At 62.8% G+C, this 57247-nt stretch carries 49 protein-coding genes, 1 tRNA gene and 1 pseudogene (2 of these 51 running past the window's edge); 22 read left to right on the top strand and 29 right to left on the bottom strand.

The genetic code is table 11. The annotated features are described in order from the left end of the window. Positions 1 to 743 carry the 3' portion of a GGDEF domain-containing protein gene (locus tag RPMA_RS27825; protein WP_211910905.1) on the top strand. The gene continues 406 nt to the left of window position 1, outside the view, so only the last 743 of its 1149 coding nucleotides appear in the window; the start codon falls outside the window, past its left edge; it ends in the stop codon at positions 741 to 743. Positions 744 to 760: 17 nt separating this feature from the next. On the opposite strand, the gene RPMA_RS27820 is transcribed toward RPMA_RS27825, so the two are convergent. Next, positions 761 to 1261: a hypothetical protein gene (locus RPMA_RS27820; RefSeq protein ID WP_211910904.1), complete on the bottom strand. Its 501-nt coding sequence runs from the start codon at positions 1259 to 1261 to the stop codon at positions 761 to 763. A gap of 28 nt (positions 1262 to 1289) precedes the next feature. Continuing rightward, entirely contained in the window at positions 1290 to 1466 is a 177-nt protein-coding gene (locus RPMA_RS27815) for a hypothetical protein (protein WP_211910903.1), read from the bottom strand. A gap of 201 nt (positions 1467 to 1667) precedes the next feature. On the opposite strand from RPMA_RS27815, the gene RPMA_RS27810 reads away from it, so the two are divergent. Further along, a complete protein-coding gene (locus tag RPMA_RS27810; RefSeq protein WP_211910902.1) occupies positions 1668 to 2114 on the top strand; it encodes a DUF4174 domain-containing protein in 447 nt (148 codons plus the stop codon). Positions 2115 to 2117: 3 nt separating this feature from the next. On the opposite strand, the gene RPMA_RS27805 is transcribed toward RPMA_RS27810, so the two are convergent. From RPMA_RS27805 to RPMA_RS27785, 5 genes are all read right to left on the bottom strand, one after another. Next, positions 2118 to 5249 (bottom strand): CHAT domain-containing tetratricopeptide repeat protein, encoded by a 3132-nt coding sequence (locus RPMA_RS27805; RefSeq protein ID WP_211910901.1) that lies wholly within the window; start codon positions 5247 to 5249, stop codon positions 2118 to 2120. A 193-nt stretch (positions 5250 to 5442) separates the two neighbouring features. After that, positions 5443 to 5519 (bottom strand) — tRNA-Arg (locus RPMA_RS27800). A 256-nt stretch (positions 5520 to 5775) separates the two neighbouring features. Then, positions 5776 to 6843 (bottom strand): polysaccharide deacetylase family protein, encoded by a 1068-nt coding sequence (locus tag RPMA_RS27795; RefSeq protein ID WP_211910900.1) that lies wholly within the window; start codon positions 6841 to 6843, stop codon positions 5776 to 5778. Between the two features lie 115 nt (positions 6844 to 6958). Further along, on the bottom strand, positions 6959 to 7363 hold the full coding sequence (locus tag RPMA_RS27790; RefSeq protein WP_211910899.1) for a YccF domain-containing protein: 405 nt from the start codon (positions 7361 to 7363) through the stop codon (positions 6959 to 6961). 142 nt (positions 7364 to 7505) lie between these two features. Beyond that, on the bottom strand, positions 7506 to 9266 hold the full coding sequence (locus RPMA_RS27785) for a putative bifunctional diguanylate cyclase/phosphodiesterase (protein ID WP_211910898.1): 1761 nt from the start codon (positions 9264 to 9266) through the stop codon (positions 7506 to 7508). A gap of 477 nt (positions 9267 to 9743) precedes the next feature. Between RPMA_RS27785 and ssuD the strand changes: the two genes are divergently transcribed. The 4 genes and pseudogenes from ssuD to RPMA_RS27765 all read left to right on the top strand — a co-directional run bounded on the left by ssuD (position 9744) and on the right by RPMA_RS27765 (position 13191). Next, the gene (gene ssuD / locus RPMA_RS27780; RefSeq protein ID WP_211910897.1) at positions 9744 to 10901 is read left to right on the top strand and encodes an FMNH2-dependent alkanesulfonate monooxygenase; all 1158 of its coding nucleotides are present in this window, start codon (positions 9744 to 9746) and stop codon (positions 10899 to 10901) included. A 20-nt stretch (positions 10902 to 10921) separates the two neighbouring features. Then, the gene (ssuC, locus tag RPMA_RS27775; RefSeq protein ID WP_211910896.1) at positions 10922 to 11728 is read left to right on the top strand and encodes an aliphatic sulfonate ABC transporter permease SsuC; all 807 of its coding nucleotides are present in this window, start codon (positions 10922 to 10924) and stop codon (positions 11726 to 11728) included. 234 nt (positions 11729 to 11962) lie between these two features. Continuing rightward, positions 11963 to 12592: pseudogene (locus RPMA_RS27770) on the top strand (ABC transporter ATP-binding protein); the annotation flags it as partial. Positions 12593 to 12606: 14 nt separating this feature from the next. Next, positions 12607 to 13191, top strand: a complete 585-nt coding sequence (locus tag RPMA_RS27765) for a flavin reductase family protein (protein WP_211910894.1) — start codon at positions 12607 to 12609, stop codon at positions 13189 to 13191. A 1-nt stretch (position 13192) separates the two neighbouring features. Here the strand turns inward: RPMA_RS27765 and RPMA_RS27760 are convergent, their stop codons facing one another. From RPMA_RS27760 to RPMA_RS27745, 4 genes are all read right to left on the bottom strand, one after another. Continuing rightward, entirely contained in the window at positions 13193 to 15418 is a 2226-nt protein-coding gene (locus RPMA_RS27760) for a CHASE2 domain-containing protein (protein WP_211910893.1), read from the bottom strand. A 10-nt stretch (positions 15419 to 15428) separates the two neighbouring features. Next, positions 15429 to 16736 (bottom strand): HlyD family type I secretion periplasmic adaptor subunit, encoded by a 1308-nt coding sequence (locus RPMA_RS27755; RefSeq protein WP_211910892.1) that lies wholly within the window; start codon positions 16734 to 16736, stop codon positions 15429 to 15431. After that, the gene (locus tag RPMA_RS27750) at positions 16733 to 18505 is read right to left on the bottom strand and encodes a type I secretion system permease/ATPase (RefSeq protein WP_211910891.1); all 1773 of its coding nucleotides are present in this window, start codon (positions 18503 to 18505) and stop codon (positions 16733 to 16735) included. Before RPMA_RS27750 ends, RPMA_RS27755 begins: the two co-directional genes overlap by 4 nt. A gap of 145 nt (positions 18506 to 18650) precedes the next feature. After that, positions 18651 to 22235: a M10 family metallopeptidase C-terminal domain-containing protein gene (locus RPMA_RS27745; protein WP_211910890.1), complete on the bottom strand. Its 3585-nt coding sequence runs from the start codon at positions 22233 to 22235 to the stop codon at positions 18651 to 18653. A gap of 439 nt (positions 22236 to 22674) precedes the next feature. Here RPMA_RS27745 and RPMA_RS27740 point away from each other — a divergent pair, with 439 nt between their 5' ends. Beyond that, entirely contained in the window at positions 22675 to 23469 is a 795-nt protein-coding gene (locus RPMA_RS27740; RefSeq protein ID WP_211910889.1) for a transglutaminase-like cysteine peptidase, read from the top strand. 84 nt (positions 23470 to 23553) lie between these two features. Further along, on the top strand, positions 23554 to 24393 hold the full coding sequence (locus tag RPMA_RS27735; RefSeq protein ID WP_211910888.1) for an SDR family NAD(P)-dependent oxidoreductase: 840 nt from the start codon (positions 23554 to 23556) through the stop codon (positions 24391 to 24393). Between the two features lie 97 nt (positions 24394 to 24490). On the opposite strand, the gene RPMA_RS27730 is transcribed toward RPMA_RS27735, so the two are convergent. Then, a complete protein-coding gene (locus tag RPMA_RS27730; RefSeq protein ID WP_211910887.1) occupies positions 24491 to 25714 on the bottom strand; it encodes an LLM class flavin-dependent oxidoreductase in 1224 nt (407 codons plus the stop codon). 183 nt (positions 25715 to 25897) lie between these two features. Between RPMA_RS27730 and RPMA_RS27725 the strand changes: the two genes are divergently transcribed. From RPMA_RS27725 to RPMA_RS27710, 4 genes are all read left to right on the top strand, one after another. Next, positions 25898 to 26143: a type II toxin-antitoxin system VapB family antitoxin gene (locus tag RPMA_RS27725; RefSeq protein WP_211910886.1), complete on the top strand. Its 246-nt coding sequence runs from the start codon at positions 25898 to 25900 to the stop codon at positions 26141 to 26143. Then, positions 26143 to 26547 carry a type II toxin-antitoxin system VapC family toxin gene (locus RPMA_RS27720; RefSeq protein ID WP_211910885.1) on the top strand — a complete coding sequence of 135 codons (405 nt, stop codon included), beginning with the start codon at positions 26143 to 26145 and terminating at the stop codon, positions 26545 to 26547. Before RPMA_RS27725 ends, RPMA_RS27720 begins: the two co-directional genes overlap by 1 nt. A gap of 113 nt (positions 26548 to 26660) precedes the next feature. Next, on the top strand, positions 26661 to 27599 hold the full coding sequence (gene htpX / locus RPMA_RS27715; RefSeq protein ID WP_211910884.1) for a zinc metalloprotease HtpX: 939 nt from the start codon (positions 26661 to 26663) through the stop codon (positions 27597 to 27599). A gap of 155 nt (positions 27600 to 27754) precedes the next feature. Continuing rightward, positions 27755 to 28834 carry an OmpA family protein gene (locus RPMA_RS27710; RefSeq protein ID WP_211910883.1) on the top strand — a complete coding sequence of 360 codons (1080 nt, stop codon included), beginning with the start codon at positions 27755 to 27757 and terminating at the stop codon, positions 28832 to 28834. 107 nt (positions 28835 to 28941) lie between these two features. Here RPMA_RS27710 and sthA read toward each other — a convergent pair whose 3' ends face one another. Continuing rightward, entirely contained in the window at positions 28942 to 30336 is a 1395-nt protein-coding gene (gene sthA / locus RPMA_RS27705) for a Si-specific NAD(P)(+) transhydrogenase (protein WP_211910882.1), read from the bottom strand. A 246-nt stretch (positions 30337 to 30582) separates the two neighbouring features. Here sthA and RPMA_RS27700 point away from each other — a divergent pair, with 246 nt between their 5' ends. The 5 genes from RPMA_RS27700 to RPMA_RS27680 all read left to right on the top strand — a co-directional run bounded on the left by RPMA_RS27700 (position 30583) and on the right by RPMA_RS27680 (position 35797). After that, on the top strand, positions 30583 to 30813 hold the full coding sequence (locus RPMA_RS27700; RefSeq protein WP_211910881.1) for a pentapeptide MXKDX repeat protein: 231 nt from the start codon (positions 30583 to 30585) through the stop codon (positions 30811 to 30813). 197 nt (positions 30814 to 31010) lie between these two features. Further along, positions 31011 to 32165, top strand: coding sequence for an extracellular catalytic domain type 1 short-chain-length polyhydroxyalkanoate depolymerase (locus tag RPMA_RS27695; RefSeq protein WP_211910880.1), 1155 nt, complete (start codon positions 31011 to 31013; stop codon positions 32163 to 32165). Between the two features lie 133 nt (positions 32166 to 32298). Next, positions 32299 to 34815, top strand: a complete 2517-nt coding sequence (locus RPMA_RS27690) for a hybrid sensor histidine kinase/response regulator (protein WP_249225487.1) — start codon at positions 32299 to 32301, stop codon at positions 34813 to 34815. A 131-nt stretch (positions 34816 to 34946) separates the two neighbouring features. Continuing rightward, complete coding sequence (locus RPMA_RS27685; protein ID WP_211910879.1) at positions 34947 to 35366, top strand: DUF1236 domain-containing protein; 420 nt, start codon at positions 34947 to 34949, stop codon at positions 35364 to 35366. 182 nt (positions 35367 to 35548) lie between these two features. Then, a complete protein-coding gene (locus tag RPMA_RS27680) occupies positions 35549 to 35797 on the top strand; it encodes a hypothetical protein (RefSeq protein WP_211910878.1) in 249 nt (82 codons plus the stop codon). 2 nt (positions 35798 to 35799) lie between these two features. Here the strand turns inward: RPMA_RS27680 and RPMA_RS27675 are convergent, their stop codons facing one another. Both RPMA_RS27675 and RPMA_RS27670 read right to left on the bottom strand, forming a co-directional pair. Then, positions 35800 to 36465 (bottom strand): MBL fold metallo-hydrolase, encoded by a 666-nt coding sequence (locus tag RPMA_RS27675; RefSeq protein ID WP_211910877.1) that lies wholly within the window; start codon positions 36463 to 36465, stop codon positions 35800 to 35802. A 205-nt stretch (positions 36466 to 36670) separates the two neighbouring features. Further along, positions 36671 to 37795 carry a vWA domain-containing protein gene (locus RPMA_RS27670; protein ID WP_211910876.1) on the bottom strand — a complete coding sequence of 375 codons (1125 nt, stop codon included), beginning with the start codon at positions 37793 to 37795 and terminating at the stop codon, positions 36671 to 36673. Between the two features lie 146 nt (positions 37796 to 37941). On the opposite strand from RPMA_RS27670, the gene RPMA_RS27665 reads away from it, so the two are divergent. Then, the gene (locus tag RPMA_RS27665) at positions 37942 to 38436 is read left to right on the top strand and encodes an MmcB family DNA repair protein (RefSeq protein ID WP_211910875.1); all 495 of its coding nucleotides are present in this window, start codon (positions 37942 to 37944) and stop codon (positions 38434 to 38436) included. Positions 38437 to 38562: 126 nt separating this feature from the next. Here RPMA_RS27665 and RPMA_RS27660 read toward each other — a convergent pair whose 3' ends face one another. After that, on the bottom strand, positions 38563 to 39117 hold the full coding sequence (locus tag RPMA_RS27660) for an ActR/PrrA/RegA family redox response regulator transcription factor (RefSeq protein WP_211910874.1): 555 nt from the start codon (positions 39115 to 39117) through the stop codon (positions 38563 to 38565). Positions 39118 to 39335: 218 nt separating this feature from the next. Between RPMA_RS27660 and RPMA_RS27655 the strand changes: the two genes are divergently transcribed. Next, positions 39336 to 40562 carry an MFS transporter gene (locus tag RPMA_RS27655; protein WP_211910873.1) on the top strand — a complete coding sequence of 409 codons (1227 nt, stop codon included), beginning with the start codon at positions 39336 to 39338 and terminating at the stop codon, positions 40560 to 40562. A 96-nt stretch (positions 40563 to 40658) separates the two neighbouring features. Here RPMA_RS27655 and RPMA_RS27650 read toward each other — a convergent pair whose 3' ends face one another. Together RPMA_RS27650 and RPMA_RS27645 are read right to left on the bottom strand one after the other, a co-directional pair. Then, positions 40659 to 41156, bottom strand: a complete 498-nt coding sequence (locus RPMA_RS27650; RefSeq protein ID WP_211910872.1) for a VOC family protein — start codon at positions 41154 to 41156, stop codon at positions 40659 to 40661. Positions 41157 to 41286: 130 nt separating this feature from the next. Next, positions 41287 to 41838: a carboxymuconolactone decarboxylase family protein gene (locus RPMA_RS27645; protein WP_211910871.1), complete on the bottom strand. Its 552-nt coding sequence runs from the start codon at positions 41836 to 41838 to the stop codon at positions 41287 to 41289. A 154-nt stretch (positions 41839 to 41992) separates the two neighbouring features. Here RPMA_RS27645 and RPMA_RS27640 point away from each other — a divergent pair, with 154 nt between their 5' ends. Next, on the top strand, positions 41993 to 43177 hold the full coding sequence (locus RPMA_RS27640) for an acyl-CoA dehydrogenase family protein (protein WP_211910870.1): 1185 nt from the start codon (positions 41993 to 41995) through the stop codon (positions 43175 to 43177). Positions 43178 to 43309: 132 nt separating this feature from the next. Further along, on the top strand, positions 43310 to 44446 hold the full coding sequence (locus RPMA_RS27635; RefSeq protein ID WP_211910869.1) for an acyl-CoA dehydrogenase family protein: 1137 nt from the start codon (positions 43310 to 43312) through the stop codon (positions 44444 to 44446). A 234-nt stretch (positions 44447 to 44680) separates the two neighbouring features. Here the strand turns inward: RPMA_RS27635 and RPMA_RS27630 are convergent, their stop codons facing one another. The 7 genes from RPMA_RS27630 to RPMA_RS27600 all read right to left on the bottom strand — a co-directional run bounded on the left by RPMA_RS27630 (position 44681) and on the right by RPMA_RS27600 (position 53213). Further along, positions 44681 to 45859: an IS481 family transposase gene (locus tag RPMA_RS27630; RefSeq protein WP_211910868.1), complete on the bottom strand. Its 1179-nt coding sequence runs from the start codon at positions 45857 to 45859 to the stop codon at positions 44681 to 44683. A 134-nt stretch (positions 45860 to 45993) separates the two neighbouring features. Next, positions 45994 to 47034 (bottom strand): amino acid ABC transporter substrate-binding protein, encoded by a 1041-nt coding sequence (locus tag RPMA_RS27625; protein ID WP_211913857.1) that lies wholly within the window; start codon positions 47032 to 47034, stop codon positions 45994 to 45996. Between the two features lie 72 nt (positions 47035 to 47106). After that, the gene (locus RPMA_RS27620; RefSeq protein ID WP_211910867.1) at positions 47107 to 47709 is read right to left on the bottom strand and encodes a L,D-transpeptidase; all 603 of its coding nucleotides are present in this window, start codon (positions 47707 to 47709) and stop codon (positions 47107 to 47109) included. Between the two features lie 212 nt (positions 47710 to 47921). Next, positions 47922 to 48533, bottom strand: coding sequence for a sigma-70 family RNA polymerase sigma factor (locus RPMA_RS27615; protein WP_211910866.1), 612 nt, complete (start codon positions 48531 to 48533; stop codon positions 47922 to 47924). Positions 48534 to 48730: 197 nt separating this feature from the next. Beyond that, a complete protein-coding gene (locus RPMA_RS27610) occupies positions 48731 to 49465 on the bottom strand; it encodes a response regulator (RefSeq protein ID WP_211910865.1) in 735 nt (244 codons plus the stop codon). Beyond that, positions 49462 to 51216, bottom strand: coding sequence for an ATP-binding response regulator (locus tag RPMA_RS27605; protein WP_211910864.1), 1755 nt, complete (start codon positions 51214 to 51216; stop codon positions 49462 to 49464). The genes RPMA_RS27610 and RPMA_RS27605 overlap by 4 nt, the downstream gene beginning before the upstream one ends. After that, positions 51186 to 53213 (bottom strand): sensor histidine kinase, encoded by a 2028-nt coding sequence (locus RPMA_RS27600; protein WP_408056574.1) that lies wholly within the window; start codon positions 53211 to 53213, stop codon positions 51186 to 51188. The genes RPMA_RS27605 and RPMA_RS27600 overlap by 31 nt, the downstream gene beginning before the upstream one ends. Before the next feature lie 369 nt (positions 53214 to 53582). On the opposite strand from RPMA_RS27600, the gene ugpB reads away from it, so the two are divergent. After that, entirely contained in the window at positions 53583 to 54905 is a 1323-nt protein-coding gene (ugpB, locus tag RPMA_RS27595) for a sn-glycerol-3-phosphate ABC transporter substrate-binding protein UgpB (protein WP_211910862.1), read from the top strand. Between the two features lie 64 nt (positions 54906 to 54969). Here the strand turns inward: ugpB and RPMA_RS27590 are convergent, their stop codons facing one another. The 4 genes from RPMA_RS27590 to RPMA_RS27575 all read right to left on the bottom strand — a co-directional run. After that, positions 54970 to 55815, bottom strand: a complete 846-nt coding sequence (locus RPMA_RS27590) for a TonB family protein (protein WP_211910861.1) — start codon at positions 55813 to 55815, stop codon at positions 54970 to 54972. Further along, positions 55812 to 56249, bottom strand: coding sequence for a TonB system transport protein ExbD (gene exbD, locus RPMA_RS27585; RefSeq protein WP_211910860.1), 438 nt, complete (start codon positions 56247 to 56249; stop codon positions 55812 to 55814). The genes RPMA_RS27590 and exbD overlap by 4 nt, the downstream gene beginning before the upstream one ends. 10 nt (positions 56250 to 56259) lie before the next feature. Continuing rightward, on the bottom strand, positions 56260 to 57045 hold the full coding sequence (gene exbB / locus RPMA_RS27580) for a tonB-system energizer ExbB (protein ID WP_211910859.1): 786 nt from the start codon (positions 57043 to 57045) through the stop codon (positions 56260 to 56262). Between the two features lie 127 nt (positions 57046 to 57172). Then, positions 57173 to 57247, bottom strand: the 3' portion of a protein-coding gene (locus RPMA_RS27575; RefSeq protein WP_249225484.1) for a TonB-dependent receptor. It continues 1998 nt past the right edge of the window; the window shows 75 of its 2073 coding nt (coding positions 1999-2073); the start codon falls outside the window, past its right edge; it ends in the stop codon at positions 57173 to 57175.

The following is a 57247-nucleotide window of genomic DNA, read 5'->3' as shown; positions in this document are numbered from 1 at the left end:
TGTCGCGCGCAGCCATCAGGCCGTGGATCGTGCTGGTGACTGCTGCGCTGTTGCTCGGGCCGACCGTGATCGGCGGCTTCATGCGACCGGAACCGTCTTACAAGATCGGCGCCGGCATGCTGCTTCTGTTCTGGCTGACGCTCAGCGAGGCGTCGCGTCATCTCAGCACCGCGTTCATCGAGCGTCTCGAAGCCAAGCATGCGCTGGCGCAGCAAGCGCGACAGGATTTCCTGACCGGGCTGCCAAATCGCGCTGCGTTTGTGACATTGCTCCAGAATCTGCGGGGCCGTGTGGCGATCGTCGCCATCGATCTCGACGGCTTCAAAGCAGTCAATGATCGCCATGGTCACCATGCCGGCGACGAACTCCTGCGCCAGGTTGCAACGCGCCTGACCAATTGCATGGGCGGTCGCGGTATGGCGTGCCGTTTCGGCGGCGACGAGTTCATGCTGTTGCAGACAGTTGAAAACGGCGAGACCGGACGGGAAACTGCGCTGTCACTCGCGCGTGAAGCGGTGGTCGCGCTGTCGTTGCCCTATCTTGTGGTCGATATTCCGGTGCGCATCGGTGCAAGCGCCGGCATTCTGGTGACCGGCGCCATGGATCATCCTGAAGCCACCACGTCAGATCTGCTCGAACAGGTTGATCGGGCTCTCTATGCCGCCAAGCGGGCCGGGGGCGGGCGATGGAAATGGTCGGATGAGGACCTGACGGCGGATACGGATGTCCGCCGCGCAGGCTAGCTGGTGGGCTCGCGACGTCAGCCGCGGACCATATTGATCGACACATCGCGGATCTGACCCTTGGAGCTGATCGAGACCAGTTGTTTGTTGCCCTTGGTCGTCAGCGTCAGATTGGCCGCGAAGCCTGCGGCTTCCACGAAGACATCGATCTGGCCGCCGCTCGCGCTCCCCTGCAGGTTGCCATAGATGTTGCGGCTGGCTTCACTCCAGCTGCCCGTGACCTGCGTGCCATCACTCTTCACGTCGCTGGAAAGCTCGAATTTGTAGCTGTCGCTGGCGCAACGCAGGTTCTGCTTCAACGCCATCCCGCCATTCACCTGATAGACCGCGCGGCACCGGATCTGCTCGGAGGTACCGTCCGACAGCGACACCGTTCCGCTGCCGCTCCATGATCCTGCGAGCCCGGTGAAGGGACCGGCAGACTGGGCGTGGCTTGCGGTGGCCGATAGGATCAGCGTCGCGCCGATGGCGGCGGCTTTCAGAGTGTGTCGTGCGAGCATTGCTGCAATCGTGGTCATGATCTTTGTCCCTGCCTTTGGAGATGCGTTACGCGCGGGTGCGCTTGGTGAGGGTGAGATAAGCGAAGGTGGCGGCGGTGTCCGTTGCCGATGTGTCGCTATAGGAAAAGGTGCCGGCTCCGGGCATGCTGTCGCCGGTGGGTGATGTGAGCCCCGCGCTGGCGAGAACGAAGCCGAAGGCGAGGATGAAGCTGAGGGTCCGCATTGCGCTGTCTCCGTGTGAGGTGCAGCGGCCGTCGCTGCTTCGTTGGGCAGCTTGATAACCATGCCGCGTTTCCGCGTTTTTGCGCTGATCGGCAAAAGCGGTTTCGCGGAATACCGGAATTGTTTCGTTTTGACGCGGGGATGAAACAATGCGGCGGTAATGCGCATTGTTCACCCAATGACCAAATGCGGGAGCGCCGCTATGACAATGCGTAACTACAGACCGGGCATTGCGAGGCGGATACCCGTTCTCGCGATGGGACTTTGTGCCGCGATCACCGGTGTCTCCGCCATCCCGGCTTCGGCCGATCCGCTGTCAGCTTTGCGCTGGAAAAGCCGTGTCCTGGTACTGGTGGCGCAGAATCCGGGGGATGCCGAACTGCGCACGCAGCGGGCCTATCTGGAGCAGGCATCCAGCGGCATGTTCGAGCGCAACGTCGTGCTGATGGAAGCGGTCGGAGACAGTGAGCGCGCGCGGGAGCTCCGCAAGCGACTGGCGACCGATGTCAGCGATTTCCGCGTCATGCTAGTCGGCAAGGACGGCAACACGGCTTTCGCGTCCGATGCGCCGCTGGCTGCGAGGGACATCTTCGGCCGCATCGACCAGATGCCGATGCGGAAAGAGGAAATACGCAAAACCGGCGGCTAAGGATCACGCGCCGCCGTTCCCCACAAGCACGAAGGCCGCCCAGACGCTCGGATGGGCATAGGTGCCGCCTTTGCCGATCAAATTCACAAGCGCACGGCGGAAGGCTTCGGACCTGCCGAGGTCGCGCTGAACGGCAAGTGCATTCGTCGTGCCGGTGGTGATCAGAACCGCAGCCTGTGAATTCACCGGCCAGTGCGTGACGAGCAGCGCGCGCGTCCCTGCATAGAAGAACGCGCGGGCCAGGCCCGAAAAGGCTTCGGCTTCAGCCTTTTCGCCGCCGGCCGTATTGCAAGCGGACAGCACCACCCAATCCGCATCCAGTTTCAGTGCCGAAATATCCGACGACGACAAATAGCCGTCGTCGTTGCGTGAGGCCTGCGCCGGAGGCGTCATGATCAGGCCAGGCTCGATGGCGCCGCGCACCTGACCGGATAGCGCGCCATGGGTCGCAAAATGCAGCACGCGATATTGCGCGAGCTGACCGGCGTCGCTCATCGACTTGATATTTGCCTCGGTTGCGGCATTGGCGAGATAGACGTCGCCGCGAACCGGCGAAAAACGCTCTGCCACTGCGCAGAGTTCGATGGCGGTTTCGGGCAGTGGAGCCAGACGCTTGAGTTGCTCCACATCCGCGGTGCCGCCGGCGAGCGCGACCGTCGATGTGACATTGCGCTGCGCAATCTGGTCGCGGCGCGCTTCCATGATCGCGGTGCAGTTCTGAAACTGGCGCGCCAGCTTCGCGCGGTCGATGTCGCTCGTGCTGACGGAATTGCCGGTCAGCAGCGGATTTCCAAAGCCGACAAACGGCTTCTTCGCCTTGCTGCCCTGGGCCACCTGACGCAGCGCCTTGAGGCTGGAAACCGAGGGCAGCACTGTGGACGCAAAGCGCTTGGCCAGCCATGGGGCCTGGGCAAGATCGATGTTCGTTGCCGGGGGCTTCTCAGTCAGCAGCACTTGAAACGGCAGGGTCGCCAGCGGACCGGAGGGGACCAGGATCAACTCTTTGCCGTCGATCTCAGCGGCAGCGGGCGCCAGCAACGCCTGATACAGGCCATAGGCGCGCTGTGGGTCGAATGGCAGCTGCCCGCCCGACGGCGGCCGTGTAAGCCCATACTTCTGCGCGCAGTCATTTGCGCCGAGCCAGGCTTCATCATCCAACCCGCAACGCAGGATGCGGACGGTTTCGGTGAGCTGCTTCGTTCCAAGTGGCGCGGCATGCCAGCGGATGGCCGAGCGCGTAATTGTCCAGACAAATGTGTAGCGCTCGGTGGTCGAGAACAGCAGCAGTGCTTCTTTCGGCCCGAGTTGCTGCTGGACATCGGTCAGGGACACGGGGCTACGGGTCACAAGGGTCGCATAGTCCGGGAATTTCGCTGCGATGGTTCGGTCCAGCTCCTTGATCTCAGCCGCGATGCTGCCGGCGCGCGCACGAATGGCCTGCTCGGTCTGGGCGTTTCGCGCCGACGCTGGCTGCGAGATGGCCGAGATCAGCAGACGGTCGGTGGCGAGCGCCTGGTCGGCGAGATCCTGGCGTTGTCGCACCTGCGCGGACAGCTCACCGCCGCCGGCAGCCACGCGGGCGGACATGCCGGCAATGGCCTTGGCAGCCTGCTCATCGCCAATCCGTTGCGCGGCCTCAAAAGCTTGGGCCTGCAAGGTCGCCCGCTGATCGGGTGCGGTGTCAGCGAGTTGATAGGCCGCCACGATGGCGCCGGGGAACGGATTGGTGTTGTCCTTGAAAGTGAGATTGTCGCCGTCGGTGTCGCTGGCATTGCGCGCAGTCAGGATCGCCGTCGCGCGCGTGTAGGAATCATGGGCCTGCTGCCAGTCCCTGATATCGAGATAGTGGCCGCCGAGATTGTTGTAGCTGTTGGCGACGTCCGGATGCGTCTCGCCGAGCGCGTTGCGCCGGATCTCGAGTGCGCGCTTCAGCAGCGGTTCGGCGTCATAGGCGTTGCCGATCGTATCGAGAACGACGGCGAGATTGTTCAGGCTGTTGGCGACGCCAGGATGGCGCGGGCCGAGCGCGGCTTCCCGGATCGCAAGGGAGCGACGCGCCAGCGGCTCGGCTTCAGCAGGGCGATTGTCATCGACAAGCAAGGTGACCAGATTGTCGATGGCAATGGCCGTATCGAGATGGTCACGGCCGGCGCTCTTTTCGCGAATGGCGAGCGAGCGGCGGAACAGCGTTTCGGCATCCTTTTTCTGGCCTGCGGCAGACTTGGCGTCGGCAAGATTATTCAGGGCGATGGCGACATTGGGATGGTCGGGACCGAATGCCTTTTGTTGAATCGCCAAAGCGCGCGTCAGTAGCGTGTCGGCTTCGCTGGCGCGACCCTGGCGCGTGAAGATGATGGCCAGATTGTTGAGGCTGGCGGCGACATCGGCATGATCGGGGCCAAGTGCGGTCTCGCGAATCGTGAGTGCCCGCCGCGCGAGATCTTCGGCCTCCGAGAAGCGGCCTTGCATGCGCCTGAGTTCACCGAGATTGTTGAGGGTGGACGCGACTTGCAGATGCTCGCGGCCATATAGTTTTTCCTGCAGCGTCAGGGCTTCGCGAAAATTGTCATCGGCGATCTGCAGCCGGCCGCGTGCCTTCGCGACCTCGGCCAGATTGTTGAGTGCGACGGGCACCATGATCTCGGCCTGAGCGCCCGCAGCGCGGAAGCTCTTCAACGCGCGGCTGAAGATGTCCTCCGCATCGTCCTCTCGCAATTGTCGGTGTCTGACATTGCCGAGCTGCATGCGCGCCAGCGCAGTTGCGACATTGTCGGGGCCGGATGTGCGTTCATGGATGGCGACGGCACGCTGCGCAAACTGCTCGGCGTCCGCCAGGCGGTCGCGGGCAAAAGCGATCTGGCCAAGCGGACCGAGCACGGCGGCGACATCGGCATGCGTTTGACCAAGCGCCTTCTCGCGAATGGCGAGAGCCTTGCGCAAGGTCGCTTCAGCCTCCGTCAGCTCGCCTTGGGCCTGCAGCGATTGAGCGAGGACGACATAGGTGGTTGCGGTAAGGGGCGATTGGCGGCCCGTCGTTTTCTCCGCCTCGGTCGTCAGCTTGCGGGCCAGCGGAATCGCATCGGCATAGCGGCCCTCTTTGGCGAGAGCCGTGATCCGCTGCATCAGCGCGACCATCTCCTGTTGTCCGGCTTGGACCGGCGTTATCGGGTTGAAGACTGAAAGGCTCAGAACAACGCCAAAGGTGACAACAAAAATCCGGCCAAACCGCATGCCCGCATCGCTCCCGTCATCCGCAATTCCTCCGATATCGCGGCCTCATGAGGCCGGATGAAGGCGGGACGGGTGACAGTTCGATGAAGGTGGGGAATGGCGCACCCGACACGATTCGAACGTGTGACCTTTGCCTTCGGAGGGCAACGCTCTATCCAGCTGAGCTACGGGTGCAGTGCCCGTGATTTAGCCGATTGGTCGGGCGGCGGCAACGGGTGGGCTGGCGGTCATTCTCGAATTTCCGGTCAGAAACGGCCAAATGGGCCGGCCGGAGCGCTTTCACGACGCGGGCAACAGATCGGGATTTTTGAAATTGCGTCCCGAAACGGAGGTCCAGTCCCCGCCATCCAGTCCGCCGCAGTCAAATCGCACCTCATCAAACAAAAATGGCGCCTCGCGGCGCCATTTGCTTTCGATTTTAGATCGCCGCTCAATCGACCGTCTGAATCACGCTTGAGATGGGGCGGGCATTGCTGGTGCGCACCGGCTGCAGCTCGGCGGCGATAGCGGCATCATATTGCGGCAAGGTCGACAGCGTGTCCTTGGCGCGGATATGCACGATCTTGTAGCCACCGGCCTTCAGCTGGGCGAGCAGATCGGGCACGGCCGCCGCCGACCACTTGTGCAGGTCGTGCATCAGGAGAATGCCTTTGCCCTTCTTCTTCAGCTTTTCCATCATCGACGCGACCAGCTTGTCCGCCTTGTGGATGCGGAAGTCTTCGGAGTCGATGTCGATCGAGAAGGCGGCGATGTTGCGCTCGGCGAGATAGGCCTTCAGCTCCGCATTCTGGCGTAGCTGCGGGAAGCGGAAGAACGGCGACAGCGGCTGGCCGGCCATCAGCGTGATGGCGCTGATGCCGCGCTCGATCTCGTCCTTGGCTTCCTGCGGCGTCTTGCTCGCTAAGTTCTGGTGCGACCAGGTGTGGGTGCCGACCGAATGACCGGCCGCGAGCACCTGCTTCAACACGGCGGGATGCCAGGTCGAATGTTTGCCGATGGGGAAGAACACGGCCTGCACGCATTGCGCGGCGAGCGCATTCAGCACCGCCGGCGTCGTCACCGGCCACGGGCCGTCGTCGAAGGTGAGGACGACTTCGCCGGGCTGCAGGAAATCGTAGTCGCGATATTGCGACATGCCGAGGCCGGGGCCGCCGGTGGTATCGATCTGGACCGTGCGCGATACGCCGAGAGCGTTCGGATTGTTGCAGGCCGGCTTCACATAGGCCTGGCGCTTCTCGGCGACAGGCTGCGCCTGCATCGGCGCGGCGCTCGGTGCCGCTGCGACAGGCTGCGGGCGCGGTGCGGGTTCGGCCGGCGCATTGGATGCCGGCTTGGGCCAGCGTGTATCGATGGAGGCGGTGGTCAGCTCGCCTTTGGTGTTCTTGGCCTTGGCGTCGGCCTGAACATCGCCGGGGCCGAACACATGCCAGGCACCCGCGCCCGCAGCGACGACCGCCGTCACCGCACCAGCAACAAACAAGAAAGGAAGTTTACGCATATCCACTCCGGCGCCCGAGGCTCACCTCGATCCACCATTGAGCGGAATAGTTAACCGAGCGTGAGCGCGACGCACGCAGGGCTGGAAAATTCGTCTTTATTCAACGCTATATGCGTCAAGCTGGCACAATCGCGCGGCCGATCGGCCAAAGTGCGATGCCGGCGAGCTTGAGATGCGCCCAGGCAAAGGGAATGCCGACGATCGTGATCGCGAGGCCCAGCGCCGTGACGAGATGCGCGAGCGCAAGCCACCAGCCGGCAAGCACCAGCCAGATCACATTGCCGAGCAGGCCGAATATGCCGGTGCCGAAATCCTCGCGGCCGGTCACGAGTTCGCGCCGCACGGCACGCTGGCCGAAAGGCAGCAGCGTATAGGCGGCGATATTGAAGGCGGCACGCGCCCACGGCAGGCCGACTATGGTGATCGCCATGAGAACCGCGGCCAGCACCCAGCCTGCCGCCATCCAGAGACCACCGAACACGATCCAGAGAATATTGAGCAGCAGCGGCAGGATGGGCATGGGTCTCTCAAGGCGGGTAGGGTTATGGTTTCCAATCCCTTAACAGATGGGATGCGCCGGCCGCGTGACAATGCCCTGATGCATCTGTCGCAGCGAAAGAGTCCGAAGCGGCGCTGCTAACCGCAAATCGGCCGGAGATGCCTTAGTATCCGCGTCCGCCTGCCCGCGAATAAGCGGGTCGGGCATTGTCGGTCGGTCGTGCCTCGCTCTCGCTGCGGACGTCGCTGCTGATCCGCGCCTGCGGCTGCAGGTCGTCCAGGAAGATCGGCTTGGAGAAATAATAGCCCTGCGCGTAGCGGATCTTGGTTGCCGCCTGCAGATAGGCCAGCTCCTCGAATGTCTCGACGCCTTCGGCGATGACCTTCATGCCCAGCGCTTCGCTCAGCGATTCGATGGCCCGAAGAATACCTTGGCTGCGCGGACGCTTGTGAATGTCCGTGATGAAGGAGCGGTCGATCTTGATCTCATCGGCGGTGATGTCCGCCAGAGCCGACAGCGACGAATAGCCGACGCCGAAATCGTCGATTGAGACGCCGACGCCGATCTCCCGTAGCATCGGCATGATGTCGTCCTGGAAATGCGTTTTCGCGAGGAAGGCGTCTTCGGTCACCTCGACCATGAAACGCGTCGGACAGCCGGTGTCCTGCAGCGCCTTGGCAAAGGAATGCATGAATTCGGCATTGCCGGCCTGCTTGGCGGCCACATTGATGCTGATGGTTGCGCCAGCCCCGAAAGCCTCGTCGATCAGGTCGATCGATTTCATGATCTCGGCAAGCACGAGATGGGTCAGTTCGTCGATCAGGCCGAGCTCGACCGCGAGATTGATGAAGGCGCCGGGCGCCTGGATCACGCCATTGTCGTCGCGCAAGCGCACCAGCGCTTCGATCCCCTGGATCTCCTTGGTGCGAATATCGACTTTCGGCTGAAAGGCGCAGCAGAACCGCTTGTCGAGGATCGCCAGCCGCAGCGCCTGTTCGGTCGCCATCCGTGCCAGCGCCTCGCTCTCCATGCTGGCATCGAAAAACACCGCAGCGCCCTTGGTGTCGTTCTTGACCTGATACATCGCGATGTCGGCGTTCTGATGCAGCGGGTCGTAGCTGCGGCCGTGCTCGGGATAGAGGCTGACACCGATGGAGGCGGTGGCGAAGACTTCGGACCCGTCGATGAAAAACGGCGCGCGCAGGCGCTGCACCAGGCGCTCCAGATAGTCCGCGACTTCGTGCTGGCTCTGGATCGGGTTCAGCAGCAGCAGGAATTCGTCGCCGGAGATGCGCGACAGCATGTCGCTCGCGCGCAATTCGAGGCCGAGCCGCTTTGCGAACTGCACAAGCAGCGCGTCGCCGATCGCGTGGCCGTAATAGTCGTTGATATGCTTGAAATTGTCGATGTCGAGGAAGGCCAGCGCAAAGTGGCCATAGCCGCCTTCCGGGCAACTGCTGTCTTCGGCAATGAGGTCGGTGACATGCTTCTCGATGACTCTGCGGGTCGGCAGCTCGGTCAGCTCATCGTAATAGGCACGGCGAAACAGCTCTTCCTCGACCGCCTTCTGCCGGCTGACATCGCTTGCGCTCGAGAGCAGCAGGCTGCGCTCGCCGATCTGCACCGGCCGATGCGTCGTCAGATAGACCCGCTTGTCCAGGTCGGAATTGACGCGCTCTTCGAACACAGCCGTGCGGCCGGACCGCATCAGGTTCAGCGCAGTCGCGCGACGATGGGTCAGTGCCTGGCCGAGAAAGTCGGCATCGGTCGTAACGCTCAGAAACCCGTCAGGTGTGGTGTTGAATTGCGCTGCGGCGGCGTCGTTGACCAGAAGGAAATCGCCGTGCTCGTCCTGTACGGTGACAGCAGACGGCAGCATACGCATGATCTCGCGCAGCATCTGCAATTCGGCATAGGCGTCCATGCGAACGACGGGCGCGACTGTCCTGGAGGTCGCGGGAGGCGAAGCACTGTCCTTGAGGGGAAGCGTCAGATCTGGGTCGGATGCATTCTGCATGGTGGCCGACAGTCGCAAACCGCACTCTAATATTGGTTAAATCCCGCGCAGAAAGAGCGGTATTTACGTATATGACGCAGCCTCGCCCGGCATGCCGTCCAGACGTCATTAACAGATCGTCAAAATGGCGGCCGAGGGTCCGCGCTGCGTTGGGGGATGTCGCGAAGGGCAGATCGGCGCGTCGGTGTCGTCCCATGCTGAAGGCCCCTCCGGGGTGGAGAAAAATGCGCTGGATTTGGCGCCGATATTGAAAGGAACCCGGCGTCATTGATGTAAGTCGCAGTGCGTGCATCGCTATTTTCTCCGGCCTCTCGACACTCCCGGAGCGTCTCCCCATCATCCTGCAGCAACAGACATCGCTGCGAGACCGGGGACGATCCCTTCATGAGCAATCCATCACCAGCCAACGTCCTGTGGTTTCTGCCGACGCATGGCGACGGGCGATACCTGGCCTCGACGCAGGGCGCACGCGAGATCGATTTCAAATATCTCCGGCAGATCGCGCAGGCCGCCGATCAACTCGGCTATTACGGCGTGCTGCTTCCGACCGGGCGCAGCTGCGAGGATTCCTGGGTTGTCGCCTCAGCGGTGGCGCCGTGGACGGAGCGCCTGCGTTACCTTGTGGCGGTTAGGCCCGGCCTGCAATCGCCGACCGTTGCCGCGCGCATGACCGCTACGCTGGACCGCGTCACCAATGGCCGGCTGTTGATCAATGTCGTCACCGGAGGTGATCCCGTCGAAAACAAGGGCGACGGCATCTTCCTGCCGCATGACGAACGTTACGCCGTCACCCGCGAATTCCTCAACGTCTATAGCGACCTGCTGGCGGGCAAGACGGTGAATGTCGAAGGCAAGCACATCCGCATCGAGGATGGCCGCCTGATCTTCCCGCCGGTGCAGGCGCCGCGTCCGCCGCTCTATTTCGGTGGGTCCTCGGACGCCGGCATCGATGTCGCCGTCGATACGGTTGATAAATATCTCACCTGGGGCGAGCCGCCGGCGCTGGTGGCCGAGAAGATTGCCCGGGTCAAAGCGGCCGCCGAGAAGCGTGGTCGCAAACTGTCCTTCGGCATCCGCTTGCATGTCATCGTGCGCGAGACGAATGAGGCTGCATGGAAAGCGGCTGACGAACTCATTCAGTTCGTGACCGACGACGTCATTGCCAATGCCCAGAAGACACTGGCGCGGCAGGACTCGGTCGGCCAGCAGCGCATGATGCAGCTGCATGGCGGACGACGCGACAAGCTCGAAATCAGCCCGAACCTGTGGGCCGGCGGGGGTCTCGTGCGCGGCGGCGCCGGCACGGCGCTGGTTGGCGATCCCAAGACGGTGGCGGCGCGCATCAAGGAATATCAGGACGTCGGCGTCGATACGTTCATCATGTCCGGCTACCCGCATCTCGAGGAAGCCTATCGCTTCGCCGAACTCGTCTTCCCGCTGCTGTCGCTGCAGCAGCACGACAATGTCACGCCATTCCGCACCCGTACCGGGCCGGTGGGCGAGATCGTCGCCAATGAACACCGCGCCCAGAGCGCGTCGTAAGTCTCGCAGGTATCCTCATCATGAGCATCGTTGAAATCCTCCCACGTGCGCGCAGCCTTCGTTTGCCGCGTATCGATGGTCTCGCCCAGTGGATCGTTCCGCTGGTCATCCTCATCGCCTGGCAGGCCGCCAGCGTCACCGGCCTGATGCCGTCGCGGGTGATGCCGGCGCCGTCCGACGTCGCCATCGCGGGCTGGAAACTGCTGCAATCGGGTGAACTCGCCCAGAACATCTGGGTGTCGTTCTGGCGCGCCTCCGTCGGCTTCCTGATTGGCGGTAGCATCGGCTTCGCCTTCGGCCTGGCCAATGGTTTGTCGAAACTATCGAGCAGCCTGACCGACACCACGCTGCAGATGGTGCGCAACGTGCCGCATCTGGCGCTGATCCCGCTCGTCATCCTGTGGTTCGGCATCGACGAATCCGCCAAGCTGTTCCTGGTCGCACTCGGCGTGTTCTTCCCGATCTATATCAATACGTTGCACGGCATCCGCACCGTCGATCCGCAGCTCATCGAGATGGGCCGCATCTACGGCATGTCGAATGGCGAGCTGTTCCGCCGCGTGATCTTCCCCGGCGCGCTGCCGTCGATTTTTGTCGGTGTCCGCTTCGCACTCGGCATCATGTGGCTGACGCTGATCGTCGCCGAGACCATCGCGGCATCGTCGGGTCTTGGCTACATGGCCATGCAGGCGCGTGAATTCATGCAGATCGACGTCGTGGTGCTGAGCATCCTGATCTACGCCCTGCTCGGCAAGGTCGCCGACAGCGCTTCGCGACTGCTCGAGCGACTGACCTTGTCCTGGCATCCGGCCTTCCAGAAACACTGAGCGAATCGAAAGCGAGCGTTTGACATGACCCTTCAGCAATCCCTTCGTCTCAGCCATGCGGAAGCCCAGCGCGTCGATGCGCCTGCTGGCGTCGAGGAGGCACTTGCTGCCCAGGCGCGCCGATCGCAGCCGAAGCGCGGTGGCTCCGCTCTCACCATTCGTGGCCTGCGCAAGGCGTTCGGCCAGAACGAGGTTCTGCGTGGCATCGATCTGCATATCCCCGCCGGCCAGTTCGTGGCCATCGTCGGCCAGAGCGGCTGTGGCAAGAGCACGTTGTTGCGGCTGATCGCGGGGCTCGAAAAGCCGACTGCAGGCACCATCAGCTTCAGCGAAGATACCCGCGCGGAAGACATCCGCGTCATGTTCCAGGAGCCGCGCCTGCTGCCCTGGGCCAGCGTGCTGTCGAATGTCGAAGTCGGTCTCGGCCGCGATCGCCAGAAGGCGGATGCCAAAGCGCGTGCCGAGCGTGCGCTTGGCGAAGTCGGTCTTGCGGACAAGCGCGACCAGTGGCCTTCGGTGCTTTCCGGCGGCCAGAAGCAGCGTGTCGCGCTGGCCCGTGCGCTGGTCAGCCATCCGCGGGTTCTCGCGCTCGACGAACCGCTCGGCGCGCTCGATGCCTTGACCCGCATCTCGATGCAGGGACTGCTCGATCGCGTTTGGAACGATCAGGGATTCACGTCGATCCTCGTCACCCACGACGTCTCGGAAGCCGTGGCTCTCGCGGATCGCGTGCTGGTCATTGAAGACGGGCGCATCGCGCACGATATCTCCGTCGATATTGCACGACCGCGCAAGCACGGCGCGGCCGATCAGGCTGCACTGGAAGGTGCGATCCTGCGTCATCTGCTCGGCGACAATCATTGAGCTGCGAGGCTGCCATGAACTCGATTGTGCGTAACCTGACCGTCGTGAGTGATGTGCCGTCGATCGCATTCCGGAGTGCCATGCGCTCGCTCGCGGGTGGCGTCAGCGTGATCACCGTGGGGCGTGGCAAGGATATCACCGGCATGACGGTGACCTCGGTCTCGTCGCTCTCTGTCGATCCGCCGACGCTGATTGTCAGCGTCAATCGGCAGTCATCATCGTGGCCGCTCCTGCAGCGCTACGGCGCGTTTGGCGTCAACATACTGTCAGCCGACCAGCTCGACATCGCCGAACGCTTCTCCGGCAAGGATGGCTTGAAAGGTGCGGCGCGATTTTCCGGTGCGCAATGGCTGACGCGCGCCACGGGCGTGCCGCTGCTGGCCGGAGCACTGGCTGCGATCGATTGTGAGGTGGAAGAAGTGATCGAGCGCCACTCGCATGCCATCGTCATCGGCCGCGTCCGGGAGGTCGTCAATGCCGTGCCGCATACGGCGCTGACCTATTGGGATGGACAATATGTGGCAATCGATCAGAACGAGGACAACATCAAGCTCGCCGAAGTGAGCTTGCCGACGCCGCGCGCCTTGCGGGAGATCTGATCTACTTCGTCAGCAGTGCAAAGGCGCCATTCCAGTTGTCCGGAGGCGGCGTGACCATATAGCTGCGGATGCGCTTCTCGTAGAGCTCGTATAGATACTTCAACTGATGCCCGACATCGGACGTGCGCCCGCGCTCGATCGCAAACAAGGCGCCGTCCCAGTCGCGGCTGCGATAGCAGGCCAGCATCTCGATGGTCAGGTTGCGGAGCTGCTGGAAGCTTTCGGATCGCGCCACGTCCTCGCGGCCGGCGATGGCATAGATCACCTCCGGCTCCGTCTTGCCCTTCACCATAATGAAGTCGAGTTCCAGGATCGCGAAGCGATCCTTTGCGGCCAGAGCCGTCTTTGATCCGACGATGATCGGGAAGCCGTATTCCTTGGATTGTCCTTCCAGGCGCGATGCGAGATTCACGCTGTCGCCGAGCACCGAATAGTCGAAGCGCAGATCCGATCCCATATTGCCGACGACACAGATCCCGGTGTTCAGGCCGATACCGACATTGAGCGGGATGTAGACATGGCCGCCATGGGTGGCCTCGTCAGCGCGCGTCTTGTTGAGTGCCTCGATCCTGTCCAGCATGTCGAGTGCGGCGTGGCAGGCATTGATCTGATGCTCACTGTCATCCAGCGGCGCATTCCAGAACGCCATGATGGCGTCGCCCATATATTTGTCGATGGTGCCCTTGCGATCGAGGATGGCATTGGTGAGCGGCGTCAGGAAACGGTTCATCAGCGTGGTCAGGCCATGCGGATCGTGCTTGTAGCTCTCCGAGATGGTGGTGAAACCGCGCACGTCGGAGAACATGATAGTCATCTCGCGCTCCTCGCCGCCAAGAACGAGTTTCTCGGGCGACTGCGCGAGCTGGGCAACAAGGGCTGGCGACAGATATTGGCTGAACGCCGATCGGATACGCTGGCGCTGCGCCTGTTCGCGCACGAAATTGCTGAAGATCAGCGTCAGATAGATCAATGTGGTCGATAGCAGCGGGTAGGTGAAGTCGATCAGCAGGCGTTGTGTCGTGTAGAAGTACCAGGATGTACCAATCAGCAGTGCCGCGAAGACCGCGCCCATGCCGATCAGCGTGATCGGCCCGAACATCGGCGCCAGCCAGATCACGATGATGCCGAGAAGGATCGCGGTCAGCAGTTCGGCGCCGATGGCATAATTCGGTTGCGACAGCACATTCTTGGTCAGCGCGCTCTCCAACACTTGCGCATGCACCTCGACGCCCGGCATGGAGGCATCGAGCGGCGTCGTCTTGACGTCGAGCAGGCCGACTGCAGACGTGCCCAGCAGCACCAGCTTTCGAGCCACGGCCTGCGGTGGCGCTGTGCCGTCGAGAATATCGGCGGCAGAGACATAGATGCTTGGATCGTGCTTGGCGAAATGCACCCAGAGCTGGCCGTTGCGGTCGGTCGGAATCTCCAAGCCGCGTACGCCGATGCTCTTGATGCCGGCGCGGTCGGATTTCACCAGGATCGTATCGGTGCCGGAGGCCACGCGCAGCATTTCGAAACTGAGCGAGGGCATGGTGACGCCCTGGGTCTGCATCAGCATCGGCACGCGACGCACGATGCCGTCGCGCTCATTGCGGATCGAGAAGATGCCGCGCCCCGCCGCTGCCTTTTCGATCACCTCGACATTGCGCAACAGGCCCGGGAAATTGAGCATGAAAGGCTGCGGTTCGCCGCCGAGTGTCGCCAGGCCGGTGACCGGGAGCGTCTTGTCGAGTTCGCGCACGACATAGGGCAGGCCGGACTCGCCCAGCACCACGCGCGCACGCCGGATCGCATCCGCAAACACCTGATCGTTGCTCGGCAGTGCCTTCAGGCGTGTACGCGTCTCGTCATCGAGCCCGGCGAAACTGTTGGCGGCGAGGCCGGGATTCAGGCGGTCTGGTTCGGGAAACACGACGTCGAAGGCGACGACGATCGCTCCCATCATGCGCAGCCGTGTCACGAGATCTGCAAGCAGCGTGCGCGGCCAGGGAAACTGGCCGTATTTCTGGATGCTCTTTTCGTCGATATCGACGATGGCGACGGGTTTTGCCGTCTTAACCCGCGGCTCGATCACCTGATAGGTGTCGAAACTGCGCAACCGCAATTCTTCCACGGCGGGGATGTCGGTGATGCGCAGCGCGGCAAGGGCGAATAGCAGCACGACACAGAACGCACGCGCCTTGCCGAACCGGCGCGCCAGTCGCTTTACTCGCCGCAAGCGTGTCATGGCTGTGGCATCACTTCTCGCGGAAGGCGCGCATCAACTGATCGCTCAGCGGCTTGGCCAGATAGGAGAGCATGGTGCGCTCGCCGGTCTGCACGAAAGCCTCCACCGGCATGCCCGGGATCAGGCGGACATCGCCGAGCCGCGCGACTTCCGATGGCGGCAGCGAGATGCGGATCGTGTAATAGCTCTGGCCGGTGCGCTGGTCGGTGGTAGTGTCCGCCGAGACGCGGCTGACTTCGCCATTCAGCTCCGGCGTGGTGCGTTGGTTGAAGGCGGAGAGACGTAGCAGCGTCTTCTGCCCGATCAGCAGCTTGTCGATATCCTGCGGATTGACGCGTGCTTCCACGGACAGGCTGTCGGTTTGCGGCACGATCAGCATCAATGTGTCGCCTGCGGTGATCACGCCGCCGACGGTATGTACGGTGGATTGCAGCACCACTCCGTCCTGCGGGGCTCGGATATCGACGCGGCGGAGCTGGTCTTCGGCGGTGACCTTGCGCTCGACGAACTCACCGATCTTGTCATTGGTCTCGCGCAGGTCCTTCGAGACCTCGCTGACCAGATCTTTGTCGATCTGGAAAATCTGCAGCTCGATTTCCGTGATCTTGCCCTTGGCCTGTGCACGTGCCGCGATGAACTGGGCGCGTTCGCCGGCAAGGCGCGCAGCGTCGCGTTCCAGCACGGTCAGGCGCGAGATCTGCACGAGTTGCTGATCGAACAAGCCACGGACGCCGACCAGCTCCTTTTCGACCAGCGCGATTTCGCGCGTCTTCGCCTGTTCCTGTGCGCTGAGACCTGAAATTTCCTCGTTCAATTGCGAAATGCGCTCGCGCAATTGCTGCTTCTGCCCGACGCGTCCGGTGGAGCGCACATTGAACAGTTTGGTTTCGCTGCCGATCACGTTCTTCACGTCGTCATCGGCCATCTGTTCGAGCAGTTGCGGCGGGAACGTAATCCGGTCCGTGCCGCGCTGTTCGGCTTCCAGCCGCGCAGCGCGTGCCCGCAGGCCGTTGAGGTTCTTGGTGACGATCGCAAGGCCGGCTTTGGTCACGGTATCGTCGAGGCGGATGACGACATCACCGGCTTTCACCACATCGCCGTCGCGCGCGCGCACTTCACCGACGACGCCGCCGGTCGGATGCTGGACCTTCTTGACGTTGGAATCGACCACCACAGATCCCGGCGCGATCAGGGCGCCCGCCAATTGCGCCGTGGCCGCCCAGCCGCCAAGGCCGCCGCCCAGCACCAGCACGACGGCAAGCCCGATGATCAGGTGAATGCGAATGGAATGACGTGACGGCGTCTCGGGCGCGCTCATGGCTTGGTCACTCCGCCATCGGCGACGATCTTGATCGGCTGCGGTGCCGGCCGCTGCAGCACCTGGCCGAGCACTGTCTCCTTGGGGCCGAAGGTCTGCATGCGGCCGTCTTTCAGCACCAGCAGCATGTCGACGCCTTCGATGCCGATGGGCCGGTGTGCCACCACGATGACGATGGCGCCGCGGGCCCGGGCGGCGCGCACCGCGCGCGTCAACGCTTCGTCGCCTTCGGTGTCGAGGTTGGAGTTCGGCTCGTCGAGCACGATGAGAAACGGATCACCATATAGCGCGCGGGCGAGCGCAATGCGCTGCGCCTGGCCGGCGGACAGCACGCTGCCGTGGTCGCCCACTTCGGTATCATAGCCGTCGCGCATCCCCACGATCAGCTCATGAACGCCGGCCTGCTTGGCTGCGGCAATGATGTCGTTATCGTCGGCATCGGGATCGAAGCGACAGATATTGTCCGCGATGGAGCCGGAAAACAGTTCGACATCCTGCGGCAGGTAGCCGATATGCCGGCCGAGATCGTCGGGCGCCCATTGCTCGAGTGCGGCCGCATCGAGCCTGACATGGCCGCGCACCGGCTTCCACACGCCGACAAGGGCGCGCAGAAGCGATGACTTGCCCGAGCCCGAGGGGCCGATGACGCCGAGCCCGTTGCCGGCCTTCAGCGCGAAGGTCACGTCATTGACGGTGATGCGCTGCTCGCCGGGAGGCGCGAGGCTGACAGCCTCGACGCTCAACGTATCGGTCGGATCCTGCAGCCGTGTCAGCGCCATCTGTGTCGGCAGCACGTTGAGCAGGCCATTGAGGCGATGCCAGCTCTGCCGGGCGGTGACGAAACCCTTCCAGTGCGCGATGGCCAGATCGACCGGCGCCAGCGCGCGGGCGCTGAGGATCGAGCCGGCGATAATGACGCCGGCCGTGGCCTCCTGGTTGATCACGAGATAGGCACCGACGCCGAGCACCGCCGATTGCAGCATCATGCGCATCACCTTGGCGATGGCGCCGAGACCACCGGCGACATCGCTGGTGCGCTGGTTGCCGGCGAGATAGGTCTCGTTGGCGTCCTTCCAGCGCTGGGTCAGGCGGCCGGCCATGCCCATGGCGACGACGACCTCCGCATTGCGCCGGCTGGCTGCGGCGATGCCGCCACGCCGTGCGGCGAGGCCCGCGGCTTCCTCTGCAGGCGCGCGAGTCATCATCTCGGTGACGACGGTCAGGGCGATCAGCAGCAGGGCGCCGATCAGCGCGGTGACGCCGATCATCGGGTGGAAGGCAAAGCAGATGGCCAGATACAGCGGCAACCACGGCAGGTCGAACAGCGCGCTCGGCCCCATGCCGGACAGGAAGGCGCGGACATTGTCGAGGTCGCGCAGCGGCTGCGGTCCCTCATTGCTCTTGCCGGCCATCAGCGGCAGCCGCACCACGGTCTGGAACACGCGCGGGCTGAGCGCCTCGTCGAGCGAACTGCCGATCCGCACCAGGACGCGCCCGCGCAACAGGTCCAGCACGCCCTGGGCGACATAGAGCCCGCCCGCGAGAATGATGAGGCCGACCAGCGTCGGCACGCTGCGGCTCGGCAGCACCCGGTCATAGACTTCGAGCATGAAGAACGAGCCGGTGAGATAGAGCAGGTTGATCATGCAGCTCATCAACCCGACGCCGAGAAACGCGCCGCGGCAGGCCCGCAGGGCATCGCCGAGCTCGGTCCGCGCCGATGGGCTGGAGGTTCGTGCCGAACCACGCTGCGTCAGTGCACGCTGCATCGTCAAACCTTTGCGGATCGTGGAGACCGGTTCCGCAGCATCATGTGCCCGGCTCAGCCTCGATCATCCCCGACATTATGCCATCGATGAGCGGATTTGTCAGATGGTGAATAGAGGAGGGTTAATGGCGAAGCGGCTCAGACGATCAGACGAGAAGAGTGTCGTGAACGATGAAGTCGCTCACATGCAGTTGGTTGGCTGTCACATTCGTCAGAAGAACCGTATTGTGCCCGGTATCATCGAGTTGAAGTCGCAAACCTTCAGTCGAAGATGTCGCGTGGTCTTGGAGCCAAAGCTGGAACGCATCCTCGTTCGGCGCGAATGTTCCGTCGATCTGCAGGTCGATCCTGTCCGTTCCCGGTTTGAAGTCTGTGATCGTGTCGTGGCCGGAATCTGGTCCGAATATGAACTGGTCGGCCTCTGCGCCGCCGGTCAATGTGTCATTGAAGCCTGTCGAGACCAGCAGGTCTTTGCCTTGACCGCCTGTCAGGGTGACGGGACCGGTCGGTGCGACGGCGAAATGAATATTGATCGTGTCGCTGGCGCCCGACGCATCGAAGACAGACAGCTGGACCTTTTCGACGTAAGGCGGCACGGCGTCCGACGGTTGGTAGTTGATCCCGTAGGACAGGTTCTCGTTCAGATTTGCGAGGTCGGGCGAAGGTTCAGGATATCCGACATCGCCGAGATTGGCGCAGGCTGTGATCGAGAACTCCTGACCTGCCGAATCTGGATCGCTGACGGACAAGCCACGGAGCGTGATGCCGCCCAGCTCGATATCGTCATAGACGCTGAGATTGCTGGTATCGAATACCGGTGCATGGTTGGGCGGAGGAGGAAGGCCGAAGTCGGCCGCCGTCAGGTCGCCGGCTGCCACGCCTTTCAGCAGGATCGTATCCGTGGGCGAGAGGTGCACCAAAGTGTCCCCGCCCATCGTCTGCAGGATGCCAGAACTCAGCCAGGTCGAGAAATCGGACGACAAGTTTGCATAGGCGCTGACGTCGATCGTGTCGGCACCGACAGCGAAATCCAGGATCGTGTCATGACCCGATCCAACGTCGAAGACGAATTTGTCGTTGCCGCCGAGGCCGATCAACAGATCGTTGCCTTTGAAACCGTTGATGGTGTCCGACGAAATGGTGCCATAAAGCGCGTTGTCACCGTTCGTCGCGATATTGTTGGTCGTGATATAGGTGACCGTTGCGCTCGTATGAGCAGCGATGGTCCCAAAGTGATAAGTTAGCGACAGTGCCTGGTCGGCAACCGACCCGTTGGGATCGACCGGATTGTCATAGGCGCCGGGGCTGTACGGGTCTTCATTCGTGAATCCATAGACCGAACCGCGCCATGTGCCGCTGAGGCCAATCATCGCGACGGTCGTGTGGGATGTCGTGCCCTGCGCGGACACGATGGCGAAATTGGTGCCGTTGATGACGTCGTTGATCGTCGCGGTGCTGCCGTTGACGGGCGAGCCGACGTCCTGATCCGGATCGAAGTTGCGCATGAAGCGCACGCCATTGACGCCGTGATCGCTCGTATTGGTGATGGTGACGGTGGTCGTAAAATAGTTGGCGTTGTCGCCGAGCTCGATGACCTGCTTCAGCGTGAGCCCGTTGCCACCGTTCAGTGTGGTGCTGACGGACGTCTTCCCATCGGCCGTGTGTTGGCTGGATGACAAGACCGCCATGTCCCGGTCGCCCATCATCGGCGAATTGTTCAGGGCGACGTGGCCGTTGCCATTCTGATAGGCCAGAACGATGCGGTCTTCCTGCGTCAGCGGTGTCGTGACGTTGCCGGCGCCCGGAAACGCGAAGCCATTCGTTGCGCCATAGGCCGATACATCGATGCTGAGCCCCTGGGTCGAGGTCAGATGATAGACCGTGTTTGCAGGTGTGAAGTCGATGTCGATCTGATGGGGCGTACTGGATGCACTGCCATCGCTGACGATGACGGTGGCCGTCGGCGCGTCGCCACTGCCGTCGTGATGGAAGCGAACGTGCCCAGCCGTGATGTCGGCTGCAGTGATGGCGTCACTGCTCGTAATTTCGACCCAGCTCTCTCCGTCCCACTTCTCGAACGTGCCGTGCGTGGCGCTCAGATAATAAGTGAAGCTCGTGCTGTCGGGATCGGAGATGGTGATATCCGACAGGGCGACGGGTGTATAGCCGCCCTGTGCGACGTCCAGCGATGCCGATGTGATCTCGGGTGCATCATTCACGCCGACGATGGTCACGGTGATGGTGTTGCTGACCGTGTCAGGGCCAGACCGGCTCTGAAAGGCGATCGTGAACACGGCGGCTTCGCCGGCCGCGAGATATTTGAAGGCGGCGGGATCGTAACTGACCTGGCCGGTGACGGGATCGACGGTCACAAGGCTCGCAAGGGCGGTGCCGCTGGGCCCATGACCCGGCCCCGTTGCCGATGCGACGCGGCCCGAACCCGCGACATAGGGTACGATGACGTCGTTGAAGACGGGATTGTTGGCGTCGGGATCGGTGATCGTCACCTGATCCGAAAGCTTGAAGTTGTTGGCATCCACCGGCAGGATCACGGTGACCGGGGTCACCAGAATGATTGGCGCGGTGTTCAGCGGCGTCACGATCACCGGCACGGTGATGGGCGGTGCGCCGGGGCCATTGCCGGGCAGATTGATCGGCACGACATTCGGTTGGTCGATGATCAGGTTCGGCAGTTTCTGGATCGGATCGAACAGCGGATCGGCCGGTGTCGAGCCCGCGCCCGAGCCATTGCTGCGCGGGTTGGCATTCGGCACATAGTTCGGAAAATAGGTCTGCAGGGTCTGCTGGATGATCGCCTGCGCCATCTGCGACAGCGGGTCGGCCTGACCGGTCGAGGCATCGCCGGCGCCGGTGACGCTGGTGACCTGGCCGGCCTGATTGACGGTGCCGATCGGCTGGCCGCTGGTCTTGCTGTACAGGACATAGGAGCCCGTATAGCCGTTCGGCTCCACCAGCACCTGGAATTTCACCGGCGGCGCGCCGCCCTGGCCGGGCACTTCGAAACCGATTTCGACGAGCACGGCGGTGCCGCGAATACCCATCGTCGCCACCGGCGTATCGACGCGCATGTCGCCGTTTTTCGCGGTCTCGCCCGCGACGAACGTGATGGTGCCCTGGATCAGGCTGAGCAGCGACGAGTTCGACGATCCGGCGGGATCGTAGACCATCTCGTTCAGCACCATGCGGGCATTGGCCGAGAGGCCGAACACGGTGCCGTCAATGAAGGTCAAAGTGAGCGATGAGTCGGCGCCGGCCTGAACGACGTCGCCCTTCTGCACGGGGTCGCCGACATTCAGCGTCACCGAGACGCCGTTGCGGATTGCGGTGGCCGAACCGGCGAGCTTGCTGACGGTGCCGATCACCTGTGCGGCTGAATTCGTCGCGCCACCGGCTTGCGCAACCTGCACTTCGCCGACCAGCGCCTTGACGAGATCGGGCGACAGCGTCGCGCCATCCGGCGAGCTCAGTGCGGCGCGGTGCGCCCCGTTGAAGTAGTCGGCAACGATATGATCCTGACCGTCTTTCGACAGCACCAGATCGAGGCCGGCGCGCTTGTAATCGCCCGAAAACAGCAGATTGGCGTCGGGAACTGTGATGGCAGCCGCATGTTCGCCGGGGGCTGCGACATGCGCCACGCCAAACGCGCCCGCTGCCGTGTCAGCCTGCGCATCCCCCAATTGCGAAAAGTCGAACGTGCCGGCGTAATTCAACGCGACTGCTCATGGTTATTGTTTGGATAATGATCCAGCCATGCATACCACCATGGGGTGCAATGCGGAAGTGTACGCTTACGCATCTCTGCGACATCCGTGAAATCGTCCTGATCCAGCGTCTCATCCGCCTGAAAACAAAAGTAAATTCGCGTTAAGCATGTTGCGTGGCAATTTATGCAATCACAGCGATCACGCCGTTTTGTCATGGAACGAATTGAAAAGGTGCTCTGACACCTTGTGCGCTGCATATATCCAGCGATCGATAAAATTGTCGGCAAATTGGAGAGGCCGCTTTCAGTGCGTGAGCCAATTTCGGGGTGCCAGCTAAGCCCTTTTAATCAGGCGGAAAAATCGACGCCTCAAGATCGCCCCATAAACGATCCGGTCACGTGCGAGCAGTCAGGCTCGTCGATGCCCGGGCAAAATGGGGCGTCCCATGTGGACTTTCAGCACCGCGCGGCTCGGCTGCGCATCTCTCCTTCTCTGCGGCTTCGCTGCGATGGCGGCGTCTGCTGCGGTGGCTGGTACGGTCAATGCGGACCGTGCGATCGATGTGGTCGAACGCGCGGCGGAGCCGTTCGGCCTCGCGACGACGGTGCAGCCGGATGGCGAGCTCGCCATGAAGTGGCGGGGCGTCGAACGCGAGCGGGATGATGACCTGCTGGCTATCGAACTGTGCCGCGAAACGGCCGAGCGCTGTTCGCCGGAAGCGGCGAAATTCCTCGGTATCGTCGCGGATGCGCAGGCCCGCGAGGGCCGGGCCCGCCTGGGTGAAGTCAACCGCGCCCTGAATCTGGCGGTCCGCCCCGGTGACGATCTGGCGCTTTATGGCGATATCGACGTCTGGCGTTCGCCACTGGGATTGCTGGCGATGGGCGCCGGCGATTGCGAGGATTATGCGATCGCCAAATTCGTCGCGTTGCGTGCCGCCGGCGTCGCAGCGGAGGATCTGCGCATCGTCATCCTGCGTGACGTCCTGCGCAACGAGGATCATGCGGTTGCAACCGCACGGCTGGATGGCCGCTGGTTCGTGCTCGACAACCGCCGCATGGCGATGGTGGAAGACGTCCAGATGCGGAACGTGAAGCCGATGTTCGTGATGGACCAGAACGGCGTGCGGCAATATCCGGAGGCGCCGCTGCTGGCCAGCACCATGCCGGCCGCTGCGGGCGAAACGGCAAGTGCACGTCTGGCCTCGAGCGATCGGAAGACGGGACGTCCCGCCCTGTAGACGCGTCCGATCATTTACGTCTTGCGCCGGCGCTGCGCCCCGGCGTCAAATGCCTCCCATAAAATCAACAAAGGGAAGCGTTTCATGGGACGTCTGGACAACAAGGTCGCGGTTATCACCGGAGCAACCAGCGGCATCGGTCTTCGCACGGCCGAAGTCTTTGTCGCGCAGGGAGCAAAGATCGTCATTGCAGGCCGCCGCGCCGCTGAAGGCGAGGCGCTTGCGAAGCAGCTCGGCGTCAATTGCCGCTTCCTGCAGACCGACGTCACCGACGAAGCGCAGATGAAGGCGCTGATCACGCTCGCCGTCGATCATTTCGGCCGCATCGACTGCCTGTTCAACAATGCCGGCGGCCCCGCGCAGACCGGCGGCATCGAAGGCCTGGACGTCGATCGCTTCGACGCCGCGATGGCAACATTGGTGCGCAGCGTCATGCTCGGCATGAAGCACGCAGCGCCGCATATGAAAAAACAGGGCTCCGGCAGCATCATCAACAATGGCAGTATCGCGGGCCACCTCGCCGGGTACTCTTCCTCGGTCGTCTATGGTGCGGCCAAGGCGGCGGTCATCCACCTCACGCAATGCGTCGCCATGGAGCTCGGCGAGAGCGGCGTGCGCGTCAACAGCATCTCGCCCGGCGCCATCGCTACCGGCATTTTCGGCAAGGCGCTCGGCCTGTCGGTGGAAGCCGCAGACGGCATGGCCATGAAGATGCGCGAGGTGTTCAAGGCAGCGCAACCGATCCCGCGTGCGGGACTGCCGGACGATATCGCCAATGCCGCGGTGTTTTTTGCCAGCGACGAGTCGAGCTTCGTCAACGGCACCGACCTCGTCGTCGATGGCGGCGTCATCGGCGGCCGCAACTGGAGCCAGCAACAGGCCGGCTATGTCGGCCTGCGCCAGATGTTCGGTACGGCGGAATAGGTCCGTAGCCCGGATGGAGCGCAGCGTAATCCGGGACCGTAGATATGGTCGAAACGCCGGTCCCCGGGTTACGCTGCGCTTCACCCGGGCTACAGGCTCAGCCTTTCCGCAGATCCGGCGCATTCACCGTCGGGATCGCTACGCGGCCCGGTCCGGTGAGCGGCAGCGCGGCGGCGGCCTTCTCGTTCTGCATGATCTTGGCCATCACGGCCTGTCCGGCGCGCTCGAACACCTCGCGGTTCTCGATCACCCAGGTCTGTGATTTGCGCAAGGATGCGATGTAGCCGTTGATCTCCGGCACCACATAGCGCGCCACCATGTCCCAGCTGCGCCGCGTGTTTTCCGAATTGGCCCAGTCATGCACGAAGCCGATGATGGTGCCGACGCCGCCGCTTACCTGCATCAGGTTCTTGATGGTCTTGATGAGATCATCGGGCGTGCCGATGGTGGATGCTGCATTCTCGCCGCCTGCCGTCTTCTCCACGGCATCCTCGGGTGACGAGAAGGGCTGTACTCCCGGCCGCTGCAGCGTCTTCACGGTGTATTCGTTGTGCCAGCGCATCAGGCCAGGGCCGGCCTCGCGCTCGGCCTGTTCGCGCGTTTCGGCAATGTGCCAGGACAGCAGCACCCGCCAATTGGCGCGGTCGACGGTGGTGCCGTGCTTCTTCGCGGCATCCTCGGCAAAGCCCCATTGCGTCGGCAGTGCCATCAGCCCTTGCGTGGACATCGAGCCCAGCGAAATGATGCCGATGCCGTATTTGCCGGCCAGCGTCATGCCGGACGGCGAAATCTGCGAGGCCACCACGAATGGCATCTCTTCCTGCAGCGGCAGGATCTGCAGCGCCGCGTCGTTCATGGTGAACCAGTCGCTCTTCGCCGTGACGCGCTCGCCTCTGAACAGGCGGCGGATGATGTCGATGGCCTCGTCCTGGCGGTCGCGCTGGGTCATCGGATCGATGCCGAGCGTATGCGCATCGGACGCCAGTGCACCCGGTCCCGAGCCGAAGATGGCGCGCCCGCCGGTCATATGGTCGAGCTGCACCATGCGCTGGGCGACATTGTAGGGGTGATGGTAGGGCAGCGAGATCACGCCGGTGCCGAGCCGGATGCGCTTGGTGCGTTCGCCCGCGGCGGCGAGGAACATCTCCGGCGAAGCGATCATCTCCCAGCCGGATGAGTGATGCTCGCCGCACCAGAATTCGTCATAGCCGAGCGAGTCGAGCTGCTCGACGAGATCGAGGTCTCGCCGGAACTGCAGCATCGGATGTTCGCCGATGGGATGATGGGGAGCGAGAAAGGCGCCGAACTTCACGCGAGCCATGAATGTTTCCTCTTTGCTTGTGGTCTTTTTTGCTTGTCACCAGCCTAGGGTCACCGAGACCGGCGTCAATGCGATCCGCCGCATGGCCGCCTCCCGTGGCGGCTACCCTGTGTTCGCTCTATTGTTTGGTGGAAAATCGTGCTATCTACATCGATAAGTCGAACTATCTACATGGAGGGTGCGGTGCCGATCAATGTCAACAACCCGGAGGCAGATGCCCTGACGCGCGAGTTTGCCAAGCTGGCTGACGTCAGCATCACCGATGCCATCGTGATCGCCATGACCGAGGCAATCGAGAGGCGGCGTAAAGGCGAAACGCCGTTGCAAACGGCAGCTCGTTTGCGCGCGAAATATGGTGTTACTCTCGGCGAGAAGGCAAAGAAGCCGTTGCCGCGTGAGGCCTTTGACGAGCAATGGGAGGCGGATTGATGTTCGTCGATGCATGCGCAGTGATCGCGATGCTGTCGGGCGAGCCCGAAGCCGAGCGCGTCGCTGATGCCCTCGCTGGCGGAAAGCAGCGCCTCACATCGCCGGTTGCGGTCCTCGAAGCGGTGATGGGCCTCGCACGTCCGGACAAGTTCAATTTGCCCATCGATGTGGTCGAGAAGATGGTGCTCGAATTTCTCGACCAGCATAGCATCGAGATCAGTGACCTGCCACCGGCCGGCGTAACGGTTGCACTCGCGCTAGCGGCGGCGCATCGCTACCGATCGGGGCGCCGTGGTCTCAATCTGGGCGATTGCCTGCATTATGCGTGCGCAAAGCACTACGACGTTCCGATTCTGGCGACGGGTGGCGAATTCGGTCAGACCGATCTTGAAACCGTCCTCTGATTGCGACGCGCTGCCGCATCAGTACGCCTTGCGGAACAATCACTGCCATCACCATTTTATGCATGCACCGCAGCGCATTCGTCGCGTGTTGGCGCGCGGGAGCAGGAGGAACGATGAGCTATTTCAAGACCGCAATCTTGCTGGCCGGCATGACCGCCCTGTTCATGGGCGTTGGCTATCTCATGGGCGGTGCGTCGGGCGCGATGATCGCGCTGGTGGTTGCCGCCGGCATGAACATGTTCGCCTACTGGAATTCGGATCGCGCGGTGCTGTCGATGCACGGCGCGCAGCCGGTGGATGCGCGCAATGCGCCCGACCTGTATCGCATGGTCGGCGAGCTCGCCCACAATGCGCAGCTGCCGATGCCCAAGGTCTATATCATGGACAATCCGCAGCCGAACGCGTTCGCGACCGGCCGCAATCCGGAGAATGCCGCCGTTGCTGTCACGACGGGCCTGATGCAGCAGCTGTCGCGCGAGGAGCTAGCTGGCGTGGTGGCGCATGAGCTTGCGCATATCAAGCATCACGACACGCTGCTGATGACCATCACCGCCACCATTGCCGGTGCGATCGGAATGATCGCCCAGTTCGGCATGTTTTTCGGCGGCAACCGCAACAATAATGGCCCGGGTGTCATCGGCCAGATCGCGCTGATGATCCTGGCGCCGCTCGCCGCCATGCTGGTGCAGATGGCGATCTCTCGCACGCGCGAATATGCCGCCGACGAGATGGGTGCGCGGATCTGCGGCCAGCCCATGTGGCTCGCCTCGGCACTGGCCAAGATCGAGAACGCCGCGCATCACATCCCGAACGAGGACGCCGAGCGTGCACCGGCGACCGCGCATATGTTCATCATCAATCCGCTGTCGGGCCGCGCCATGGACAATCTGTTCACGACCCACCCGGCCACGCAAAATCGTATCGCAGCGCTGCAGCAGCTCGCGCAGCAGATGGGCGCGCAAGGCGGCTATGTGCAGCAGCGCCCGGCTGCTCCAGCCGCGACCGGCCCATGGAATGGCGGCAGCGCGCCGCGTCGTGGCCCTTGGGGCTAACGACGCGCAGGACGATCGTATAAGTCATTGCGCAGCCATGTTTGGTTCAACGGAAACCGGGCATGGCTGCGCGGCGTTCGGCCACCTCCGAGTTTCCTTGTCTCCGCACCGTGAATGATGATCGTGTCCATCCGTGCAACGGAGGCGCATCATTCATGTTGGGACGATATCTGACGCTCGGCTTCTTCTGCCTGCTCGGCGCCGGCAGCGCATTGGCCGAAGCGACCATTCCGAACAAAGACATCCCCGGTGCACGCGACAATGCGCTGCTCAAGCGCTACGACGGCTCGTTCATCGTCAGCTATGAACGTCTCGCATTCACCGATCTGAGCATCCCGCTGTCGAAACTGGAAAAGGCCGGCGATAGCGAACGCGATCGCATGAACAATCAGGTCTTCAAGCCGAAGCAGGCGCTGGAGGTCGAAGGCGCGCGCACGCGCATCGTCTATCTGTTGCCGGCCAATCGTTCACCGCTCGAAGTGCTGCGCAACTATCAGGACGTCGTGAAGTCTGCCGGCGGCGACGTCCTGTTCACCTGCAAGGGCGAGGATTGCGGCGGCGAATCGACCCGCTCCAGTTCAGGCGGCGGCGGCGACATGAGCCTGATGATGCATTTTGTCACCGAAGCGCAGATCAAGGATGCCGATTTCTCCAACGGCAAATGCGCGCTGACATCGGGCATCGACGATCAGCGGTTCTTCGCCGCCAAAATTCCACAGCCCGGCGGCGATGCCTATGTCACCGTGCATACGTTTCAGATGAAGGACGATCTCTACTGCAAGGCATTCAACGAGCGCACCATTGCCCTGGTGCATATCGTCGAGCCCAAGCCGCGCGAGCAGAAAATGGTCGTCGTCAAAGCGGATGACATGGCCAAGACCATCGGCTCGACCGGGCGGGTGGCGCTGTACGGGATCTTCTTCGATACCGGAAAGGCCGATCTCAAGCCGGAATCCGCGCCGACCCTGCAGGAGATCGCGGGATTGCTGTCATCCGACCCGAAGCTCGCGGTGCTCATCGTTGGCCACACCGACAATCAGGGCGCCTACGACTACAATTTGGATCTCTCCCGCCGTCGCGCGGAATCGGTGGTGGCTGCGCTGACGGCCAGCTACCGCGCCGATGGCAAACGCCTGCGCGCCGCCGGCGTCGGGATGCTGGCGCCGGCGGCGTCGAATGATGCGGATGATGGACGTGCAAAGAACCGGCGTGTGGAGGTCGTGAAGCTGAACTGAGAGACGATCGCTGTTGCTTAGGGTGGGCAAAGCGCAGCGTGCCCACCTTTACCAGCCGTGATTTGATGGTGGGCACGCTTCGCTTTGCCCACCCTACATTCTCTGAGCTACTTCGCCGTCATCCTGTTCCACGCATCCAGCCCGGCAATCTTGTAGGCTTCCGCCAGCGTCGGATAGTTGAACGTGTTCTGGATGAAGTAGTCGATCGTGCCCTTCAGGTTCAGCACGGCCTGGCCGATATGGATCAGCTCTGTCGCGCCTTCGCCGAGGATGTGCACGCCGAGCAGCCGTTTGGTGCGCGTGGAGAAGATCATCTTCATCATGCCGCTGTTCAGCCCCATGATGTGGCCGCGCGAGGTTTCGCGGAAGCGCGCGATGCCGATCTCGTAGGGGATGCCCTTCTCGCGGACTTCCTCTTCGGTGAGGCCGGTCGTCGAGATTTCCGGCACCGAATAGATGCCGTAGGGGAAGAATTCCGGCGGCGCATGCGCGTCGATGCCCAGCGCATGGCAGGCGGCGACACGGCCCTGTTCCATGGATGTGGAGGCCAGCGATGGAAAGCCGATCACGTCACCGGCGGCATAGATATGCGGCACGGTGGTCTGCATCGTGACCGGATCGACCTTGATGCGGCCGCGATAGTCAACCTCGATTCCGGCGGTATCGAGTTTCAGCGCATCAGTGGCGCCGACGCGGCCTGCAGCAAACAGCAGCATGTCGGAGGTGACGTGGCGGCCATCGGAGAGATCGGTGACGATATGCCCGCTGTCAGCGATCCTGATGGCATCCACCTTCGATCCCAACCGCAGCGCGACATTGCGATCGCGCAGCTCGTGCATGAACTCGCCGATCAGCTCCTTGTCGATGAAATCGAGGAAGCTGTTGCGCGGCTCGATCAGCGTCACGGCCACGTCAAGCGCGCTGAAGATGGTCGCATATTCGACGCCGATCACGCCGGCGCCGATCACCGCGAGGCTGCGCGGCAGTTTCGAGAGTTCGACCACCTCGTCACTGTCGAGGACGGTGTTGCCATCGAACGGCACATAGTCCGGGCGGAACGGACGCGTGCCGCAGGCGATGAGGATTTTTTCACCGGTGACGCGTTTGACGTCGCCGCGCTCCGACACGATCTCGATGTCATGCGGGCCGGTGAAGCGTGCTTCGCCATTCGCGGTGCGGACGCCGTTGCGGCTGAACTGATGCTCCAGCACTTCGACTTCGTGATTGAGCGTCTTGTGCAGTCGCGCGATCAGGTCGTGCGCGCCGATATCCTGCTTGACGCGATAGCCGAGCCCATAGAAACCGCGCTCGCGCCAGCCGGACAGGTTGAGGACGGTCTCGCGCAACGTTTTCGAAGGGATCGTTCCCGTATGCACGGAGACGCCGCCGACCCGTCGTCCCTTCTCCACCACCAGCACCGACTTGCCGAGCTTGGCGCATTGAATGGCGGCACGCCGGCCCGACGGACCGGAGCCGATGACGATCATGTCGTAGTCATGCATGAAAAGGTCTCGATGGCAGGAGGAGCTGGCAGCGTGTTGCCATGCAGCAATCAGGCCAGATCCGTATCGCGGTTTTGCGACAGTCTTTTGAGTCTTCACCGCCGCCATGTGGGTAATGACGTCGCGATCACGGATTTGCGACAGGCTCCCGGTGTAACAACTGACGGCCGGACGCCGTACCGAAGAGCGATAGGAGCGTTTCCGCGGGCATGGTGCCGGGCGGGGCGACCATCTGGAGGTACGACCATGAAGAAGATCATTCTCGCCGCCATCTGTGCCACCGCGCTCGGTGCCGCGCCCGCCGCCTTTGCCCAGACCACCAGTCAGGATTCAAGCAAGATGGGCTCCGGCATGCAGAAGAGCGACGGCATGTCCAAAGATGGCATGGCGAAAGACGGGATGAAGAAGGACACCATGTCCAAAGACGGCATGCAAAAAGACAATATGAAGAAAGACAACATGATGAAGAAGAACTAGGCCCGTTTCATCATTTGCTTCGGTCCCGCCCGGTTCCCGCCGCGCGGGGCTTCTTCTAATACCTTTCTTGCAAAGTTTTTTCCCGAAGTCGCGTTTGTTTGATGGGCTTTCGGGTTCCCATCCGTTATTATTTTGCAGTGCAGCAACCATATGATGTCGGTGCTGTTGTCAAAGCGCGCCGACCTTCAGGAGCTGCCGTGTCCCTCGCCGATAACATCGAATTCTTCCGCCACCTCCCCAAAATGGCGGGTGGCCTGAACGGCATGGGCCGCACCGAGCTTCCCGTTGGCGACAGTCCGCTGGAGGAAGTGACCGACTTCGGCAGCAATCCCGGCAATCTCAAAATGTTCGCCTATGCGCCGGAGCAGCTTGCGCCGAAGCCGGCACTGGTCGTCGTGCTGCATGGCTGCACGCAGACGGCTGCCGGTTATGACCTCGGCTCGGGCTGGTCGAAGCTGGCGCAGCGCTATGGTTTCGTGCTCGTGATGCCCGAGCAGACACGTGCGAATAACAGCAACACATGCTTCAACTGGTTCGCCGCCGAAGATATCAGCCGCGATAGCGGCGAAGCATTATCGATCCGACAGATGGTCGAGCATGCGGCCATCGCTCATGGTGTCGATGCCAAACGCATCTATGTCACCGGCCTGTCCGCTGGTGGCGCAATGGCGTCTGTGATGCTCGCCACCTATCCCGACGTGTTTGCCGCCGGCGCAATCATTGCCGGCCTGCCTTACGGCATTGCGCAATCGACGCAGGAGGCGCTGGCCGGCATGTATCGCGCGCCGACGCGCAGCATGCAGGAGCTCGGCGATCTCGTCCGCAAGGCGTCGCCGCATCAGGGGCCGTGGCCGCGCGTCTCGGTCTGGCATGGCGCAGCCGATCGCACCGTCAATCCCGCCAATGCCGGCGAGATCGTCAAGCAGTGGCTGGGCCTTCATGGCCTCCCGGACGCGCCGATGTCCGCAGGCGATGTCGATGGCTATCCGCGCGAGGTGTGGTGGAACGGGACTGGCGAGACCGTGGTGGAGTCCTACACCATCACCGGCATGGTCCATGGCACGCCGCTGGCCATCGAAGGTCAGGAAGACGCCTATGGTGCCGCCACCAAATTCATGCTCGATGCCGGCATCGCCTCGTCCTGGCACATCGCGCAGTTTTTCGGCCTGACGAAGCAGGCGCCGATCCGTACCGCAGCGAGCGAAGAGTCGCGTAGCCGACCATCGCGCCCGCAGCAACAGCGCGCGGAACAGGATCGCCGCAGCAAAAGGCGCAACCCGCCCGGTCGACGCGCGTCGGACGTCTCCGGCGTCGTCACCCGCGCGCTCTCTGCGATCGGCCTGATCAAGTAATTCTCTATCCTTTGCGGGTATCGATGGCGCTGTGCGACAGACGGCGTTCAGCCTGAACTGCTCCCTGTCGCTGCGCGCCTGAAGTCCGCATATTGCGATTTGCGCAGCTGGCCTGCGCCCGCTAAATTCCTGCATGAATTCAGACGGATCGATTGTTCCGCATATGGCGGCAGAGCGTACAGAGAATCAGGTCGATTTCCTCGCCGGTGGTGGCGACATGGGCGCGCTGATGCGCGCTTACGACTGGCGTTCCTCGCCGCTCGGCCCGCCATCCGGCTGGCCTCAGGGCCTGCGCACGGCGATCCGCATCCTGCTCAACAGCTATCACCCGATATTCATCTGGTGGGGGCCTGAGCTCATCCAGTTCTACAATGACGCCTATCGCGCGACGCTGGACGACCAGCAGCATCCGCGTGCGCTCGGCGAGCAAGGTCGCGCGTTCTGGCATGAGATCTGGCATATCATCGGCCCGCAGGTCGATCAGGTGATGTCCGGTGGCGGCCCCACCTGGCATGAGGATCAGTTGATCCCCGTCACTCGCAACGGCGAGCTGACCTACGGCTATTGGACCTATGGTTACAGCCCGCTTGATGGCGATGACGGCATCGGCGGCGTGATGGTGATCTGCCGTGATGTCACGAAGGACCATCAGGCCAATATCGCGCTGCGCGAACGCGAGGCCGAACTGGCGCGCGTGCAGGAGATCGGCAGTATCGGCGGTCTCGAAGTCGATCTGCGAACGGGTTTCCGCAACCGCCGCTCGCCGGAATATCTGCGCATCCATGGCCTGCCGCCGGATGCCGTCAACGAGTCGCATCAGGATTGGGTGGCGCGCGTCCATCCCGAAGATCGCGAAGCGACCGAGCAGAAATTCATCGAGGCCGTCAAAAGCGGCGTGCAAGAATATAGCGTGCAGTATCGCATCATTCGCCCAAGCGATGGCGCGCTGCGCTGGATCTCCGTCAAGTCGATCATCGAGCGCGATGAGAGTGGAAAGCCGCTCCGCCTGGTCGGCGCGCATACCGATGTCACCGAAGAGGTGCAGTCTCGCGAGGCTTTGCAGCGCAGTGAGGAACAGGCCAAGCAGCTTGCGCTCAAACTTGCCGAACTCAATGCCACGCTGGCGGAGCGCGTGCGTGAAAAGACCCGCGAGCGCGATCGCATCTGGAGCGTGTCGCGCGACCTCCTGATGGTGGCCGACTATAGCGGGGCCTGGCGCACGGTGAACCCGGCCTGGACGCAGGTGCTCGGCTGGAGCGAGACCGATCTGCTCGATCGTACCTCGCGCTGGCTCGAACATCCCGACGACCAGGCCAAGACGATCGCCGAGATCGAGAAGCTCGCTCTGGGTTATCAGACGATCCGGTTCGAGAACCGGCTGCGCCACAAGGACGGGTCCTACCGCTGGCTATCCTGGACCGCGACGCCCGATAATGAGCTGATCTATTGCGTGGCGCGTGACGTCACCGAGGAGAAGGCCGCCGCCGAGCGCCTGAAAGCCGCGGAAGAAGCGCTGCGTCAGTCGCAGAAGATGGAAGCGGTCGGCCAGCTCACGGGCGGCATTGCACACGATTTCAACAATCTGCTGACCGGCATCGTCGGTTCGCTCGACCTGATGCAAACGCGCCTCGGCCAGGGCCGCACCGAGAGCCTTCCGCGTTACATCGATGCGGCGATGACCTCGGCCAATCGCGCGGCGTCGCTCACGCACCGGCTGCTGGCTTTCGCGCGACGACAGCCGCTGGTGCCGAAGGCGGTCGATGCCAATGCGCTGGTGATGTCGCTCGAGGACCTTTTGCGGCGAACCATCGGCGAGCGGCTCGAGTTGCATATCGCGGCCGCGCCGGACCTGTGGTCCACGCTGTGCGATCCCAACCAGCTCGAAAGTGCGCTGCTCAATCTCGCCATCAATGCGCGCGACGCCATGCCGGATGGCGGCAGGCTGTCGATCGTCACCCGCAACATCCATGTCGGAACCATCACGGCGGATACGCCGGCACTGACGCCCGGCGACTATATCTGCATCGCAGTGGCGGATACCGGCACCGGCATGACGGCGGATGTACTGGCGCGCGCCTTCGATCCGTTCTTCACGACCAAGCCGATCGGGCAGGGCACCGGCCTCGGCCTGTCGATGATCTACGGCTTCGCGCGACAGTCGAATGGCCATGTCAGCATCGACAGCCATGTCGGCCTCGGCACCAGTGTGAAGCTCTATCTTCCACGCCACGAAGGCGCCGCGTCGGAAGATGTCGCCGGCACGCAGCGTGACGAGCACAAGTCGGCGGGCGAAACGGTGCTTGTCGTCGAAGACGAGCCTGTGGTGCGGGCAGTCGTCGTCGAACTGTTGCAGGACGAAGGCTACCACGTGCTCGAAGCGATCGACGGCACATCCGGCCTGGCCGTGTTGCAAGGGAACGCCAAGATCGATCTGCTAGTCACCGATGTCGGCCTGCCCGGCATGAATGGTCGCCAGCTTGCAGATCAGGCGCGAGAGACGCGGCCTGATCTGAAGATTCTCTTCATCACCGGCTATGCCGAAAGCGTCGCGATGGCGGAAGGCTTTCTGCTGCCGGGCATGGAGATGATCACCAAGCCGTTCGATCTCGATATCCTGTCCCGGCGCATCCGCGCGATGATTAGCGTCTAGCGACGGGGTTCCTGTTCCCCGCAAAAATTTCGTCGCTGCAACGCGCCGATCTGCGTTTCCATGCCCGGAACCATTGCCCGGCGGCGCACTTGTATCGCCGCAATATGTGCAACCGAAAATTGGAGATCATCATGATCCGCCGTCTTCTTGGAACTGCTGCCGTCGTTGCCGTGATGGCGATGCCTGCCATCGCTCAGGCCCAGGGCGTTCCCGGTGGCATCGAGCGCGGTGCGCGCGAAGGTGAACGGGCTGCCGGCCCGGTGGGCGCCATTGTTGGCGGCACCATCGGTGGCGTTGTCGGCGGCGTGGCCGGCGTGCTTGGCGTCGATGACCGCCCGCGCTTCCGTAGCTATGTCGTTGAACAGCGTCGTCCGTCCTACACCTATGAGCGCGAAGTGCGCGTCGGTGCAGTGCTGCCCGATAGCGGCGTGACCTATTACGAGGTGCCGGCCGAATATCGTGCCGCGCGCGACTATCGCTACACAGTGGTGAATGGCCGTACCGTTCTGGTTGAGCCGGGAACGCATCGCATCGTCGAAGTGATCGACTAAGTCGTCGATCGGACTCTTCTGATCGGAGCCACGTATCTCCCAAACTGCAGGTCGCCCCTCCCCGGGCGGCCTGCCTTGTTGAGAGCGGTCTGCGCTGTTGAAAGGATGTGACAGTCGCGACATTTGCGCGAGCTGCCACAACTTATGCAACTTTTCGTCATATTTGGCGTTACGAAGGAATGATGACGAAACCTGATACTTGGTATGTTGCCTTTGGTCCTGATCGGGCGATCAGGTCCGACACCCGCGCGACCGGACCTGCGCGAACCACGAAGACCTTCAAATCTGAAATCGATGCGAAAGTGTTCGCCCGCGAGATCCTCGCCAAGGGCTGGACTGCGACCGCAGGCACGCTGAATCCCTATCAGCCCAAGCGCACCGTCGCGGCCTCGCAGATCGAGGAATGGATCGATCTCGATCGCGCGAGCTGAGGCTATGCCGCGCCCGTGAGGAACGGGTTCGTCATCCGCTCCTGCCCGATGCTGGAGCCCGGACCGTGGCCGCAAATGAAGCCGACATCGTCACCCAGCGGAATGAGCTTGGTCATGATCGAATTGATCAGGGTCTCGTGGCTGCCGCCGGGGAAGTCGGTGCGGCCGATCGAGCCCGCGAACAGAACGTCGCCCACATGCGCGAATTTCATCGCGCGGCTGTAATAGACGACGCTGCCGGGTGAGTGGCCGGGGCAGTGCAGGATATCGAAGCTGAGGCCGCCGACGCTGACGGTGTCGCCTTCCTCGAGCCAGCGGTCGGGCAGGAAATTGCGCGTGCCGGTCATGCCGTATTTGGCACCGCTATCCTCCACATGATCGAGCAGGAATTGATCCGCCTTGTGCGGGCCGATGATCTCGACCTTCAGCGCATCGCGCAATTCGGCAGCGCCGCCGACATGGTCGATATGGCCGTGGGTGAGCCAGATCGCCTCGACCTTCACATTGGCCTTGGCGATCGCCTCCTGGATCAGCGGAACGTCGCCGCCGGGATCGATCACCACGGCCTGTCGCGTGGTTTCGTCCCACAGCAACATGCAGTTCTGCTGAAACAGCGTGACGGGAATGATGGTGCCGCCCGCCTGGGCCTGAGGTGCGTTCTCTGTCATCGCGCCACAATGCCGATTTTTGCGGGAGAGGGAAGGGGAGGCGCAAGCAAATTCGAGCGGGCAGCACCCCTCACCCGCGCGCAAGAGCGCGCGACCTCTCCCCGGTGCGGAGAGGTGAACGGAGCTCTGTCTGTACCTCTCCCCACCGGGGAGAGGTCGGATCGCAATTGCGATCCGGGTGAGGGGGCTTTGCTCCGACGTCGAACTACTTCTTCAACTGCACCTTCAACGTCGCCTCGACCTCGCGATCGAAGGACGATGCCTTCGCCGGGGCCTTGTCGCGTTGGGCGGCCACATAGACGTCGCGCTTGGCGACGAGGGCGGTGAGTTTCTCGTTCAGGCTCTTGCGCGTTGCCAGCTGCTTGTTGAGTTCGTCGCTGCGGTCCTTCATCGACAGCTTGCGCAGAGAGTCCGGGAGTTCGTCATCCTTGACGCTGTCGAGCTTCTTTCCGCCCGACGCCACATCGCTGACGAGGTCGCCGCCACCCGTCACCGCTTCCGACGACAGCTTTGCGCGCTTGTTGATGTAGCTCGCCATGTCCGATGCGGATGCCGGTGCGGCGGCCGCGACTTCGGACAGTTGCCGCGTCTTGTTTTCCGTGTGCTTCTGCAGCGCGCGCGGGCCATACGGAATCACCGTCTTGTTGATCTCGTTCTGCAGGATGATGATCTCCTCGTCGTAGGGCGTCTCGATGATGACCACCTGTCCGCCGTCTTGCGGGATCGCGATGAAGCGGCCGTCGCCGCGCTGGGCGATGTCGCGCCACGCGCGCTCGGTGTCGCGCGCCGCACCGGCGAGCACGGCATTGACGATGATGTCTTTCTGCTTGGCGACCTTCAGCGTCGTTTCGTATTTGGTGTCCTGCGCATAATCCATGTGCGGCGGCGCGTCGCCGACCAGGAAGACGATGCGGCGCGTGTCGTTGTTGGTCGTCCATTTCAGCTTGTTGACGGCGACATCGAGCGCCTCATTGACGCTTTCCGGCCAGTCGCCGCCACCTTTCGCGCGGACCTGCAGCAGGTTGGCGTAGAGATCCTGGATGTCGGTGGTGAGATCGTAGGTCTTGGTCACGTAGTCGTCGCCGATATCGCGATAGGCGACGAGGCCCATGCGGATGTCGGCATCGGGATTCTGGTCGAGGATCGAGGTCGCGATCGACCAGATCTTGCGCTTAGCGCCTTCGATCAGCCCGGCCATGGAACCGGTGGTGTCGAGCACGAAAGCGACCTCCACGGTGGGCCTGGCATAGGCCGAGGACGCCAGCGCGGCGTGGGACAGAGTGACGGCGGCGGCGATCAGGAAAACGCGGCCGATGCGGGCTAAACTCATGGAAAATCTCCGATTATCTCGTTTCATCGCGCTGATTTGGGGACTGCGAAGGTGCTCGGGACGCTGCGCCGCCGCGCGCGACGGCAGTGGTCGACACCTGCGGGCCGCGATGGGCGCTCCCGCCGAAATCGGCTAAGTTTGTCGCTATGGAATCGCATGCCGTTCACGCCCCCACGCTGATTTTTGATCGCCGTCAGTCCGAGACGGCGCTGGCGATTGCGCGTGGCACCATCCGCCTGCTCCGTTCGCTCGGGTTCTCATGCGTGGCCGAACTGCCGCTGCCGTCGGGGCGGCGGGCGGATCTGGTGGCGATGAATGAGAAAGGCGAGATCTGGATCGTCGAGATCAAGTCATCGGTGGAGGATTTGCGTGCCGACCAGAAATGGCCGGACTACCGCGCCCATTGCGACCGGCTCTTCTTCGCCTTCACGCAGGATCTGCCCTGCGAGATTTTTCCGGGCGAGACAGGCCTGATCGTGGCCGATGCCTATGGGGCGCATGTGCAATGCGAGGCGCCCGAGCACAGATTGCCGGCGGCCACGCGCAAGGCGATGATGCTGCGCTTCGCCATGACGGCAGCCCACAGACTGAACAGGCTGCACGACCCTCAAGGTCATGCAGCCCTGCCGAACGAGTTCTGATACTTCTCCGTCATTGCGAGGAGCGTAACGACGAAGCAATCCAGAGCCTCACGAAGAAAGAACTGGATTGCTTCGCCCAAACGAATTGCTGCGCAATTCGTCAGGGCTCGCAATGACGAAAATAAATTACCTCGGCGCGCGCTTGGCGAGGATGCGCTGTAACGTGCGGCGATGCATGTTGAGGCGGCGCGCGGTTTCCGAGACGTTGCGATTGCACATCTCATAGATGCGCTGGATATGCTCCCAGCGCACGCGGTCGGCCGACATCGGATTGTTCGGGAGCTCCGACTTCTCATTGTCGATCGCCAGCAGCGCGGCGACGACGTCGTCCGCATCGGCAGGCTTCGAGAGATAATCGACGGCGCCCATCTTCACGGCGGTCACGGCGGTGGCGATGTTGCCATAGCCGGTGAGCACGATGGCGCGCGCGTCGGGGCGCTGCTGCTTGAGTGCCGACACGACGTCGAGGCCATTGCCGTCGCCGAGGCGAAGATCGACCACCGCAAAAGCCGGCGCCGACTTGCCGATCTGGGCGAGACCATCAGAGACGGTATCGCAGGACGTCACCGTGAAGCCACGCGTTTCCATTGCCCGTGAGAGCCGTTCCAGAAACGGCTTGTCGTCCTCAACGATCAGGAGCGAGCGGTCGGTCTGTTCGGTCACTTCGGCAAGTGCATTCACGGTCTGAAATCCTCCATCTGCAATAACCCCTAGCATATGGCGTCACGAAGTTCATCTGCCAAGGTTGTGATCCCGGCAATGGCTTGCTCACGAAGTTAAAGAGTGCAGGCTTTTCCCCGGTAAAACGGGTGGTTAATCGCTGGAACAATGCTACATCTGCGCGGCGTGTTGTCGCAGAGCAGCATGAGACGAAGAATATCAGCGAAAGAAGATCCGGAATGGACGCGACGCCGAATGCAGCGAATGACGAAACCTCGATCCGCTACGAGGGCTGGCGCATCGTCGGTGTTTGTTTCCTGCTCGCGACATTCGGCTGGGCGCTCGGTTTCTACGGCCAGAGTGTCTATCTCGCGGAACTGCAGCGCGTTCATGGCTGGCCGGCCTCAACCATCGCCACCGCCACCACGTTCTTCTATCTCGTCGGCGCGCTGCTGGTTGCCTTTGTCAGCGAGGCGATGCGTGCGCTCGGCCCGCGCAACTGCCTGCTGGCCGGTGTCGGTATTCTCGCTGTTGCGACGGTCCTGCTCGGACAGATCACGTCGCCCTGGCAGCTCTATGCGGTGAATGTGCTGCTCGCCTTCGGCTGGGCCGGCACCAGTCTCGGCGCCATCACCAATACGCTCGGCCTGTGGTTCGACAAGAAGCGCGGCATGGCGATCAGCCTCGCGCTCAATGGCGCGAGTTTCGGCGGGATTGTCGGCGTGCCGCTATTGGTGACGGCGAGCAACGCGTTCGGCTTTTGCGGCGCGACGATTGCCGCCGCGATCGCGATGCTGTTGCTGCTGGCGCCGGTGATCTTGCTCTTTGTCGGTCATCCCCCGCATCGGGCGGCATCGGTCGCGCCCGGCAGCGCCGCAGCGAATGCGCCGCCATCGACACGCATTCGGGCGCAGGCGATGCGTGATCTCGCCTTTCTCACTTTGACCATTGCGTTCGCGTTGGGACTGTTCGCGCAGGTCGGCTTCGTCGTTCACCTGATCTCGTTTCTCGATCCGGTGATCGGTCGCGAACGTGCGGCGGCGGCGATGTCATTGATGACCCTGATGGCGGTGGTCGGTCGCGTGCTGTTTTCGACGGTGATCGATCGCCTCAACCAGCGCCTCGCGTCGGCATTCTCGTTTCTCAGCCAGGGCATCGCGCTCGCTATCGTAATCAACTTCCACAATGACGCGCTCATCTTCTTTGCCTGCGCGCTGTTCGGGTTTTCGGTGGGCAATCTGATCACGCTGCCGGCGCTGATCGTGCAACGCGAATTCGATCCACGATCGTTCGGCGTCCTGGTCAGCCTCATCACGGCGGTCACGCAGGTGACTTACGCTTTCGGGCCGGGCATCGTCGGCTGGCTCAGGGATATTTCGGGCAGCTACAGTGTCCCGTTCTATACCTGCATGGCGTTGCAGGTGATTGCGGCGGTCATGATCATGGTGCGAAGCCGCAGTGTGTAGCCCGGATGGAGCGAAGCGTAATCCGGGAATCAGAGCTTCCTCATGTCGCCGGTCCCCGGATTGCGCTGCGCTCCATCCGGGCTACGGAACGGCGTTTTACTCATCTCTCGCCTTCAACAAATCCTCGACGTCCAGCCGTTTGGTGAACATCGCGATCTCGCCTTTGGCGTCGCGTGGCCAATCCGCCTCCGCACGGTCCCAATAGAGTTCGACGCCATTCTGGTCGGGGTCGCGCAGATAGAGCGCTTCGCTCACGCCATGATCGCTGGCGCCATCGAGTGGGATGCCTGCGGCGAGAACGCGATGCAGCGCATCGGCGAGCGCCGCGCGGGTGGGATAAAGAATGGCGGTGTGAAAGAGCCCGGTGGTGCCGGGCGCGGGCGGCTGGCCGCCTTTGCTCTCCCAGGTGTTGAGCCCGATATGGTGATGATAGTCGTCGGCAGCGATGAACACCGCCTGATCGCCATAGCGCTGCTTCACCTGAAAGCCGAGCACATCGCGATAGAAGCCGAGCGCGCGTTCGAGATCGGCGACTTTCAAATGCACATGCCCGATCCGCGTGCCGGCGGGGATCGGTGGGTTGGGATCGGACATGGTGAGGCTCCTGAGGTGTATAATGCGATCAGGATGATTTAGGCGCAAGAATGTAGGATGGGTAGAGCACCTTCGCGAAACCCATCGTTTCTAGGATTGGTGTGATGGGTTTCGCTGCGCTCTACCCATCCTACGACACCGAAAGCTCCGATACCTGCCCATCCGGCAGGCCGAATTCGTAAGTGTTCAGCGTCATCGACACCATGGTGTAATAGCCGCACAGGCCGATAATCTCGGCCAGTGCTTTGGCGCCCAGCACCTCATTGGCTTCATCATAAAGCGGTTTCGACAGCTCTTGCGCTTCGTGCAGGGATTTTGCGACATCGTAGATCACCCGCTCGCGCGTTTCACCGAAGATCGGCGTGCGGCGGTTCTTGATGTCCTCGATGATGGCGGGATCGAGGCCGGCATTCAGCGCGAACCGCTTGTGCGCATACCATTCGAAATGCGCCGTCCAGTGCCTTGCGGTGACGAGGATCGCGAGTTCGGCATGCGCATCCGAGAGTGAGGTATCGTAGCGCAGGAAGGCGCCGAGCCGCGCGGCATGCCGCGCCATTTCCGGGCTGGCGAGCCAAGCCATCATCGGCTCCGGCGGCTTGCCGCGCTTGCTGGCAATGGATTCGTCATAGATCGCCTTCTGGTCGGCGGTCATTTCGCCAGGCGAAAGAAGCTTCAGGCGCATCGCGTTCCTCATCTCGTTTATTCGTTGTCGGGCAAAACTAACGAGTCATCGCACTCCGCGACAAGCCATTGAATTCCGCGACCTGCCGGGTAAGCTCCGCGCCAACAACAATGCGGGCGCCTCACGCTTGCACACGAACAACAGGAAACACCCGATGTCGGATCTCGACCAATTCCGCCGCGATACCCGCGCATGGCTGGACAGCAATTGTCCGCCGGAGATGCGTAAGCCGGTCACTGCCGACGAGGATGTGTTCTGGGGCGGTCGCAACACGAAATTTTCATCCGAGCCGCAGCGCCTCTGGTTCGAGCGCATGCGCGACAAGGGCTGGACCGTGCCGGACTGGCCGAAGCAATATGGCGGCGGCGGTCTCGATGGCGCAGAAGCCAAGGTCCTGCGCGAGGAAATGTCGGCCATCGGTGCGCGACCGCCGTTGTCGAGCTTCGGCATCTGGATGCTCGGGCCGGCGCTGCTGAAATATGGCAACGAGGAGCAGAAGCAGGAACATCTGCCGAAGATCGCCGCAGGCCTGATCCGCTGGTGCCAGGGCTATTCCGAGCCCAATGCCGGCTCCGACCTCGCGTCGCTGCAGACGCGCGCCGAGAGCGATGGCGACGACTACATCATCAATGGTCAGAAGATCTGGACCTCCTATGCCAACTACGCCGACTGGATCTTCTGCCTGGTGCGGACGGACGGTACGGCTAAGAAGCATGACGGCATCAGCTTCATTCTGTTCGACATGACATCGCCCGGCGTGTCGACCAAGCCGATCCTGTTGATCTCCGGTAAATCACCGTTCTGCGAAACCTTTTTCGACAATGTGCGCGTGCCGAAAATACGTGTGGTCGGCACGGTCAATCGCGGCTGGGACGTTGCGAAATATCTGCTGCAGCATGAGCGCGCCATGATCTCGGGCATGGGTGAGCGTGGCGCGGGCCGCCCGCTCGGTCAGGTCGCCGCCGATTCCATTGGCGTGGATGCTGAGGGGCAGCTGGACGACGCCATGTTGCGCGGGCAGATCGCGACGTTCGAGGTGGATGAAGCTGCGCTGTCCTGTGCGGCCGAGCGCGCCGTCGATCTCGCCAAAGCCGGACAAGGCCATCCGGCGTTTTCATCGGCGATGAAATATTACGGCACCGAGCTGAACAAGCGCCGCCATGAAATCCTGATGTCGGCCGGCGGCATCGACGCGCTGGAATGGGAAAGCCCGCGTTCGCATGAAGGCGCCAAGCCGCGCGCGTGGCTGCGGACGAAAGCCAATTCCATCGAGGGCGGCACCAGCGAAGTGATGCTGGGGATTGTCGCCAAGCGCATTCTCGATTTGCCGGGGGCGTAAGGCCCTTCTCCGTCATGCCCGGCGAATGCCGGGTATCCACGCCTTAGCCGCAAGCGAAGACGTGGATGGCCGGGACAAGCCCGGCCATGACGAGCTTACTTTCAGTTGTCATCGCGAATTCAGAGAACCCCCATGCCTCTCATCCTCAACGAAGAACAGACCATGCTCCGCGACAGCGCGCGAGGCTTCATCGGCGACAAGGCGCCGATCGCTCATTTCCGGCAGCTCCGCGACAGCAAGGATGCTATCGGCTTCTCGAAAGAACATTGGAAAACCTTTGCCGAGATGGGCTTTGCCGGCCTGCTGGTGCCGGAAGCCTATGGCGGCAGCGGGCTCGGCGCGGTCGAGGCCGGCGTCATCATGGAAGAGATCGGCCGCACGCTGATGCCATCGCCGTTCTTCGCCACGGCTGTGCTGGCCGTCACCGCATTACGCGGCGGCAGCGAGGCACAGCAGGCCGCGTATTTGCCGAAGATTGCCGAGGGCGCCCTGCTCGCGGCACTGGCCGTGGATGAGGGGACGAAACATCGCCCGTCAAACATTGCAATGAAGGCCGAGCGCTCCGGCAACGGCTTCAAATTGTCAGGCGACAAGGCTTTCGTGGTGGATGGCCACATGGCCGATCTGCTGATCGTCGCTGCCCGCAGCGGTGGCAGTGCTGGGGAACGCGAGGGGCTCACGCTGTTCGCCATCGATCCCAAGGCGAAAGGCATCGCCATTGAGCGCACGGTCATGGTCGATGCGCATAATGCGGCGCGGATCGTGTTCGACAATGTGGCCGTCGATGCTGACAGCGTGATCGGCGATGTCGATCAGGGCGGGGCGCTGCTCGACCGCGTGTTGAATATTGGCCGTGGCGCCGTTGCGGCCGAGATGGTGGGTCTGTCGGACGAGGTGTTCGGCCGCACGGTCACCTATCTCAAGGAGCGCAAGCAGTTCGGCAAGCTGATCGGCGAATTCCAGGCGCTGCAGCACCGCGCGGCGCATCTCTATACGGAGATCGAAGTGACCCGCGCCGCTGCGATGAAGGCGCTGCAATTGCTCGATGCCGATGCGCCGACGGCGGCAGCAGCCGTGGCCGTGGCCAAGGCCAAGGCCGGCACCACGGCGACGCTGGCGGTGCAGGAAGGTGTGCAGATGCATGGCGGCATGGGCATGACCGACCAGTTCGATGTCGGCCTGTTCATGAAACGCGCGCGCGTGTGCCAGGAATTGCTGGGGGATAGCAATTTTCATGCGGATCAATTGGCGCGGATGAAGAAGTATTGAACTTTAACCTCTCCCCGTCCCGCGCGAAGCGAAGCTTCGCTAGGCGGGGAGAGGTCGGCGCGCCTTCGCGCCGGGTGAGGGGCTTGGCACGCGTGTTCGTCATGCGTGCACTATCGGATCTCTCCGATAGTCTTCGCTTCGATAACTATAAGACCGGCACCGCCCTTGTGCCATGCCCCTCACCCGCCCGTCTTCGCTACGCTTCGCCGGGCGACCTCTCCCCGCGCAAAATGTTCAGCCCGGAGACATAGCTGACACCTGTTCGGAGACATGACTGACACTTTTGCGGCGGGTCAAGTCGATGGTTGCGACCTGCCTGCTGCCAAAGAAAACGCCGTATTGGCCATCGATACCGCTCGGGCGGATGGCCAAATGTTCGCCGCGGAAAGCGCGTGGCACGCGCCATGGCTGCCCCTTGAAGCTGATCGAGGCGCCGCGCTGGGTCGATACGCTGCGGACGATGTCGCCCGGGGCGTAGACAATGTCTGCGAGCCGCTCAGGCATCGATCGCAGCGATGGCCGGTAGCGGCTGGCCGGCACGGCCATGCCCAAGGCCTCATGCGGGCGCTCCAGATTGTAGACGCTGCGCCATGTATCGAAGGCCCGCTGCAATTCGGTGAAGCCGTTGAAGCGACGCACGGCCAGCACTTCGGCCTTCAGCGCGCGATGGAAGCGCTCGTTCTTGCCGCGGCTCTGCGGATGCAGCGGCCGCGCATAGATCACCTCGACGCCGAGCTTGAGCAGCCAGACCCGCAAGCCGGTCCAGCGCGATTGCGAACTGTCGCCCCAGGGCGGGCCGTTATCGACGAACAATGCGTCGGGCAGTCCGTAGCGACGGAAGGTCTGCGTCAGCTGCTCCTGCACGGTCATGCGCTGCTGGTTACTGCAGGCGGCAAGACGCAGGGCATAGCGCGAGTGATCGTCGATCATGGTGAGCGGGTGGCACGGCGTGCCGTCGGCCAGCGGGATATGGCCCTTGAAATCCATCTGCCACAGCGCATTCGGGGTGTCCTTCTCGAAGCGCGTGAACGGCTGCCCCGGACCGTTCGGCGGCACGATGATGCGGCCATGGCGCTGCAGGATCGCATGTACAGTGGAAGCCGCCGGCGGCACGAGGCCGTCGCGGCTCAGGCAATGGACAATCTTGCGTGCGCCCCAGGCCGGATGGGCATCGCGAATGGCGAGCACCTGCCCCTCGATCGCTGCCGCACTGCGCCGCGGGCTGGCATGTGGCCGGCGCGAGCGATCGGCAAGCTCCGCATCGCCGCCGACATGCCGCGCCAACCATTTGTAGCCGACGTCGGGACTGATGCCGAACCGCCGACACAACTCCCGCCGGTTCGCACCGTCCTGCAGCGCCAGCCGCACGAACTCCAACCTCTGATCCATTACCGACACCTCGCACCACGGCATGGAAGCCTCCCAAAAAGGAACTTCCACCCAATATGGATGTGTCAGCTATGTCTCCGAACACCTGTCAGTGATCTGTCCGGGCTGAACACAAAATGCGGGGAGAGGTTAAGGGGAGTGCGCGGAGAGGTTGGAGTTTACCTGATCGGCGGCGCGTATTGAATTCCGCCGTTGCTCCAGGTCTGGTTCAGCCCGCGCGGGATCTTCAGCTGCGAGCCGTCGCCCACATTGCGCTCATACACTTCGCCGTAATTGCCGACATGGCGGATGATGCGGGCGGCCCAGTCCTTCGACAGGCCGAGATCCTCGCCATAGGCGCCTTCGGTGCCGACCAGCCGCATCACATCCGGCTTCTTCGACTTCAGCGCCTCGTCGATGTTCTTCGAGGTGATGCCGAGCTCTTCGGCATTGACCATCGCATACAGCGTCCACTTCACGATCATCATCCAGTCGTCGTCGCGCTGGCGCACGACAGGCGCCAGAGGCTCCTTCGAGATAACGTCGGGAAGGATCACGTGGTCATCCGGCTTGGTCAGCGTCAGGCGCAGGGCGTAGAGCTGCGAGGCGTCGGCGGTGAAGGTGTCGCACTGGCCGGAATTATAGGCCTTGAGGACATCATCCAGCTTGGGGAATTTCACTTCGGTATATTTGATATTGTTGGCGCGGAAGTAATCCGACGCGTTGAGCACCGTCGTGGTGCCGTCCTGCACGCAGACCTTGCTGTCATTCAGCTCCAGCGCGGAATCGATGTTGCGCGACTTCGGAATCATGAAGCTCTGGCCGTCATAATAGGAGACGGCCGGGAAATAGAGCGCCAGATTGCTTTCGCGCGACATGCTCCAGGTGGTGTTGCGTGCGAGGATGTCGATCTTGCGGCTCTGCAGCTCCTTGAAGCGTTCATTGGCGTCGAGGCCGACGAATTTGACCTTCTTCGGATCGTCGAAGATGGCGGCGGCGACAGCGCGGCAGAAGTCGACGTCGAAGCCGCTCCAGTTGCCCTGCGCATCCGGTGCCGAGAAGCCCGGCAGGCTCTGATTGACGCCGCACAGCACGGCGTCGCGCTTGATGGTGCGCTTCAGCGTCTTGGTATCGTAGCGTTCATAGGTGATCGCGGCGGCGGCCACGGCGGTTGCGACCGCGAGGCCGATGGCCAGCCCGGTCACGAAAGTGCGCTTCATCGCCATGAGAATTCAGCCCCCTGATCAAATTGGCATGTGGTGATGCGAAGAATAACGGTGGCGAATGCCACCTCAGATTTCGGGCTTCTGCCGGATCACGACCTTGGTGCCAACGGGCACGCGTTCATAGAGATCGCTGACATCCGCGTTGACGAGACGGAAGCAGCCGGATGACACGGCGGTGCCGATGGTGTCAGGCCGATTGGTGCCGTGGATGCGATAGACCGTGGTGCCGAGATAGAGCGCGCGGGCGCCCATGGGATTGCCGGGGCCGCCGGCCATGAAGCGCGGCAGATAAGGCTGGCGCTGGATCATTTCCGCGGGCGGAGTCCAGTCCGGCCATTCCGCCTTGCGGGTGATTTTCACCAGACCCTGCCACTGAAAACCGTCACGGCCGACGCCGATGCCGTAGCGCATCGCGCGGCCATTGCCCTGCACGAGATAGAGATAGCGCTCATTGGTGGAGATGATGATCGTGCCCGGCGGCTCGGTGGTGCGATAGAGCACCGCCTGCTTCTGGAATTCCGGCGGCAGCTGGATGGAGTCGTCGGCGATCAGGCCGGGCTCGTCACCCACATCAGGGCGCAGCAATTGCGCGCTGCTTTGCGTGATCGACAATGCGAGGCCAGCTGCGGCGATGAGAGTGAGCCCGAGCAGGCGGCGAAGGTCGATCATTTCGGCATCTCCCGATTTGATGGTTCGGTATGCTGTGCATAGCATCGCGGCATCAGCGCGAAAACAACGAATTCGCCGGCATGGTCGTTCGCGGCGATGACGATTTGATTAAATCCGCGGTTTATTGGGCTTTGCGGTGGGCAAAGAAAAAAGCCCGGAACAGGAGGCATCCTGTCCGGGCTGGAGGGTTGGAGGTCGAGGGAGGAAACGAATTACGCAGCGATGCTGTCGATGCCGGCGGTCTTGAGCAGATCGGCGAGCTGCTTGCGGGCATAGAACATGCGGGTTTTCACGGTGGAGGCGGGAATGCCGACGATCCCGGCGACTTCGTCCACCGACTTCTCGTGATAGTAGACGAGGTTGACGATCTCGCGATGCGCCGGCGACAGCTTGGCGACGCAGGCGCGCAGGATTTCACTGGTGCGGCTGCGATCGAGCGAGGCTTCCGGCGTGTCGGCGCTGTCGGCGACTTCCATCACCTCGTCCTGATCGATGTCTTCATACTTGCGCTGGCGCAGGGCGGTCAGCGCCTTGAAGCGCGCGATCGACAACAACCAGGTGGAAACCTGCGAGCGTCCTTCGAACTGGCTGGCGGTGCGCCACACATCGAGGAACACTTGGCTGACCAGATCTTCCGACGCGCTGACATCGCGCAGCATGCGGAGCACGAAGCGATAGACCCGCACATTGTGCCGGGCATACAGCGTGTGCATCGCACTGCGATCGCCCTCGGCAATCTTTTCCAGCAGCATCTCATCCGACGTGGCACGGGCAGTGATGATGCCCTGGCGGCCTGCGGCATTGATGGCGATGACATTCTGCATGACTGGCTCCCGTAGAGACGCTGTGATGAGCGTTTCGTTGGGATCAGTTGTTAAGGACCGCCGGTTTCAGGGCGTTGGCTTGAAAAGCGGAAAATGGTTTCGTGGTAGGGGAGTTTTGTTTCGTCGCAGCCGGGGCGACGAAACATTCGGGCATGAAAATTGAGCGTTTTGAATAAGATAGCATTCCGGGAGACGGATTAAGCTTTCTCGCCTGCGGGAGAGAACAAATAACCGCCACCGCGAATTGTACGGATCACGGCGGGTTTTGTCGGATCCGGCTCGATTTTCCGGCGAATGCGCATGATGCGGAGATCGACGGCACGGTCGAATGCCTCGGCGTCGCGGGCATTGGCGAGTTCGAGCAGCCGCTCGCGCGAGAGGACGCGCTTGGGATTGGCGGCAAACACTTTCAGCAGGCCGAATTCCGACGCCGTGAGCGGGTGTTCGTTGCCTTCGTCGTCGCGCAGCGCCTGGGCTTCCAGATCAAGCCATTTGGTGCCGAAACGCACGAGATGATCCTTGGCGTTCTTCGCCGGAGCCGCCTCCGCGGTCGCCTTGGTCGCTGTGCTGCGACGAAGTACCGAGCGGATGCGCGCCATCAGTTCGCGCAATTCGCACGGCTTGGCGATGTAGTCGTCAGCGCCGAGTTCGAGGCCGACCACGCGATCGATCGGGCTGGCCGTCGCGGTCAGCATGATCACCGGCACATTGGTGCGGCTCTTGAGGTCGCGGATGATCGACAGGCCGTCTTCCTCAGGCATGTTGAGATCGAGCACCACGAGATCGGGCACCTTGGTTTCGATCTCGCTGCGCAGGCTCTTGCCACCGTCGCAGAGCGTCACGGCGAAGCCGTGCATCTTCAGATAATCGCCGACCATCTCGCGGGCGGGCGCCTCGTCATCGACGACGATGATGTGCGGGTTCTGGTTCATGACTGGGCCTCGCTCGCCGCGGGCAGAAGGATGGTGAAGGTCGCGCCCTGGCCTGGGCCGGGGCTATCGGCAGTGACGTTGCCGCCATGCATGTCGACGATGCGCTTGACGATGGAAAGGCCGAGGCCGGTGGAGCTTTCACCGCCGGTGGGCTTGGCGGACAGCCGCTGGAAGCGGCCGAACAACCGGTCGAGGTCTTCCGGCGACAGACCGGCGCCTTCATCGCTGATGCTGATGGTGACGTGATTGGCGTCGCCGCCGACCAGCACGTCGATCCTGCCGCCGATCGGGCTGTATTTGATGGCGTTGCTGATCAGGTTGTCGATCGCCTCGCGCATGCGGTCGGCATCGCACATCACGAGGTCGCGGTGGCCGGGCGTCGAGACCGAGATCGCCTGCTGCTTGTTCACCGCCGACGGCTTGTTGGCCTCGGCAACGTCATTGACCAGCGCGGACAGGTCCACCGGCTCGCGACGGATGGTGATGTCAAAGGCATCGGCCATGGCGTCGGAGATCAAGTGATCGACCATCGACGTCAACCGCTTGGTGGCATCGCGGATGTGGTTGACCTGCGCCTCGACGGTTTCCTTGGACGAGTCCGCGGAAATCAGTTCGGTGAGCATTTCAGTCCGGCCAAGAATGACGCCGAGCGGATTCTTCAGGTCATGGGCGACGGTGCCGAGAATTTCGTTCTTGAAGCCATTGGCGCGCTGCAGCCGCAGCCACTGCGCCGACAGCCGGCGATTGGCCTGCATCAGCGCGCGGGTGCGCTGCGAGACGCGGTCTTCCAGCTGCGCATTGGCTTCGTTGAGCTGCTGGTAGAGAATGACATTGTCGAAGGCGATGGAGAGGCGGCTGCCGAAGATCTCCACCAATGCTCGATCAGTTTCGGATAGCTGTCGCTCGGCCTGCAGCAGCACCACGACCTCGCGCCCGCTGCCGGTGCGGATATAGAGAACGGTCCTGTGGTCGTCGAAGTCGTGCTTGCGGCGGCGGAAAGCTTCTTCCACCATCTGCCGCAGGTCGGGATCGAGGGATTGCGGGGTCGGGCAGCCGATGAAGCGACTGTAGCAGCCGGAGCCGGCCAGCACCGCAAAGTCGTCCACCACGCCGCCGCCATCGCGCAGCACCAGAATGCCCGCACAGTCGACATTGAGCAGCGATGCGATCTGCGTCAGCACGCCTTCCGCCAGCCGCTGCATCGAGCGGAAATCATACAGCGTGGAGGCGGCGTCCAGGATGATTTCGAGGCCGCGCCGGGTCTGCACCATGCGTTCGAGCTGCTGATAGCTGCGTAGGGCGGCGGTCAGCGAGGTGAACAACTTGTCGGCGGTGAGTTCGGTCTTCGCCTTGTAGTCGTTGATGTCGTAGTCGACGATGACGCGCCGTTCCGGTGCCTGACCGGGCTGACCGGTGCGCAGGATGATGCGGACGGTCTCGTTGTGGAGTTCGTTGCGGATATATTCGACGAGCTGGAGGCCGGCATCGTCGGTTTCCATGATCACGTCGAGCAGCACCGCGGCGATGTCCGGATTGTCGCGCAGCAGCTGGCGGCCGTCGGCGGCTGAATAGGCCGACAGAATCTCGAGCGATTGCCCGTTCAGCGAATAGTCGCTGAGCGCAAAGCGCGTTCCTTCATGGACGGCCTGATCATCGTCGATGACGGCAATTTTCCATTTCCGGACATGGGATTCGTCCCGCGTCTCGCCTTCGTCTTCAATCAGGTAGAGGACATCGTCCTGGTCGGCCATTGCGTCGTCCCGTCAATTGAACCGGAGGCGCCGGTGGCGGCCCGCGGCATGATAATGCGAAATGTCGTGCCCTGTCCCAGCCGGGATTCCAGCATCATCCGGCCCCCGAGCTGCTGGGTCACCAGATTGTAGACAATGTGTAGTCCGAGACCGGTGCCGCCCTCGTTGCGGCGCGTTGTGAAAAATGGGTCGAAGGCCTGTCTCTGCACATCGGGGCTCATGCCGACGCCATTGTCTGAGAAGCTGATCTCGATGTCGTCGGCACCGCGAGGCTTGGCCGAGATGGAAATGGCGCCCGGCTGGCCGTCGGGGAAAGCGTGGTTGGCGGCGTTCAGGAACAGATTGGTGAGGATCTGGCCATAGGAGCCCGGGAAACCATCGATGATCAAGCCGTCGGGAACGTCGATATTCAGGGTGATCGGCGCTTTCTTCAGCACCGGCCGCAGGCTGGCGATGATCTGGTCGGTGGCCTCGGAGAGGCTGAACTGGCGACGTTCGGCATGCGAACGATCGACCGCCACCTGCTTGAAGGACTGGATGAGTTCGGCCGCGCGATGCAGGTTACCCACTAGCTGCTGGGCGGCGTCCTGCGACGTCTTGACGAAATCCTCGAGCTGCGACCGGCGCAGTGGCGAGCCGGAGCGGAGTTCGGCTTCGAACATTTCGCTGCGGCGGGCGAAGCTCGATGCCACCGTCAGGCTGATGCCGATCGGGTTGTTGACCTCGTGGGCGACGCCGGCGACCAAGCCGCCCAGTGCCGCCAGACGTTCGGCGTCGATCAAATTCTGCTGGGCGGCATTCAACTCAAGCAAAGCGGATTCCGCCTTCTCCTTGGCGGCTCGCAATTCGTATTCGGCCTCACGTTTGGCGACGGCATTCTCCCGGAACACTTCCACGGCCCGCGCCATGGCGCCGATCTCGTCGGTGGCCGCCGTACCCTGGACCTTGCGGTCGAAATCGCCGGAGGTGATGGCGCGCATCGACGACATGATCTGTTGCAGCGGCAGGCGGATGCTGAGCGCGATGATGATGCCGGCGGTGATGATGATGCCGAGGAACGCGCCGGCGATCACCATCACATTGCGCGAGATGGCCGTCAGCGTGCGGTCGAATGTCGTCTGCGCCTTCTGCTCGCGCTGTCGCATCAGGATGGAGAGATTGTCGATGGCGGCGATCGTATCGGCCTGGCTGGCATCGATGGCGTTGCGCAGCAGGTCGGTGCGGCTGGAGAGCTGCTCGGAGAGTTTGGCCAGGCCGTCTCGGAGCGCGCCCGCGCGGCCCTTCAGGCGCTGCAAGGCGATCCGTTGCAGGTCATTGTCCGACAGGTCGGTCATGACCGGGATGGTGCGCTCGATCGTCTCGGTGTTGCGGCGGGCTTCCTCGGCGGAGGCCGATGCCAGCGAGAGATAATAGGCATTCGCGGCCACCAGCATGGCGGTGAAGGCCTCGCGCGATTTGCCGAGCGCCGGCCAGATCAGGGCGTCGCGCTGTCCGGTGGCGCCTTCGATGATCGAATACAGCCCGGCCATGTCCTTGGCCGGTCCCAACACCTGGTCCTCATAGGTCTTGGCGATGGTCGTCTGCAGGGTGCGCAATTCGCCGAAGCCCGAGAGGAAGCGTTCGGTGACACGCTCCAGCTCGGCCACCGAGCCCGAAATCATCGGGTCGGTGGAGGCGCGGGTGTTCAGCGTGCCCAACACGGCTTCGCGCAGCAACAGGATTTCGGCGAAGAGTTCGGGGCTCGGCTGGTTGATGTAGCGGTGGATCAGGTTCTGCAGCCGGCCGGTCTCGCTTTCGAGCAGAGCGAGCACCTGATCGGACTGTCGGACCTGACGGACATCTTCCCAGGCCGACGACAGCACCCGGGATCCGCTCCAGATCAGGCCGGCCAGCACGAGCACCACTGCGGAATTCAGCGCGGCAATCGACAGAATGCGCCAGCGGATGGGAATCGCGCGCACAAGCCCGACGATGCCGGTTCGGCCCTTAGCCGCCAGCCCGTCCTGACCCTCGGAAACTCCACTATGCTGGCTCGTCACCACGAGTGTGTCATTCGACCTCGGGAAAGGTTCAATTGCGCAGTCGGCCGCCCCACCGGCCATGATCAATCTATCAAAGGAACGGTGAACGGACCATCGGGCCGTTATCATTGAACCGGAAGCCGTCGGAATTTAACACAGTGCTGCGGGTTCACTATACAAATGCTGCCACGGCCGTGCTGCTGAGGCAGTCTGGCCCGGAATCTTAGCAAAAACGTCATCGACACGTATCGATTGGGACGCAGCCTGTCCGGCGACGGTCCCGATCCCGGTTTTCCAACGACATGTCGGTCATCGGCCGACAGCGCGCAAAGGCAGGATACAAGGATGCGAAAGCTGGCGCTCGGATGTCTTGCGCTCATCGCGGCGACCCTGCAGGGGGCCGCGGCCGCGCGTGCCGTTACCGAGATCCAGTGGTGGCATGCGATGTCAGGCCAGCTCGGGCGCCAGGTGGAAAAGCTGGCGGCGGATTTCAATGCGACGCAGACCGGCTTTCGCATCATTCCCGTCTACAAGGGCAATTACACCGAGACCGTGACCTCGGCGATCTTCGCGTTCCGCTCGCGCAGCCAGCCGGCCATCGTGCAGGTGAACGAGATCGCCACGGCAACGATGATGGCCGCCAAGGGCGCGACCTATCCTGTCTATGAATTGATGCGCGATCAGGCCGAAGCCTTCACGCCGTCGGCCTATCTGCCGGCCATCACCGGCTACTATACGGATACGGCGGGCAACATGCTGTCGTTCCCGTTCAATGCCTCGACGCCGATCCTGTACTACAACAAGGATCTATTCCGCGCCGCCGGCCTCAATCCCGATGAGCCGCCGAAGACCTGGCCCGAACTCGGCAATATGGCCAAGCGGCTGCGCGCAGCGGGAACGCCGTGCGGCTTCACCACGGCATGGCCGTCCTGGATCAATGTCGAGAACTTCTCGGCCTTTCACAATATCCCGGTGGCCACCCGGTCGAACGGTCTCGGCGGCCTCGACGCGGTGCTGACCTTTAACAATCCGGTCATGGTCCGTCATATCGAGCAGCTTGCCGAATGGCAGAAGACCAAGGTGTTCGACTATAGTGGCCGCGCTACATCGGCCGAGCCGCGCTTCCAGAAGAGCGAATGCGGCATCTTCCTGGGATCGTCGGGAACGCGCGCCGATATCATCGCCAATGCCAAGTTCGATGTCGGCTACGGGCTGCTGCCTTACTGGCCGGATGTCGCGGGCGCCCCGCAGAATTCCATGATCGGCGGCGCCACGCTATGGGTGCTACGCGATCGTCCGCGTGACGAATACAAGGGCGTCGCCAAGTTCTTCGCCTTCCTGTCGCAGCCGGATATCCAGTCTGCCTGGCATCAGAACACGGGCTATCTGCCGAGCACCCGTGCAGCCTATGAGCTGACGCGCGCGCAGGGCTTCTACCAGCGCAATCCCGGCACCGAGAAGTCGATCGAGCAGATCACGCTGAAGCCGCCGACGGAGAATTCCACCGGGATGCGGCTGGGATCATTCACGCTGATCCGCGATGCGATCGAGGACGAGCTCGAACAGGCTTTCGCGGGTAAGAAGCCCGCCCAGGCGGCGCTCGATACAGCGGCGGAGCGGGGCAACAAGCTGCTGCGCCAATTCGAACGCGCCAATCCCTTGCAGTAATAACGGATGTAGGGTGGGCACGCTCCGCTTTGCCCACCCTACGGCCTCCATGGTGCTGCGACGCTTACTGCAGGTTATAGGACAGCGGCAGCGAGTAGGATTGCGTGGCCATGGTCATCTCGGCCGGGAAGGCCGGGAATGGCGATGCGCGCCGCACCGTCGCCAGTGTCTCGGCATCGAGTGCCGGCTGTCCCGACGATCCGGACAGGCTCACGGATAGAACCTGACCCGAACGGCCCAGCGTGAAGGTCACGACGGTCGTCACCTTGCCGGAGCGGCCGGTACGCGCCGCGGCAGGATACTGTTTGAAGCGCTGCACATGCGCCTGCACCATCTGCCTGTAATTGGCTGCAGCCGCGCGTGATGCGCCGGCCATGGCCGCCGAATTGGACGGCGCGACTGTCTCGGCGCTCTGCGGCGCGGTGGTGCGCGGCGCGGGCTTGGTTTCCTTCGGCTTCTTCTTGACCTCGGCCTTGATGGGCTTCGGCTTCACCGGCGTGGGCTTGGCCGGCTCCGGTGTCACCGGGGCGGGCTCCGGTGGCGGCGGTGTCGGCGCGATCTTCTGCTCCGGCGGCGCGACGACCTCCGCTTTCTCCATCAGCGGCGTCGGCGGGATCATCTCCTCGACCTGCTGCTGCGCCTGCGGTTCGGGCGGCGGTGCGGACGGCGCTTCTTCCTGCACCATTTCAGGTCCGGGCGCGACGTCGCGTGGCGTCGCTTCCTGGGCGGACGACACCGGCGACAGGTCGAGCATGATCGGTGGCGCCGTGACGCCCGGCGGCGCATTCTGGCTGTACAGATACAGGCCGAGCGCGATCACGCCGGCATGCGCGGCCAAAATCGTGACGGCCGAGCCGGTCCAGCGCCAAACGGCGCGGTCGCCGGGATGATGCAGGGCAAAGGCATTCATGGCGGCGCGGAGCGTCCGTCGAGGCCGACCAGCGCGATCTTCAGATAGCCGGCATTGCGCAGCAGGTTCATCACTTCCATCAGGTCGCCATAGCTGACGGCCTTGTCGGCGCGCAAGAAGATGCGTTCGTCCTTGTTGTTCTTGGTGGCGGTTTCCAGCGCGCCGCCCAGCGTATCGCGCGGGATCACGTCCTCGCCGATGCCGAGGGTGAGATCGGGCTTCACGGTGATGAACACCGGCTTGTCCGGTCGCGGCTGCGGCTCCGCCGTCGAGGCTGGCAGATCGACGCCCATATCCACGGTGGCCAGCGGCGCCGCCACCATGAAGATGATCAGCAGCACCAGCATCACGTCGATGAACGGCGTGACATTGATCTCGTGATTGACTTCGAGATCGTCGCCGGCGCCGATACGTCCGCCCAGTCGTGAGCCCATCGGTTCGCTCTTACTCTGCCGCGCGCGCCAGCGGCATGCCGCGGCGGCTGTGGTCGCGGCTGATCAGCAGCATCACCTGCGCCGAGGCATCGCCTAGCAATGCGCGATAGCCGGTGATGCTGCGCACCAGTGCATTGTAGATCATCACCGCGGGAATGGCCGCGACGAGGCCGAGCGCGGTGGCGAGCAGCGCCTCGGCAATGCCGGGCGCCACCACGGCGAGGTTGGTGGTCTTGGTTTCGGAGATGCCGATAAAGGCATTCATGATGCCCCAGACCGTGCCGAACAGGCCGATGAAGGGTGAGGTCGAGCCGATGGTAGCGACGATGCCGGTGCCGCGCGCGATCTTGCGCGCCATCGCGCCTTCCACGCGCTCCAGCCGCAGCGCGATACGCTCCTTGAAGCCGTCGTCGAAAATGCCATGCGACAGTTCGGTCTCGCGCACGGCGGTGTGGATCAACTGCGCCACGGCATCGCGCGCATCGGCGCTTTCGCGCTCCACCTGGCGCAGCGTGGTGTCGCTTTCCAGCATGTCGAGGCGCTGTTTCGCCAGCCGCGTTTCGCGATTGAGCTCGATCGTCTTGGCGAGCCACACCGTCCAGGTCATCAGCGATGCGATGGCGAGGCCGATCATCACCGTCTTCACGACGATGTCGGCGCTCTGGAACATGCCCCAGGGCGACAGATTCGATGGCAGCAGGCCCTCGGCAGTGGCGGCGAAGGCGATGCCGGGCTGGGCGGTCAGCGCTGCAACGGCGATCGCGGCGCGGAGAAAGTAAGATCGGGAGCCATTCATCGAAGCTGCATTCCGTGGATCGTCAGGAGTGGCGGAAGGTGCCGGGACCATATCCCCGACATCGGCGATGTCGCCCTTCGGGCGGGCCATTGCGGTGCAAACTGGAAGGATTCCAAGGTCATGCCCGTTAAAATCGCAGAGTCGTGAACAGCCGCACGCCGAGCCCGGGCTGCAGCACCTCGGCCTTCTTGAACGAGATGTG

The organism is Tardiphaga alba, assembly GCF_018279705.1.
GTDB classification, from domain to species: domain Bacteria; phylum Pseudomonadota; class Alphaproteobacteria; order Rhizobiales; family Xanthobacteraceae; genus Tardiphaga; species Tardiphaga alba.
This window is presented reverse-complemented; position numbering and strand designations above follow the sequence as displayed.

Excerpts from the sequence above, each read along its gene's own strand:
- RPMA_RS27620 (WP_211910867.1), bottom strand. The coding sequence starts at position 47,709 with ATGATCGACCTTCGCCGCCTGCTCGGGCTCACTCTCATCGCCGCAGCT.
- RPMA_RS27625 (WP_211913857.1), bottom strand. The coding sequence starts at position 47,034 with ATGAAGCGCACTTTCGTGACCGGGCTGGCCATCGGCCTCGCGGTCGCA.
- RPMA_RS27755 (WP_211910892.1), bottom strand. The coding sequence starts at position 16,736 with ATGAGCGCGCCCGAGACGCCGTCACGTCATTCCATTCGCATTCACCTG.
- RPMA_RS27690 (WP_249225487.1), top strand. The coding sequence starts at position 32,299 with ATGAATTCAGACGGATCGATTGTTCCGCATATGGCGGCAGAGCGTACA.
- RPMA_RS27675 (WP_211910877.1), bottom strand. The coding sequence starts at position 36,465 with ATGACAGAGAACGCACCTCAGGCCCAGGCGGGCGGCACCATCATTCCC.
- RPMA_RS27750 (WP_211910891.1), bottom strand. The coding sequence starts at position 18,505 with ATGCAGCGTGCACTGACGCAGCGTGGTTCGGCACGAACCTCCAGCCCA.
- RPMA_RS27765 (WP_211910894.1), top strand. The coding sequence starts at position 12,607 with ATGAACTCGATTGTGCGTAACCTGACCGTCGTGAGTGATGTGCCGTCG.
- RPMA_RS27665 (WP_211910875.1), top strand. The coding sequence starts at position 37,942 with ATGGAATCGCATGCCGTTCACGCCCCCACGCTGATTTTTGATCGCCGT.
- RPMA_RS27645 (WP_211910871.1), bottom strand. The coding sequence starts at position 41,838 with ATGCGCCTGAAGCTTCTTTCGCCTGGCGAAATGACCGCCGACCAGAAG.
- RPMA_RS27590 (WP_211910861.1), bottom strand. The coding sequence starts at position 55,815 with ATGAATGCCTTTGCCCTGCATCATCCCGGCGACCGCGCCGTTTGGCGC.
- RPMA_RS27615 (WP_211910866.1), bottom strand. The coding sequence starts at position 48,533 with ATGCAGAATGTCATCGCCATCAATGCCGCAGGCCGCCAGGGCATCATC.
- RPMA_RS27670 (WP_211910876.1), bottom strand. The coding sequence starts at position 37,795 with ATGAGTTTAGCCCGCATCGGCCGCGTTTTCCTGATCGCCGCCGCCGTC.
- exbB (WP_211910859.1), bottom strand. The coding sequence starts at position 57,045 with ATGAATGGCTCCCGATCTTACTTTCTCCGCGCCGCGATCGCCGTTGCA.
- RPMA_RS27810 (WP_211910902.1), top strand. The coding sequence starts at position 1,668 with ATGACAATGCGTAACTACAGACCGGGCATTGCGAGGCGGATACCCGTT.
- RPMA_RS27805 (WP_211910901.1), bottom strand. The coding sequence starts at position 5,249 with ATGGTCGCGCTGATGCAGCGGATCACGGCTCTCGCCAAAGAGGGCCGC.
- RPMA_RS27655 (WP_211910873.1), top strand. The coding sequence starts at position 39,336 with ATGGACGCGACGCCGAATGCAGCGAATGACGAAACCTCGATCCGCTAC.
- RPMA_RS27650 (WP_211910872.1), bottom strand. The coding sequence starts at position 41,156 with ATGTCCGATCCCAACCCACCGATCCCCGCCGGCACGCGGATCGGGCAT.
- RPMA_RS27795 (WP_211910900.1), bottom strand. The coding sequence starts at position 6,843 with ATGCGTAAACTTCCTTTCTTGTTTGTTGCTGGTGCGGTGACGGCGGTC.
- RPMA_RS27700 (WP_211910881.1), top strand. The coding sequence starts at position 30,583 with ATGAAGAAGATCATTCTCGCCGCCATCTGTGCCACCGCGCTCGGTGCC.
- ugpB (WP_211910862.1), top strand. The coding sequence starts at position 53,583 with ATGCGAAAGCTGGCGCTCGGATGTCTTGCGCTCATCGCGGCGACCCTG.
- exbD (WP_211910860.1), bottom strand. The coding sequence starts at position 56,249 with ATGGGCTCACGACTGGGCGGACGTATCGGCGCCGGCGACGATCTCGAA.
- RPMA_RS27605 (WP_211910864.1), bottom strand. The coding sequence starts at position 51,216 with ATGGCCGACCAGGACGATGTCCTCTACCTGATTGAAGACGAAGGCGAG.
- RPMA_RS27635 (WP_211910869.1), top strand. The coding sequence starts at position 43,310 with ATGCCTCTCATCCTCAACGAAGAACAGACCATGCTCCGCGACAGCGCG.
- RPMA_RS27685 (WP_211910879.1), top strand. The coding sequence starts at position 34,947 with ATGATCCGCCGTCTTCTTGGAACTGCTGCCGTCGTTGCCGTGATGGCG.
- RPMA_RS27790 (WP_211910899.1), bottom strand. The coding sequence starts at position 7,363 with ATGCCCATCCTGCCGCTGCTGCTCAATATTCTCTGGATCGTGTTCGGT.
- RPMA_RS27735 (WP_211910888.1), top strand. The coding sequence starts at position 23,554 with ATGGGACGTCTGGACAACAAGGTCGCGGTTATCACCGGAGCAACCAGC.
- RPMA_RS27630 (WP_211910868.1), bottom strand. The coding sequence starts at position 45,859 with ATGCCGTGGTGCGAGGTGTCGGTAATGGATCAGAGGTTGGAGTTCGTG.
- htpX (WP_211910884.1), top strand. The coding sequence starts at position 26,661 with ATGAGCTATTTCAAGACCGCAATCTTGCTGGCCGGCATGACCGCCCTG.
- RPMA_RS27730 (WP_211910887.1), bottom strand. The coding sequence starts at position 25,714 with ATGGCTCGCGTGAAGTTCGGCGCCTTTCTCGCTCCCCATCATCCCATC.
- RPMA_RS27720 (WP_211910885.1), top strand. The coding sequence starts at position 26,143 with ATGTTCGTCGATGCATGCGCAGTGATCGCGATGCTGTCGGGCGAGCCC.
- RPMA_RS27640 (WP_211910870.1), top strand. The coding sequence starts at position 41,993 with ATGTCGGATCTCGACCAATTCCGCCGCGATACCCGCGCATGGCTGGAC.
- RPMA_RS27610 (WP_211910865.1), bottom strand. The coding sequence starts at position 49,465 with ATGAACCAGAACCCGCACATCATCGTCGTCGATGACGAGGCGCCCGCC.
- RPMA_RS27760 (WP_211910893.1), bottom strand. The coding sequence starts at position 15,418 with ATGACACGCTTGCGGCGAGTAAAGCGACTGGCGCGCCGGTTCGGCAAG.
- RPMA_RS27815 (WP_211910903.1), bottom strand. The coding sequence starts at position 1,466 with ATGCGGACCCTCAGCTTCATCCTCGCCTTCGGCTTCGTTCTCGCCAGC.
- RPMA_RS27680 (WP_211910878.1), top strand. The coding sequence starts at position 35,549 with ATGACGAAACCTGATACTTGGTATGTTGCCTTTGGTCCTGATCGGGCG.
- sthA (WP_211910882.1), bottom strand. The coding sequence starts at position 30,336 with ATGCATGACTACGACATGATCGTCATCGGCTCCGGTCCGTCGGGCCGG.
- ssuC (WP_211910896.1), top strand. The coding sequence starts at position 10,922 with ATGAGCATCGTTGAAATCCTCCCACGTGCGCGCAGCCTTCGTTTGCCG.
- ssuD (WP_211910897.1), top strand. The coding sequence starts at position 9,744 with ATGAGCAATCCATCACCAGCCAACGTCCTGTGGTTTCTGCCGACGCAT.
- RPMA_RS27820 (WP_211910904.1), bottom strand. The coding sequence starts at position 1,261 with ATGACCACGATTGCAGCAATGCTCGCACGACACACTCTGAAAGCCGCC.
- RPMA_RS27785 (WP_211910898.1), bottom strand. The coding sequence starts at position 9,266 with ATGGACGCCTATGCCGAATTGCAGATGCTGCGCGAGATCATGCGTATG.
- RPMA_RS27710 (WP_211910883.1), top strand. The coding sequence starts at position 27,755 with ATGTTGGGACGATATCTGACGCTCGGCTTCTTCTGCCTGCTCGGCGCC.
- RPMA_RS27740 (WP_211910889.1), top strand. The coding sequence starts at position 22,675 with ATGTGGACTTTCAGCACCGCGCGGCTCGGCTGCGCATCTCTCCTTCTC.